Origin of the sequence: Reyranella massiliensis 521 (genome assembly GCF_000312425.1) — a bacterium.
GTDB classification, from domain to species: domain Bacteria; phylum Pseudomonadota; class Alphaproteobacteria; order Reyranellales; family Reyranellaceae; genus Reyranella; species Reyranella massiliensis.
Genome location: NZ_HE997181.1, coordinates 5,447,389 through 5,502,548, shown reverse-complemented (window position 1 = coordinate 5,502,548; position 55,160 = coordinate 5,447,389). Strand labels below are relative to the sequence as shown.

Genomic DNA, 55,160 nt, shown 5'->3' with positions numbered 1-55,160 from the left:
GAGGTGCACCTTGTTCTTGCCGGCGTGGATCGGCGTCCGCTCGTCCCAGGTGCTGTGATGCCAGCCGTCGCCGGCGCGCGCGATGAAATCGCCGAGCTTGTAGTCGCCATGGTGCGGCCAGACGACGACCTTGCCACCCGCCAGCCGCACATGCGGGAAATTGCAGGCCGCGTTGACGCCGGGCTCGTCGCCGCGATTGAGCGCGGCCAGATAATCGTCGAGGGCACCCATCGCCGCCGCCAAAGGATCGCTCATCGCCGCCCTCTCATCGTTGGCCGTCTCCCACTTTGATTTCTGCTGCCGTCAGTCCTCCCACCCTCGCATGGGGACGGCCGCCAATCGAGGCCGCGACGATGAACACGATCTCGTCGGGCTTTGGTCCATCCGGCACGCAGAATTCGATGGCGTCGAAGTGGCTGCGCACGTAAGCCGCAGCCACATGGTGCAGCGGAATGTCGATACGCGAGCCGGCGGCCGCGACCTTCACCGTCGAGGGTACGATCGATTTGGCCCCACCCATGGCGTGGCGAATGCCGAACCCCGAGGGCTGGTGCCAGAGGGCGGCATGCTCAAGTTCGCCGGCCAGCCCGACGATGGCCCCCTTGCCGTAGGCTTCGAGGTCCGTGCCCTTGACGCCCAGGATCTTCATGACCCGCTCGGTCAGTTCGACGGCAAGCGGCTCCAGGGCCTTCATCATCGGCTGGATGTCCGCGACATGGCGGCCGGCATAGGGATTCGCGATCACACCACCGACCACGGCTTTGGCTACGGGCCGCGCCAGCACCGGGCCGCCGTCGTGCAACGTCTCCTCGACCGTCGCCACGTACTTCCGCACCTTCACCAGATCGCTCATCCTACCTCCGCCAAAGCAAGGGTTGCATTGCCTGTCACGAGGCGCCACTCGCCTTGCAACGACAGCGCCGCGCTATCGATCAAGCCATAGCGGCGCAACCGGCGCGCTTCGGCTGCCCCACGATCCAGGGCCTCGGCAACGACTTCCAAAGGCAGCACCCCCACGGCAACGGTCACGGGCAAGTCGCCGAGGTCGCTGTCGGGATCGAGGTCGCAAGCGGCGCGACGGTCGACGGCCGGGTGATCGGCGTTCACGGCATTGGCGATCAGGGTCGCCGCTGCGTCGGCTGCCGCTGCCGTTGCTGCGAGGACCGTCGCCGAGTCGGCAATACCCAGCGAGAAGGAGCGGCCACCACGGCCCGAGGTGGCGATGCCCCGCACCGGCCGCGCCGCCGTGAGACGCGCCACGCCGTCGAGCCCCTGCGCGAAGATGCCGGCGCGCAGCTCGTGCCCCGCGGTGAGATGGATGGCGATGTCGCCGCCATCGTTGACATACGCCTTATCGAGGGTGCGACCGCGGATAAGCGCCTGCAGCATCTCGTCGGAGACGGCCCCGGCAACGGCCGCCATTGGCGTGATGTAGACGGCGCGGTGCGGCCACGTCGCGTCGGCCATGCGCCGCGCCACGGGCCCCTGCAGCAGCGGATAGGCGTCACCCAATCGCCGGCGCAGGACCGGAAGCTCGCCGACCAGGGTCGGCAGAATATCGCCAAACCGCTCCGTCGCCTGCCCATAGGCGCGTTCGACTTCCTCAGGCGTGCCGAAGGCCTCGACGATGAGATCGATGGGCCCATGCTGCAGATGCAGCCGGCCATCGGCGAGGCGGGCGGCGATGGCGCTCACCGGCCACCCCCCTCTTTACCACCTTCGTCGACGCGGACCTTGTGGCGAGCCAGCACCTCTTCAAGCGTCACCGCGCGCGAGGCATAGCCGCCCAATGCCGCGTAATCGTCGGCGCGCAGGGTGAACTCCAGGGGTGCCACCAGGGCCGGCGTCGGGACATAGCCGAAGGACTTCTCCGGCATGCGCGCCACATCGACCATCAAGGTGATACCGCCGCCCGGCCAGACATAGGCCGGCACGCCGCCCAGCGTGACCTTGGTGAGTGTGTCCCGCACCGACCGGGTGAGCCGCACGGGGTTCTCGGTGACGCCTGCGCGCAACGAACCGCCGGCGCCCGCCATGAACAGGACCGTGCAGAGCGCAGGTTCACAGTTCTCGGCGATGCGCTCGACCACATGACGCACCGGCGCCGGCATATCGGCGGGACGTGGCTTCAGCTCGTGGTCGAGTTCGTACCAAGCCGCATGCTCGCCGGTCGTCGATACCATGAGCAGCCGAAGCCCCGGCCAGGCCTGCTTGGGATCTATCCGGTCGATGATCTCCAGCGGATCGCTGATGTTGGTGCCGCCCCAGCCCAGCCCCGGCTCCGCCACCTGGAAATAACGGCCCGGCGTCGAGCGGCGGCCACGGACACGAATGCCCGCGGGCTTCATGTCGAGAAAGGCGCCGCCCTGATGTTCGCTCAGCACGCCGGTGATGTGGTCGTCGACCACGATCACCTCGTCGGCATGGCCGTGCCATTGCGGCGCGAACATGCCGATCGCGGCCGAGCCGCAACCGACGCGCATGCGCTCTTCCAGAGTGCCATTCACGATGGGCGGTCTGTCGGCCTGCACTACGACGGTCGAACCGCCGTCGATGCTGAGTTCCACCGCTTCGCGATTGCAGAGCGCCAGCAGCGCGTCGCAGGTGACGACGCCCTCCTTTTTGGAGCCGCCGGTCAGATGATGCACGCCGCCCAGCGACAGCATCTGCGAGCCATATTCGGCCGTGGTGACGTGGCCCACCGCCTCGCCCTTGACGCGGACCGCCGCCTGCTCGGGCCCGAGATAGCGGTCGGTGTCGATCTTCACCTTGACGCCGCAGTAGCTGAAGATGCCTTCGGTCACGACCGTGACCATGTCGACGCCCTCGTGCTTCGAGGAGACGATGAAAGGCGCGGGCTTGTAGTCGGGGTAGGTCGTGGTGGCGCCGATTCCCGTGACGAAGGCGCCCTCGCCCTTACCGAGTTCGCCGCGCCAGGCCTCGCTGCCCTCGACGAAGGCGACCCTCGCAAGATCGGGCTTGGCCAGCAGCACCAGCGGATCGACGCGCACCAGCACGCCATTCTCGTTGGCGTAGCGATCGCAGGCGCCGGCACGGCCGGGCCGGATGCGGCAAAGGACAGGGCAGGCGTCGCAGCGCACGATGCCGGCGCTGCGCTCGGCCTCGGTGAGCGAGATGTCGTCGCTCATGGCGTGTTCCCCTTCAACTGGCCCTTCAACTGGACGATGGCCTCGCGCAGGCGATGCGGCAGCAGCGGCACGCGGCGGGCACGCACGCCGGTGGCGTGATGGACGGCCCCCAGGATCGCCGGCGCCGTCGGCACGAGTCCCGGCTCGCCGACGCCCTTGGCGCCCGAGGGGCCCAGCGGCTCGCGGTCCTCGATCAGAATGCACTCGATTGCAGGCACGTCGCCCACGGTCGGGATGAGATAGTCGTGCAGGTTCTCGGTACGACCGGGCAGATACTCTTCCATGAGCGCAAGGCCAAGGCCCTGCGCGACGCCGCCCTGGATCTGGCCTTCGACCAGGGTCGGGTTGATCGCCTTGCCGACATCGTGCGCCGCCACGATGCGCCGCACCTTCACGGTGCCCAGCTCGATATCCACCTCGACCTCGGCCATCTGGGCGGCAAAGGCATAGGTCGCATAGGGCACGCCCTGGCCGTCGGCATCGAGCGGTGTGGTCGGCGGATCGAACACGCCCTCGCCCATCAACGGGCCGACCGTTGCGAGGTCGAGGGTCCGCACTTCCGCGCCGTCGCGTACCGTGAGCTTGGCGCCGTCGAGCGACAGGCGTGCCTCGGGGCCGGCATTGGCCAGCCGCAGGATCTGCTGCCGCAGGTCCTGGCCTGCCTTCTCCGCCGCCTTGCCCGACACGAAGGTCTGGCGCGACGCCGAGGTCTTGCCGGCATCGGTCGTGAGATCGGTATCGCCGGCGACCAGCGCGAACCGCGACGCCGGCAGACCCACCGCGTCGGCGGCGATCTGCACCATGATGGTGTTGCTGCCCTGGCCGATATCGACCGCGCCGCTATAGAGCGTCAACGCGCCGACCGGCGACAGGCCGACCCGCATGCGCGAGGGGTTCGACATCGACGTATTGCCGATGCCGTACCACATGCAGCCGATGCCGACGCCGCGCCGAAGCGCGCCCCCTTCGGCATTGAACGCAGCGGCTTTCTCCAGCGCCTCGCGCCACGCGGGTCGCAGCGCGTCGAGGCATTGGGCAAGACCCGCCGAATGGGCCAGAACCTGTCCCGTCGCCGTCGTGTCGCCGACACGCAGGGCATTGCGATGACGAAACTCCAGCCGGTCGATGCCGGTCGCATCGGCCAGCTCGTCCATCATCGCCTCGTGCGCAATGGCAGCCTGCGGCACGCCAAAGCCACGGAAGGCGCCGGCCGGTGGACCGTTGGTGAAAAAGGCCTCGCCCCAGGTGCGCACGTTGGGCACGGCATAGGGCCCCATGGAATGCACCGGCACCCGGTTGGCCACGGTCGGCCCCCAGGAAGCATAGGCGCCGGTATCGAACGTGGCGCGCACGTCGGAGGCCACAAGCCTGCCCTGGGCATCGCAGCCGAACTTTGCCGCGACACGCGCCGGATGGCGTTTCGTGCTGGCCGCCATGCTTTCGGGGCGCGTGTAGACGCAGGCCACGGGACGTCGGAGTTTCCAGGCCGCGATCCCGATCAGCGGCTGCACCGAAAGATCGAGCTTGCCGCCGAAGCCGCCGCCACAGGCGGTCGGCACGATGCGCACGGCCTCCGGCCGGAGCTGCATCACATTGGCGACTTCGTCGCGGTCCATATAGGGCGTCTGGGTGGTCGCATGGATTTCGATCCGGTCGCCGACCCGCTCCGCCCAGCCGGCCTCGGGCTCGATATAGGCGTGCTCGACGAAAGCCGTCTCGAACACGCCTTCCACGACTGCAGCGCAATCCGCGAAGGCAGCGTCGGCGTCGCCGCGCTTCACGCCGCCTTCCAGCAGGAGGTTCTTCGGCCGGTCAGCTTGGACCAACGGAGCATCTGGGGCGGTGGCGGCATCGATGCCGAACAAGGGCGGCTCGGGTGTCCAGGCGATCGGCACGTCTTCGTCGCGGATCGCCAGCACCTCGGCCCGCACGCCGACCAGCGCGACGACAGCCTCGCCGCGGTAACGCACGAGGCCATCGGCCAGGACGGGCTGGTCCTTGATGTCGGGATAGATGCCGAAGCCATTGAACGGCACGTCTGCGGCCGTCAGCACGGCCGCCAGCCGCTTCCGCAGTGGCTCGAGATCGCCCAGCGCAAAGCGGGCGCGAGCATGCGGCGAGCGGACGACCCGGATCCAGAGTGCGTCGTCCGGGATCGCGTCGGCGCCGAAAGCATCCCTGCCCGTAACCTTTGCGATTCCATCGACGCGCGAGAGACGGGTGCCTACAGCTTCGCCTGCAAGGGGATCGGGCTCCCCGACCGGCGAGGCAACCGCCATCACCGCATCGACGATCTTGCTGTAGCCGGTACAGCGGCAGAGCACGCCACCCAGGAACTCCTCGACCTCGGCGCGGGTCGGCATGGCCTTGCGGCGAACCAGTTCCTCGGCCGCCATCAGCATGCCCGGCGTGCAGATGCCGCACTGGGCCGCGCCATGCGCCAGGAACGACGCCTGCAGGGCGGCCAGCATCTCAGGCAGCGCAAGCCCTTCGACCGTCTCGACCGTGCGGCCCTCGACCTGCCCCATGGCTACCAGGCACGAACAGACCTGCCGCCCGTCGAGCAGCACCGTGCAGGCGCCGCAATCGCCCGCGTCGCAGCCGATCTTGGTGCCCGTGCAGCCGAGATCGTCGCGCAACGCCGCCGCAAGCCGGGTGGCCGGCGCCCCCTCCCACTCGGCAACGGTGCCGTTGAGGGTGAAGGCGACCTTCATGGGGCCAATCCCGACAGCAGCCGGCGCAGCAACGTGAGCACGGCCTCGCTGCGGTAGGCGGCACTGCCCCGCACGTCGTCGATGGGCGACAGCGGCGCGATATGCGTTGCTTCGACGTGCTCCGACAGGCTCTTGTCGAAGGGCCTGTCCATCAATGCGGCTTCGAGCGCCGGAAGGCGTCGCGCAACCGGCGAGCAGGCGCCGACGGCGATGCGGGCGGCCGCAACCTTCCCGTCGGCGACTTCGAGGACGGCCGACGCCATGGCAATCGAGATCACGAGATAGCGGCGCGCGCCCAGCTTCAGGAAGCCGGCATGCGCGGCATGACGAGGGCGCGGCACGTAAATGGCCGTGACCAGCTCGCCGGGATGCAGCGCCGTCTTGCGGACACCCGTGACGAAGGCCGCCAAGGCAAGGCGACGGCGGCCGGCGAGGCTTGCGATCTCGACTTCGGCGTCGAGCGCCAGCAAGGCTGGCACGCCGTCGGCCGCGGGCGATGCATTGCAGAGATTGCCCACCAAGGTCCCGGCGTTCTGGATCTGGCGGCCGCCGACTTCGCGGCCCGCCTGCTGGAGCCCATTAAACAAAGGCGGCAGGTCGGCCTCGACCAGTTCGCTCCAGGTCGTGGTGGCGCCCAGCCGCCAACCGTTCGGCGTATCGGAAATACCGCGAAGAGCTGAGATTCCAGCGATATCGACAATATCTTCCGTGACCAACCGGCCGACCCGCGCAGGGTAAAAGTCAGTGCCGCCGGCCAACACCATGCAGGGTCGGGTCAGTGCCTTGAGAGCCTCGTCGAGGTCTCGGGGTCGGAGGTAGTCGCCCATATCGTTCGTGTACACACGATGACACGGACGCCGCTGGAGTCAAACACGCGCGGCGGTTGAACCGAAATTTTTCCGACGGCTCGAAGTCAGACGATCTTCGACAGCAGTTCGAGAAGCTGGCGCTGCTCCTGCTGGTTGAGCGGCTTCAAGGTCTCGCGCGAAACCGCCGGCCCGTTGAGCAGCAACTTGGCAACCAGCCGATTGCCTTCGGTCGTCAGGCTGAGCAACGTTCGGCGCGCATCGCCGGGATCGGGACGCGAGTCGACGAGACCGCGTTCCTTCAGGCGCCGCACCACGCCCTGCATCGTCGCCTTGTCCATGCCGACAAGACGGCCCAGCAAATTTTGCGACAGCTCCTTGTACTCGTTGAGCTTCACCATGCTCGAGTACTGCGTCGGTGTGATGTTTGGATCGCCGATACCGACTTGAAAGATGGCACTTGCGCGTTGATGTGCACGTCGCAGGAGATAGCCAACCTGTTCTTCGATTCGATACGGCCTTGATGCCACGCTCGATATCGTCTTCGACTCGAGCTGTTTTTTTGCAACGTTGCTTCGCATCGCCCCCCCGGCCTGCTGGCTCCTTGGCTACACCGCCAGCGCGCGTTGCACAACGGTCACATAACACCCCTCGATGAAGGTGAATGTCTGCCCCTTGGCTTCGCTCGCTCCGGCCCGCCACGTCAGTTACCGGCGACCCGTCGTTCGTGGCCGACCCAGAAAGCCTCGCGCAGTTCCTTGCGCTTGATCTTGCCGACCGGCGTCTTGGGCAAGGGATCGTGGCGAATCACAATCTTGCCCGGACGTTTGTAGTTTCCGAGGTGAACGGAGCAGAGATCGACAAGTTCCTTCTCCGTCACTGCGCTCTCTTGCTTTACACAGACAACGGCACAGGGGGTCTCGCCCCAGCGCTGATCGGGTATACCGAACACAGCAACCTCGAGTACCGCCGGATGTGCGGCGATGACATTCTCGAGTTCGGCCGGATAGATGTTGAAGCCGCCCGAGATCACCATGTCGTCGGCGCGGTCCAACATGTAGAGATACCCATTCCGGTCCAGACGGCCGATGTCGCCGGTCTTCACCCATCCGTCGACGATGCGCTCGGCCGTCGCCTGCGGATTGTTCCAGAAGCCCTGCATCTGTCCTTCGGCCTTGGCGACGATCTCGCCAGCCTCGCCCGGGGCTACCGGATTGTTGTTCTCGTCCCAGATCTGAAGTTGCGCGAAGGGCAGCGGCATGCCGCAGGCACGCAAGGGCTGGGAGCCCGGCACATCTTTGGCAAACCACTGCCGCGGTCCCATCATCGCTACAGGTAGTACCTCGGTCTGCCCATAGCCCTGATACATGGCGTCTCCGAAAATTTCGTAGGCCTTCAAGGCGGTTTCGTCGGAGATCGGCGCCGCCGAGACGAGCATGCATTTCAGACGAGGGAACTTGCGGGCCTCGATTCCGGGGATGCGGTTAATGGCATTCAGGATCGTCGGCACCATGAACATGTACGCGGTGCGTTCTCGATCCATGAGATCGAGCAGGCTTGCCGGATCGAATTTCTCCGCCATCACATTGCGCCCACCGCCGAGCCAGATCGGCGTGAAGAGATAGCCCGAGCCGTGGCTGATCGGAGCCAGGTGCAGGCACGAGTCGCCGGGCTCGACCGGAGGGTAGAGATAGAACCAGTCGCGGCCGGCAGCGAGCCAGGCATGATGGGTGTAGGCCACGCCCTTCGACTTGCCGGTCGTGCCGCCGGTGTGACGGATGATGAAATAGTCCTGAGGGTCGATGGCCGGATCGGGGTCGATGTCCGATTGCCGCACCAGCCATGCTTCGTAACCCGCGTCGCGAACAAGGATATGCTCCAGGTCCGGCAGTTCGCCGCGGATCGCTTCTATTTCTTCGGCGTACTTTTCCGAGACCACGACCACGCGGCAGCCGGTGTGGCCCAACATATGGACATGGCTCTCGCGCGCATTGCGTGGATAGAGTGGCACCCGCACCAGGTTGGCAATAGCTGCGCCCAGGAAGAAATCTGACGATTCGAGTGTGTTGTCTTCGAGCACGCCGACTCTGTCTTGAGGTTTGAGGCCAAGGGCCAGCAGGCCGTTTGCCATGCGCACGCCTCGGTCCCAAGCTTGAGCGAAAGTGAGCCGGCGGTCGCCGGCCGCAATTGCCTCGCGGCCGGCATTGTAGCGCGCGGCGCTTCGCATCTGCGTGCGCACGTCCATGAGCATCCTCCATAGTTTTCTTCTCGTTTTGCGTCGCAATGCCAGAGGCGATGACGCGCGGTCAAGGCAGTGGCAGGGTGGCCGCCGTTTCTCCAACCTAACAGGACAGGCAATGCCCGGCGCGCTCGAAGGCCTCAGGATCGTCGACCTCACCAACATCATCCTCGGCCCCTACGGCACCATGCTGCTGGCCGACCAGGGGGCCGACGTGATCAAGGTCGAGGCGCCCGAAGGCGACGCCGTGCGCCACATCGGCAAGCCCGGCAAGACGCCGGGCATGGGTCCCACCTATCTCTACGTGAATCGCAACAAGCGCTCGCTCTGCCTCGATCTCAAGGACAAGGCGGCCCGGGCAGCACTGCTCAAGGTTGTGGCAACGGCCGATGCCTTCGTGCATGCCCTGCGGCCGCAAGCCATCGAGGGCCTGGGCCTGGGCTACGAGGAAATCCGCAAGGTGAAGCCCGACATCGTTTATGTCGGCGCCTACGGCTATTCGGCGGATGGTCCTTACGGAAAACTGCCGGCCTATGACGACGCCATTCAGGCGCGCTTCGGCATCGCCGACCTGATGGGCCGGGCCGCCGGCGACGATGTCCCGCGCTATCCGCCGACCATCATCGCCGACAAGACGGTGGGCCTCACTTTCGCCTTCTCGACACTTTCAGCCCTTATGCATCGGCAGCGCACTGGCGAGGGCCAGTTCGTTGAGGTGCCAATGTTCGAGACCATGTCGGCCTGGCTCATGGTCGAGCATCTGTGGGAGCGTACCTTCAGCGACGACGGCGAGGTCGGCTACTCGCGCCTGCTGGCGCGGACCCGCAAGCCCTACCGCACGCTCGACGGCTGGATGGCGATCCTGCCCTACAACGACAAGCACTGGCGCAATTTCTTCGAGATCGTCGGCCGGCCCGAGGTGCTGAAGGATCCGCGCTATTCGACGATCAATGCCCGGTCGATGCATATCGCCGACATGTACGCCATGGTCGAAGCGCTGGCGCCGAGCCGCACCACTGCAGAGTGGGTGAAGCTGCTGGACGAAGGCCAGATTCCCAACGCGCCGGTCTCGCGACCAGCCGACTTGTTCGAAGACCCGCACCTCGTGTGGCGCCAGCTCTTCAAGAAGTACCCGCATCCCAGCGAAGGCGAGATCATGATGGTCGAGCCGCCGATGCGCATGAGCAAGACGCCACCCGCCATCCGCATCCTGGCCCCTTTGCAGGGCGCCGATTCCCGGGCTGTCCTGGCGGAAGCCGGTGTCAGCGCAGCCGACATCGAGGCCTTGAAGAAGTCGGGTGCGCTGATCGAACCGGCTTAGAGCGATGTTCAGGAGGGTGACGGGCGCCCCACCCGGCGCGCCGGATTGCCGACGACTGTCGCCCCGGCCTCGACATCCTTGGTGACGACGGAACCGGCGCCGATCACGGCATCGTCGCCGATGGTGATGCCGGGCAGGATGATCGCCCCGCCGCCGATCCAGACATTGCGGCCGATCCTGACCGGCCGGCCCAGTTCCAGGCCCTTGCGCCGCTGGGCCGGGTCGCGCGGATGGTCGGCGGCGTAGATCTGGACGGCGGGCCCGATCTGGGTTTCGTCGCCGATAGCCACCTCGACGACGTCGAGGACGACGCAGTTGAAGTTGAGAAAGACGTTGGCGCCGAGCTTGATGTTGAAGCCGTAGTCGCAAAAGAACGGCGGCCGGATCTGGGCTCCTTCCCCGACGGCACCCAGCCGCTCCGCCAGAATCTTCCGCAGTTCCGGGCTCGACTGGCCGAAGGCGGAATTGTAGCGGGCAAGCCAGGCCCGCGAGGCTGCAAGCTCCGCCTGAATCTCGGGCGCACCGGGATGATAGAGCTCGCCGGCGAGCATGCGGGCCAGTTCGCCCTTCATCAGGCCTCGATCGCGAGCTCGGCGGCGGCGAGGTCTTCCAGGGCAGCTCCCACGGATTTGAAGAGCGTGATGCTGGCGGCATCGCCGGGCAAGCGGCCAGTCTGCTGGCCGCGGGCGAGCTCGAACAGGTCGCCGATCACATCGTCTTCGTCGATCGTGTCGTTGGCCAGCGGCTGGACGATATCGCCGCCCTCCTTGAGGGCGCCGGCACGGGTGTCGACATAGACCCGGGCGCGCCAAACGGCCCTGTCGTCGGTCTCGCGCATCTGCGGGGTGTAGGCGCCGACCAGATCGAGGTGCTGCCCCTCGCGCAGCCAGTCGCCTTCGACCAGCGCTTCCTTCGACAATGTCGCACAGGAAATGATGTCGGCATCGGCGACGGCGGCCTGCCGGTCGGTGACGGCGCGGACGGCAATCTGCCGGCCGAGCATCTTGGGCAACGACACGGTAAGTCTTGCGGCCAGGGCTTCCGCATGGGCCGGCGTGCGGCCCCAGATCGCCACATCGTGGATCGGCCGTACCTTGGCATGCACCCGGATCAGTTCGGGCGCCAACGCGCCCGTGCCGACCATCAGCAATCGCGAGGCATCGGCGCGGGACAAGTAGCGCGACGCGAGGCCGGAAGCACAGGCCGTGCGCCGCTTGGTCAGCATGGTGCCGTCTAGCAGCGCCAGGGTGGCGCCGGTCGTGCCGTCCAGAAGCAGATACTGGCCGTAGATCGAGGGCAGCGAACGCTTGCCGTTGTCGGGGAATACGGTGACGACCTTGACCCCGATCCGGCCCGAAGGGCCGCGGGTCCAGGCCGGCATCAGGAGCAGCATGGCGTCGGCCGAACCCGGGCCAAGCGGTTCCCTGATCGGGTGGTGATGCCGTGTCGGCATCTCGCAGCCGGCACGAAACAGCGCGTCGAGCCGGTCGATCAGCGCCAGGTCGTCGAGGGCGGCATCGACTTCGGCCGCCGACAGAATCTTCACGAAAACGGCCCGCGCGGGGCGGCGGATGCTCCCAGTTCCGGAGCGACCAGCGCGCTTTGGCGTTCGATGGCCTTCTGGTCGCGCAATGCCGGCCCCGAGGGCGGAGCGCCTGGCTGCGCCGCAGCCTGCCGGGCCGCTTCGGTCGTACGCAAGCGGCCGAGTTCACGCTCCAGACGCGCCGCTTCGCCGCCGGCTTCGCGGGCGCGACGGCGATGATGGCGCCCGGCCCACCAGCCGATGCCGAGGCCCGCCAGCACCCCCAGCAACAGCAGCCCGATCACCAGAAGGTAGACCGGCATGACGACGACGTGCGGGAGTGGCCACAGCGTGAGCTGCACAGGCTGGGAATTGCTGACCGCAATCAGCACGCCGACCAGGATGAAGAGCAGGAACAGGGCACGGGACAGGAACTTCATGACGCCGCCAGCATGGCACACCGCGCGGCCTCGACGCGAGCAAACGCTACGTCTTGTCGCTTTCCGGCTTGGCGTCCTCGCCCTCGCCCGGCAGCAGGCCCGCAGCGCGCGCCGCTTCCTTGTTCAGGCGGTCGCGCAAGTCCTTGCCGGTCTTAAAGTAGGGTACGCGCTTGGAGGCGACGGCGACCTGCTCGCCCGTCCGCGGATTGCGGCCCGTGCGCGGATCGCGTTTCTTCACCGAGAACGCACCGAAGCCGCGCAGCTCGACGCGATGGCCGGACGCGAGGGCCTTGGAGATCTCATCGAAAACCGTGGCGACGATCCGCTCGACATCCCTTTGGTAGAGATGCGGATTCCGGGCCGCCAGGCGGGCAATCAGCTCGGACTTGGTCATCGCAGTTCCATGGGCGAGGCTGTGAGACCCCGAGATCAACGATTTAAGTCGTTGATATTAAAACAATTAACCGCCTCGTCAAGCCTAAGCCCTTGAAAGCAAAAGAAAAGGCCGGTCCTTGCGGACCGACCTTCGCTCAAATCAAGGGGAAAACGGCCTACTTGCCGTCGTCCTCGGCCTTCTTCTTGAGGGCCGCGCCCAGGATGTCGCCCAGGCTGGCGCCGGAGTCGGACGAACCGAAATCGGCCATTGCCTTCTTCTCTTCGTCCAGTTCGCGCGCCTTGACCGACAGCACGACGCGGCGCGAGGCCTTGTCGATGTTGGTGATCTTGGCGTCGAGCTTGTCGCCGATTGCATAGCGGTCGGGGCGCTGCTCGGAACGGTCACGGGAGAGTTCCGACTTGCGGATGAAGCCCGGAATACCGTCCTGCACCGTGACGTCGATGCCGTTGTCCTGGATGCCGGCCACGATGACGGTGACGACGTCACCCTTCTTGGCGACCGAACCCACCTTCTCGAACGGATCGTTGGCAAGCTGCTTGATGCCGAGCGAGATGCGCTCCTTGTCCATGTCGACGTCGAGGACCTTGACCTTGACCTGGTCGCCCTTCTTGTAGTCGCGGATCGCCTCGTCGCCGGCCTTGTCCCAGCTCAGGTCGCTGAGATGGACCATGCCGTCGATGTCGCCGGGCAGGCCCACGAACAGGCCGAACTCGGTGATGTTGCGGACCTCGCCCTCGAGCTCGGTGCCCGACGGGAACTGGTCGGCGAAGCTCTCCCAGGGATTGGCCATGCACTGCTTGAGGCCGAGCGAGATGCGGCGCTTGGACATGTCGACGTCCAGCACCATCACTTCGACTTCCTGCGAGGTCGAAACGATCTTGCCCGGGTGCACGTTCTTCTTGGTCCAGCTCATCTCGGAGACGTGAACCAGACCCTCGACGCCCGGCTCCAGCTCCACGAAGGCGCCGTAGTCGGTGATGTTGGTGACGCGGCCCTTGAGCTTGAGGTTGACCGGGTACTTGGCACCCGCGCCATCCCACGGATCGCTCATCAGCTGCTTCATGCCGAGCGAGATACGCTGCGTCTCGGGGTTGAAGCGGACGACCTGCACCTTGACCTGCTGGCCGATGGTGAGGGCTTCCGACGGATGATTGATGCGCTTCCAGGCAATGTCGGTGACGTGCAGCAGGCCGTCGACGCCACCCAGATCCACGAACGCGCCGTAGTCGGTGATGTTCTTGACGACGCCGTCGAGCACCTGGCCTTCGGACAGCGCGCCCATCAGGCGCGTGCGGTCCTCGGCGCGGGTCTCTTCCATGACGGCGCGGCGCGACACGACGATGTTGCCGCGGCGACGGTCCATCTTGAGGATGGCGAACTGCTGGGCCTGGCCCATCAGCGGTCCGACGTCACGCACCGGGCGGACGTCGACCTGGCTGCCCGGCAGGAAGGCCACGGCGCCCGACAGGTCGACCGTGAAGCCGCCCTTCACGCGGCCGAAGATCGTGCCCATGACACGGTCCTGATCGGTGAAAGCCTTCTCGAGGATCGTCCAGGCTTCCTCGCGGCGCGCCTTGTCGCGCGAGAGAACGGCTTCGCCGTCCTTGTTCTCCATGCGATCGACGAAGATGTCGACGAGGTCGCCTTCCTTAACTTCGGGGGCGGCGCCACCGTTGGAGAACTCACGCAGTGCGACGCGGCCTTCCGACTTGAGGCCGACATCCACCACGACGAAATCATTGGCAATACGAATGACGCGGCCTTTGATGACCGTTCCTTCGAAGCTCGGAGAACCGCCCAGCGATTCTTCGAGAAGTGCTGCGAACTCCGCGCTGGCGGTGTCGTTCGCGGGTCTACGCAGGGCGCTGCCCTTGGCCATTCAACTCTCCTTCATCGATCCCGGGCGAAACGCTGCCGCCCGTCGGCCAGCCGGTTAAGTCCGGCGGATCCACTGCCTTTGAAACACCGACGCTGAGACGACTCGTCCCGCGCAATCGCCGCTGGAAGTCTTCGATCCGCCGGCGGCGATTTACGGCCCGGAAGATCGAAAGCCCTTGCGCGCTATGAACGCCAAAGCCGCGGCAAAGGCCGCATCGGCATCCATGTCACTGGTATCGAGAAGGAAAGCATCGGGTGCGGCCATCAAAGGTGCTGCCGCCCGTTCGCTGTCGCGACGGTCCCGCTCCGCCATCTCGGCAAGAACGCGCGGTCTTATAGTGTCGACCCCTCGACCGCGCAACTCCTGGTACCGCCGATCTGCCCGGGCTTCGGCGCTGGCCGTGACGAAAAATTTCACGGGTGCGTCGGGGCAAATGACGGTGCCGACGTCGCGCCCATCGAGCACGGCGCCGGACTTCTGAGATGCGAATTTTTTCTGGAAATTCAAGAGGTTGTCCCTGACCTGCGGCAGGACGGCCACCTTCGAGGCCAACTGCCCGGCTACGTCGGTCCGCAAGTCCGGCGCCAGGAGGTCCGCAAGCTGCAATCCGGCCGCTACCTCTTCCGGTGGTAGGCCGAGGCGGTCCGCCTTGACGCCCACCGCCCTATAGAGAAGACCGGTATCGAGGTGTGGCAGGCAGAAATGCGCGGCGAGCCGCCTGGCCAGGGTGCCTTTGCCCGCGGCCGACGGTCCGTCGATGGCGATGACGAGGCGTCCGCTCACGCCGCCTCTATCCGGCCGCCGAGTTCGTTCATCAGCCGGGAAAAACCCGGAAAACTGGTGTCGATCGGCGAACCGTCGTCGACCGCCACGGGTTCACGACTGGCTAGCCCCAGGACCAGGAACGACATGGCGATGCGGTGGTCGAGGTGCGTGACCACCAGTCCGCCGCCCTGCGGCGGCGCCCCTGTGCCGTGCACGACCAGATTGTCGCTGCCCATTTCATGGCGAACGCCGTTCGCCGCGAGGCCCGCCGCGACACTGGACAGTCGATCGCTTTCCTTGGCGCGCAGTTCGGCGAGACCCAGCATGCGGGTCGTGCCCTTGGCGCAGGCGGCCGCGACCGCCAGGATCGGATATTCGTCGATCATCGACGGCGCCCGCTCCGGCGGAACCTCGACACCCTTCAGCTCGCCACCGCGCACGCGCAAGTCCGCCACCGGCTCGCCGCCGATCTCGCGCTGGTTCTGGAACTCGATGTCGGCGCCCATGTCCTTCAAGGTCTCATAAAGGCCGGCCCGCAGCGGATTCAGCCCGACATTCTCGACCGTCACGTCGCTGCCCGGCCGGATCGCCGCCGCCACGACGGCAAAGGCCGCCGACGACGGATCGCCCGGCACGACGATGTCGCGCGCCTTGAGTTCGGGCCAGCCCACGACGGTGATGCGCTTGCCCGCCCCTTCGGCCGGCGCCACGCGGACTTCGGCCCCGAAGTGGCGCAGCATGCGCTCGGTATGGTCGCGCGTCGCTTCGGGCTCGATCACGGTGGTTTCGCCTGCAGTGTTGAGGCCGGCCAACAATATGGCGCTCTTCACCTGCGCCGAGGCGACCGGCAGGCGGTATTCGATGGGCACCATCTCGTCGGTGCCGATGATGGCCAACGGCATGCGGCCGCCTTCGCGGGCCTCGAAGCGGGCGCCCATGCGAGACAAGGGCTCGATGACCCGCTGCATCGGCCGGCGCCGCAGCGAGCCGTCGCCGGTCATGAAACTGGTGAAGCGGTGGCTCGCCAGGATGCCCGAAAGCAGGCGGGCCGACGTCCCGGAATTGCCGAGGTCGAGAACATTGTCGGGCTCACGGCCGCCGCCCACCCCAAAGCCGCGGACCCGCCAGGCGCCGGCACCTTCATGCTCGACCTGTGCGCCCATCGCCCGCAGGGCGGCGGCCGTGGCGAGGACATCCTCGCCCTCGAGCAGGCCGGTGATCCTGGTTTCGCCCAGCGCGAGCGCGCCGAACATCAAGGAACGGTGCGAAACCGACTTGTCGCCGGGCGCCCGGACACGGCCCTGCAGCCGCGAGACGGGGTGGGCAATCAGCTTGGCGGGAGAAGCATGGGCAGACAGGACGGACTCCCGGGCAACGTGACGACAGGGGCGGATGGCACAATGCGGCGCGGCGCCCTCGTAGCATGGAGGAATTTGGTTTTGACAGGGTGAAAGACGCATGACATACGCCCTCCCTCGCGGTCATTCGGCCGAATCCGAGCGCATTTTCAGGAGATTTCGCGTGGTCAAAGCGAGCTGGGGCACGAAACGCACCTGCCAGAGCTGTGCAGCGCGCTTCTACGACCTGAACAAGAGTCCGATCAAATGTCCGAAGTGCGGACGTGAGCATGATCGCGAGGACTTCGTGAAGGTCCGCCGCGGCCGTGGTTCTGCCGCCGCGACCGCAGCAGCCGCTGCCGCCAGCGCGGCCGCCGCAGCCGCCGCAGCCAAGGCCGCCGCCAAGAAGAAGAGCGACGATCTCGACGCTGACGATTTGCCCGATGTCGACGGCGACGAGGCGTTGGACGCGGACGATCTGGACGATGAGACCGACGACATCGAAGTCGAGGTCGAAGTCGAGGACGACAAGGGCGAGGGCGACCGCTAACAAACGGTCGCTGGAGGCAGTTGCCAGCCAGCGAGGCAGCAATTATACCTCGCGCCCGCCAGCACGATTTTCGGGGCCATAGCTCAGCTGGGAGAGCGCTACAATGGCATTGTAGAGGTCGACGGTTCGATCCCGTCTGGCTCCACCAAATAGACAAGGGGTTAGCCCGAAAGGGCTGACCCCTTGTTCATTTCGGGTCGCACCGGAACATCGGCCACAGGCCTTGGAGCGATCCGCCTGAACGCGCCGGGCAGCAAGCCGCCCCGCGAACCACGATGGTGGGCGGCTTCAAAGACCAGCTTGGGATTGTAACCGCCCTCGGACCGATCCATCCTCGCGGCTCCAACGTGCAGCCCGGAGTTGGCGATTCTTCCCCGTGTGATCGTTTGTGCCGTCTTGTTGCTGCCTGCGTCGGTCGAAGCGCAATCCGGCGGCAGGGCGGCTTATCTCGAGAGCAGGCTTAACGAGCTTCAGCGCACGGCCGCAGGTCTTTCGGCGCAGCTCGAGCAGCTCAGGGCTCAGGATCAGCAGCTTCAACAGCAGATGGAGAAGATGCAGACCAGCCTCGGCCAGCGCCTAGAACGCCTGGAGAAGGGAGGTGCGGCCAAACCAGTCCGTCGTTCCGGCCCGTCGAAGCGCTGATCCCCGACGGGAGAAGACGATATTGCGGCTATCGCCTTACGCGCGCTGCGGAAGACCGCCATTCGACGCCCGGATCTCTGCGACGGCACGATCCCACCCCGCAATGCGTTCAGGCCCCGCGGGATGGGTATCGAGCATTCCTGTCTCCTTGCGACCTGACGCCCTGGCCATAGTCACTAAGAAGCCCCGCGCTTTGTCGAGGTCGATGTTGGAACGGTACAGAATGACCGCCGCCAGATAGTCCGCCTCGCGCTCCTGCTCCTTCGAGAAGGATATTCGTCCAATCGCTCCGCCAACGTTGGCGCCCGCGTCCACTGCCGAGCGCGTTATCTGGGTGCTGTTGGGGCTACGATAGGAGGCGGCCGCGCCGGCCGCACCGAGAAGGATGGCCCCCACCAGGGCGCCTACAGCCTGGTTTCGCTGACCAGTTGCTATGTGGTTGGCCGCCTGATGGCCGATCTCGTGGGCAATGACCAGCGCGACTTCTTCTTCATTGGCTGCATATTCGACGATGCCTCGATTGACTATGATCAATCCGTTGGGGGCCGCGCCGGCATTCAAGGATCGATCCTTCATCGCGCGGAATTTCCATTCGCAGACACCGACGTTCATCTCCCGGCAGACTTGATAAGCTGGGGGACGAATCCGACTGAGCGCGGACTGCAAGACTTCCACAACTTCTTCATCGCTGACGACGCGCCGAGTCGGTGGCCCACCAGCTCCCGCTACTTCCGTTTGCGCCAAACTGAGATTGCCCCCGCTGAATTGCGGCATGCGGTGAACGGCGCCTGCACAGCCGCAGACAAAGCACGCGCCCGAGAGCGCCATAAGCGATCGACGTCGCATTCCTCCCACCCTTTAAAGTTGCATCCCACGACAAGACGCTACCAATGAACGAACCGGACAGTCAACGCAGTCGAAACGCATTCAAAACCCGGACTTCAAACCAGCCGTCTCATACGGTATGAAGAACGACGCCCGACGCGACGAAGTCTGCTGCCCGTCATCGAGCTTCCGACGGCATTACCGTTCTTCGTCGACGACCGTCTGGCCGGTCGTGACCTCTCCCCGCAGGCCGCGACGCCGACTTCGATCGTTCCTCTCTTCGCCTCCGAAAGGACCTCGTTGGATGCAGCGCTCCTTCCGCCTCCCAGCAGTCGCTCTCTCCACCTTCCTTGCGCTCGTCGCCCTGATCGCCCTGGCCTCGCCCAGCATGGCGCAGCGCATGGTGAGCATCGCCAGCACGAAGGAAGTGAACATGCGCTCGGGTCCGGGAACGCGCTATGGAGCGGACTGGACGCTCGGACACGGCTATCCGCTCAAGGTCATCGGACGCCAGGGCAAGTGGCTCAAAGTGAGCGACTTCGAGAACGACCGCGGTTGGGTCTATGGTCCCCTGACCAGCAGCACGCCCATGCACATCGTCAAGGTCAAGGTCGCGAACATGCGCAGCCAGCCTTCAGAAGGCAGCCGCATCGTCGGCAAGGTGGCCTACGGCAACGTGCTGAAGACGCTCGAGCGCCGCCAGAACTGGGTCAAGGTCCAGCGCGAGGGTGGCCTGCGCGGCTGGATCGCCAAGCGCCTGCTCTGGGGCTGGTGAGGAACCGCGCGCGTTCGAGACCTCTAACCCTGGCGCTTGTCGATCTCCGGTAGCGCGAAGTCGCGCCAACCCGGCACCTCCGAAACCTCCGGGAACTCGACGCCGAACGGCTTGGTCGCATCGATACCGACGGACGACGAAAAGGCGCCGTCGGTGTAGGGATCGAGCGGCGCGGTGGCCGTGCGTTCGACGACGAACACATCGTCGCTCGGTTTGACCCGGAACGACTGAGCCCACTCGACCTCCGCGGAATTGCGGATGTCTATGTCGGGATCGACCGCGATGACCCATTTGGGATGCAGATTTGACGCCATGGCGGCGAGGATGGCGTGCCGCGCCTCGCCCTCGTAGCGCGGCTTCATGGCGATGACGACGTAGACCTGCACGCCGCCCGAGCTGTTGATCGAGATGTCGCTGATCGTCGGAAACTGCGCCTGGAGTTGCCGCAGGATCGAGGTCTCGAACGGAATCTGCTTCAGAACGTGGTTCTCGGTGATCGGCTTGCCGGTCAGCAGCCCCTGGAAGATCGCACCCTTGCGGTGCGTGATCGCCGTTATCTTCGCCACGGGCTTCGGCGAAGCTGCCGTGTAGTAGCCGGTATATTCGCCGAGCGGCCCCTCGATCTTCTGATCCTTGGTATCGACCGTGAACTCGATCACGATCTCTGCGCGCGCCGGCACCTTCATGTCGTTGCTGACCGCCTTCGCCAGTTCGACCGGCACGCCGCGCAGGCCGCCCGCAACGAACCAGTCGTTGGTGGCGTCGCTCGACTGCACCTGGCAGGAGTACATGGTGAGCGGATCGACACCGATCACGATCGCGCCGTGCAGTTGTTTTCCCATCGCCGTCGCGTGGGCGATGTTCTTGCCGAAGCGATGGTTCGGCGCGGAGAACACGCCCAGCTCCTTCGGCCCGTGAACCTGGAAGCGGTAGTTGCCGATGTCGGGCGTGCCGGTCTCCGGGTTCTCCGACACCACGATGCCGGCCGTAATATAAGGTCCACCATCCTTCGGGCTGTAGGTCGGCACCGGAAGCTTGGTGACATCGATCGCATCGCCCGTCAGCACGATCTCCTGACACGGCGGCGCGCCCTTGAAGTCCACCGGAGCGATCTGGTTGTTGATACCCTTCAGCACCTTGTCGTGGATCGTCTGCTCCGTCGCCTCGAAGGCCTTCAACGCCAGCCTGCGATTGCCGTAGACGCCCGCCACCAGCGGAAACGCCGTGCCGGTATCCGCGAACATCAGCGCCGGCCCCTGGATCGCACTCGTCTTGGCAAGAGCTTTGGCGATATCGTACTTGAGGGCAATCGGACGCGTGATGTCGACGAGGTCACCCGAGTTCTTCAAGGCGGTCAGGAAGGCGCGCAGATCTTGATGGGGCATGGTCAGTCCGTCCTAGCGTTTCGCGAGTACAACAGGTGATGCGTCGCTCTTTTGCCGATATCCGTCGCGACGATATCGAGGATGCGTTGCGTGTCGCCCTGGCGGTCGGCCTGCCGCTGCTGGCGCTCGATGTCGCGGACCGTCTCGACCTCACCGTCTATGCCGCCTTCGGCGGACTGGCGATGCTCTATGGCCACGGCGAGTCTGCCAAACAGCGCGTGACGACGCAGATCGTGGCCGGCATCGGCCTGGTCGTCATCATCGCGGTGGCGATGACCTATGCGGCCGCGCAGGCGCCGTTGCCGGTGCTGGGCACGCTGCTGGCCGTCACCGTGATTGCCGCTGCCACGCTGGGCGCCGCGATGAAATGGGTGCCGCGCGGCGAAATGTTTTTCGTTTTGGTCCTGCTGATCGTCGCCAGCATCCCCACCACATGGGACCGCCTGCCGATCGGCATAGCGACCGGCGCAGGCGGCGCCGCCTTCTCGGTCCTGCTGGCTTGGCTGAGCAACTTGCGCAACGGCAAGCGGGGAGAAGAACCGAAACCCGACGGATGGCGCCATCGCCTCGCGGCGGGCTATGCCAATCTCGACCGCAGGCAACATCTGGTCCTGATGGCGGCCGCCACGCTCGGCGTGCTGACGGCCTGGGCGCTCGCCATCGTCCTCGGCATCGGCCATCCCTTCTGGGCGGCCGTTACGGTCGCGGCTCTGATGCCGGCGTTGGCCGCCACCGACATCTGGCGCCGCACGGCGCACCTCATGCTGGGCACCCTGGGCGGCGTCGGCGTGGCCACCTTTCTGTTCTCGTTCGAACCCGGCCATCTCGCACTGATCGCGATCATCATTGTCTGCCAGGCGGCGGCGGAGATCGCGGTGGCGCGCAACTACGGCGTCGCGCTCCTGTTCTTCTCGCCGCTCGCCATCGGCATGAGCAACCTGAGCCGTGGCGCGCCCTGGCCGCCGCTGTTGCTCGACCGGCTGGCGGAGGCGGCGCTCGGCACGGCGGTGGCCTTCCTGACGATCTTCGTGGGACGCCGGATCCTCAAGGTGACTTGAGCGGGGTCTGGAACGGGCGGATCGCACGCCGCGCCTACTTGGGCGGCTGGTCGGAGACCTGGAAAGGGATGTCGCCCGAGACGGTTTTCTCTCCCTGCAGGGTGATCACCGCCCAGTGCAGCGTGTAGTCGCCCGGCGGCAAGGTCGGCGCCTCCGCGAACAGGACTTCGGGCGCCGATTCCAAGCGCGGCTGCAGGCGTTCGATCACCTTGTCGCCCTGCTTGATGGTCAGAGTCGACTTGCGATGGTCGACCGGCCGGTCGAAGCGCACGAAGAAGGCACTGCTGCGCCGGCCGATACGGGCATGTGCCTTCGGCGCCGATTCCACGACGCGTACGTCGGCGGTCTGCGCACGCGGGGACGAGAATCCACCGACGGCGGCCAGCACGGCAGCGATTGCTGTGCGACGATGCATCACTTTGCAGTCCTCCGCCGGGATGGGAGGCCCGACGGACCTGTCCAGCGCGGGAAGGTCTTGGTATCGAGGCCGAAGAGATCGAGCGCGCGGGCGACCGAATGGGTGACGATGTCGTCGACGGAGCGCGGCCGCGCGTAGAAGGCCGGAACCGGCACGGCGACGATGGCCCCCATCTCGGTAACGGCCAACATGCTTTTGATGTGCCCGGCGTGCAGCGGCGTTTCGCGGAACATCAGGACGACGCGGCGACGTTCCTTCAGGCAGACGTCGGCCGCGCGGGCGACCAGGCTCGACGTCACTCCGGTCGCGATCTCGCTCAAGGTGCGCACCGAGCAGGGCGCCACGATCATGCCCATCGTATGGAACGAACCGCTCGAGATGGCCGCAGCGATGTCGCCCGGCGCATAGACGTGATCGGCGAGGGCCCGAAGCTCCGCCGCCGACACATCGGTCTCGAGCGCTCGCGTCTGGTCGCCCGCCTTGGAGATCACGAGATGGCTCTCGATCTTCATGGCGCGCAACGCTTCGAGCACGCGGATGCCGTAGACCGTTCCAGAGGCGCCGGTGATACCGACGACCATGCGCCTGACAGGCTGGCTCGTTGCCATGCGGATGCTCAACCGGCGGTCTTGATGTGGCGTGGATCCGAATGGTGCAGCGGCTGCGGCTTGGCCTCCCACGAAAACGGCGTATCGGAGAGCGTGTAGCGGTACCAAGGCGGATCGTTGGTGCGGCCCAGCTTGTGGCGCAGATTGCCGAAGGCACGGTAGAGCACGGGATAGGGCTGGCCGTGATACTGCTTCAGAATGTCGTGCCAGGCGCGCGGCTCGGCGCGGATGAACGCCTCCATATCCTTGGTCAGCGCCTCTTCCGTCATGATCTTCAGGTCGGCCGGCGGATCGCCGAGGTCGGTCACGGTGCTGCGCACGAACTCATTGGGGTTCCACTCGGGACCCAGCGGCACGGTGCAGTCCATCCCGATCTTCGAGGCGATGCCCAACGTGGTGCTCTTGGGATCGACGGTCATGGTGTTGAGCCCGTCGAGTCGCACCGTGTCTTTGTCCGGCATGTAGCGGTAGGCCATGGCAGCCAGCACCGCCTGGTCGTCCCAGATGTCGACGTCGGTGTCGAACACCATGGCGACCTTGGGCAGGCCCTGCTTGGAGCAAGTGAGCATGATGCCCAGCGCCTGCTTTGAATCGCCGGCGCCCAGCGGATGGATCTTGGCGTAGGCGATGTTGGACAGGCCGCCCAGAGGGCAGCGCACCTCGCGCACGTCGATGCCGCCCTGCTTCAGGCCGTTGAACAGGTCGGCCTCGATCGCCGGCAGCTGCAGCATGTTGTCGGTGTACCAGGGATGCAGGCCGCCGATGGTGCAATGCTGGAAGATGCCGCCCTTGCGGTAGGTCATCGCCTTCACCTTGAGGCGATAATTGTGCTTGATGCCGCCGCCGTACATGCCGGTGAATTCGCCGTACGGCCCTTCGTCGTAGACGAGACCTTCGAGCGCCATCAGCTCGCATTCGAGCACGATCTCGGCATTGGCCGGCACCATCACGTCGATGGTCTCGCATTTGATCATCTTGGCCGGCGCGCCATAGAAGGCGCCCAGCACCTCGAAGTCGTCGGTGTCGGCAGTGACGCCGACCAGGGCCGAGATCTTGTCGATCGTCGGGCCGCCCAGCACGATCGCGACCTCGAGGTTCTGGCCCTTCGCCGCCGCCGCCATCGCGTGGATGCGCTGGCGGTGCGAGGTGCAGGTCATGTCGACCGACTTCTCGTTCTTGGTCCGGAACATCGAGCGGTAGATGCCCCAGTCGTAGACGCCGGTGTCGGGATGCTTGCTGATGAAGAGATTGTCGTTGGTGTAGGCGTGCCCGTCGCGGTCGTGATGTAGGAACAGCGGCAGGAGCGTCAGGTCGACGTCGTCGCCCTTCAGGATCACTTCCTTGCAGGGCGCCGTCGTCACCGTCTCCCACTTCACGCGGCCCTTGGAGCGCGCGACCATCTCGAGCCCGGTCCGCGTCTTGTCGCAGCCCATGGCCCAGGCGAACATCTCCTGATTCGAATAGGCATTGGCCAGCACCGAGAACTCGGTGTCCTTGATCTTCTCGACCAGGATGGCCTTCGTCGGATTGGACTCCATGAGCTTGGGAACCTGGTCGACGCGGACCTCCTCCTTGATGCGCACGAGGAAGCCGGCCTTCTCCATCGAGGCCACGAAATCCGAAAGTGACTGCTGCATTGTCTTGCCCTCAGGACCGCTGGATCAGGGAGCGATCTTTCCGTGCTCGGCGAAGGCGCGGAGCTGATGGAGCATCATGCCCCAGAGCGCATTGCACTTCGCGAAGTTGCCTTCCTGATGGGGCCAACCCGAATGGGCGAACTTCAAATGGACGCGGCCGTCGGGCGTTTGGCCGATATCGAAGTTAACGGCGGTTCCGGCCGCATCGCCCGGTCCCTTCACACACTTCCAGACAACCTTGTTGGCATCATGGGTAGTCACTTCCCACACGAACGTGGGGCCATCGGGATACTTCAGCGACCACTGATCGCCCACCTTGCCGCCTCCCGATACGTCGGCGCCGGTCCAGCCTTTCAAACCCTGAAGAGTGGTAAGGGCATCTCGAACTTTTACGGGATCAGCTTGGATATTGACCGCATGCAACAGAGCGTGACCAGACAAGAGCTATCTCCCATGTTCACTCAAGCGCCGGTGGCAATGACAGCAACAGCGCCCGTAAATGTAAGCACCGTCACGATAACATGCAGAGGTGCGACCTCAAGCGCTCGTTGCATCGCAGATGTAACTCGCGCTTAGCTTGTGTCAGAGATCTCACGCGCTCATCGTGTTCAGGCAAGAGCGCGTGCGGCCCGCGCAAGCACACCATCGTGCTTTTCGAGTTCGTCCATGATCGAGAAATGATTGAGGCCGGCGAGCGGCAGCAGCTCGCTCGGCAAACCAGCCGCGCGACGGGCGTCGTGATAGGCAACGGACTGGCGCTGCAGCTCCGGCAGCTCGCCGGTGCCGTAAGCCAGCACGACCGGCGCACTCTTCTTCGGCAGATGCAGGAGCGGACTGGTCTTCGCCGCCTCCTCGGCTGTCAAGTTCAGCTTGTCGTTGAGATAGTTCAGGCGGCAGGGCTCGACATCGTAGATACCGCTGATCGCCAGCCCCGCATCGACCTCGTCCATGGCAAGCGTCGTCGCCGTAAGATGGCCGCCCGCCGACCAGCCGGAAACGACAAGTCTGCCCTCACCTGCACCGCGGTGCGGTCCTTCGCGCCGCAGCCAGCGCACGGCGGCCGCAATCTCGTCGACGATCTCCGACAGCGTGGCCTCGGGGCAGAGCGTGTAGCCGATGAAGGCGACATCCATGCCGTTGGCCAGCGGTCCCGCGGCCATGCAGGCGAACGTCTCCTTGGCGTTGCGCTGCCAGTAGCCGCCATGGATGAAGGCGAACAGCGGCGCCTTGGCGGCGCCACACCGGAAGAGGTCGATCTTGTTGCGCGGCCGCGGCCCGTAGGCGAGGTCGAGACCGTCGGCGTGGCGCTTGCGGAAGGCATCGCTGCGCGCGACCCAGGCCTCGCGGCGCTCGCCCGAATCGGCTACGGCGCTGGTGTTGTCGTAGGCGGCGTCGAGCTCGGCCCGGGTCATGTTGTTCCAGACGACGGTTCGGGACTCTGTGCTCATGCTCGCACTCCTTGGGACGTGCCTGGTCTCTACCATGAACGCGCGGCCCTTCCAGAACTCACCGTTCGGTGCGAACGTTGCCGCGATGTCCCCGACCGACCGACCGATCGCCCTCCGCGGCCCTGTCCTGACCTATACCGGCGATCCGTTCCGCGACGGGCTTGCGCGCACGATGGTGCACGAGCCGGATGCCGTTGTCGTCGTGCAGGATGGCCACATTGCACAGTTCGGCCCGGCCACCGAGATCGCACCGTCGCTGCCGGCAGACGTCGAGGTCCGCGACTATGGCCGCAATGCGCTGATCTCCGCGGGCTTCGTCGACACGCACGTCCATTTCCCGCAGACGCCGATGATCGGCAGCCACGGCAATCAGCTTCTGGACTGGCTCGACCGCTATACCTTCCCGACCGAACTGAAATTCGCCGACCGCGCCTTCACACGCGAGGTCGCACGCACCTTCCTGCGCGAGAACCTGCGCAACGGCATCACCACGAGCTGCGTCTACTGCACCGTACACAGCCATTCCGCCGACATCCTGTTCGAGGAGGCCGAAGCGCTCGGCCTTCGGCTGGCGGCCGGCAAAGTGCTGATGGACTGCCGCGCGCCCGAAGGCCTCATGGATACAGTGCAGACCGGCTACGACGACTCCCAGGCCCTGATCGCCAAGTGGCACGGCCGCGGCCGGTTGCTCTATGCCATCACGCCGCGCTTCGCCGGGACGAGTTCGCCGGCGCAACTGTCGGCAGCCGGCGCCTTATGGCGGGAACACCCCGATTGCCTGATGCAGACCCATATCGCGGAGAACAAGGCCGAGGTCGCCTGGATCAGGGAGCTGTTTCCAGACCACCGCCACTATCTCGACGTCTACGACCATCATGGGCTTTGCGGGAAGCGTGCCGTATTCGGACACGGCATCTGGCTGGAGGACGGCGAGCTGCAGCGGCTGCACGAGACGGGCGCCGCAATCGCGCATTGCCCGACCTCCAACTTCTTCCTGGGCAGCGGCGCCTTCGATCTCTCGCGCGCACTGGATCCGAAGCGCCCGGTGAGGGTCGGGCTCGGCACCGACATCGGCGCGGGAACCTCGTTCTCGATCCTCGCCACGCTGAACGAGGCCTACAAGGCGTCGCAGCTCAACGGGCAAGCCCTGTCGGCCGAGCACGCCTACTATCTCGCGACGCGCGGCTCGGCGGCGGCGATACACCTCGACGACAGGATCGGCAGCATCGCCGTCGGCATGGAAGCCGACCTCGTCGTCCTCGACATGCGCTCCACGCCCCTGATCGACTTCCGGATGAACCAGGCGGAGAGCTTCGCCGAACAGCTCTTCGTGCAAATGATCCTGGGCGACGATCGGGCGGTCCAGGCGACCTACGTGGCCGGCCGCCTCGCCCACATCCGTACGTGAAAGCACGCTTTCCATAGCGTGAATGTTCAATGGCACACCATAAATCTGGTGGCTGAAGGCGTGGATTGGGGGTACGCTTTCCCAGGTAGCTGAAGGAGGTGTTTATCCGTCCGAGGAGCTTAGCCCCCGACGGAGTCGGGACCACCGGCGGAATTCCCGCCGTGTGCTCTGTCAGCCTCACCTTCAGCCTGACCACCGATCGTCAACGCCTCCGCTCGCGGGGGCGTTTTTGTTTTCTGGCGACCGGTCCCACTCCTCTGACCATGACACCGGAGTATGGATATGGCCAAACGCGCCGCACGCCGCACCAAGCTGCACGCCATCGATAGCGCCCGTATTCACAGCCTCGTCTTCGACCACACTCCGGCCAACGACCGAGACCAGAGCTACATCCGGAAAGTCCGCCCGCGCAGCGACAATCAACGCGTGCTGATGGAGGCTATCGAAACCAAGCCTCTGACCGTCGCCCTGGGGCCGGCCGGCACCGGCAAGACCTATCTCGCCATCTCGGCCGCCGTCGAGGCGCTGGAATCCGGCACCGTCGCGCGCATCGTGCTGTCGCGGCCGGCCGTCGAGGCCGGAGAGAATCTGGGCTTCCTGCCGGGCGACATGCGCGAGAAGCTCGACCCCTACCTGCGCCCGCTGTGGGATGCCCTGAACGACCGGCTGGGCGCCAAGCAACTGCGCCAGCACCTCGACGACGGCACCATCGAGATCGCCCCCGTCGCCTTCATGCGCGGCCGCACCCTGAACAATGCCTTCGTGCTGATCGACGAGGCGCAGAACTGCACCTACGGACAGCTCAAGATGCTGCTGACCCGGTTGGGCTGGCACTCGACCATGGTCATGACCGGCGATCCCGACCAGACCGACCTGCTGCCCGAACTGTCGGGCCTGGCCGCCATCGGGACCCGGCTGGAGGGTATGGAAGACGTGGCGGTGGTGCGTCTCACCCAGGGCGACGTCGTGCGTCATCCGCTGGTTGGCCGCATGTTGTCGGTGCTCTAAAGCCACCCAAGTTATCCACAATTGGAAGCGCGATAGACAATTGGACCAAAAAGGGAACATCAAGCAACGCCAGTTCTTTATGGTGCTCCAAGAAAAGACGGAAAAGTCCTATAGAACAAAATGTTAGAAGGGCGGTGGCGGGCGACTGCCACCGCCCCTACATTGAGTCAACACGGTGACGCTGGTGTAACGCCGGGCGGACAACGCGCTTTTTCACAGACTTCCCCACATGGCTGTTTCCACAGCCGTTCTGGGGCCTGTTCCGGGAACGTCGCGCTTTGCTGTCGAGCGCCGCCGGCCTACTCACTGCTCGCCTCCATTCTGTCTCTGCGACCCGCCTCGTGACCGACGAAACCGATCTCGACCAGAAACCCAGCGAAGGCTCGCTTGCCGACGGCATGCGTATCATTGCCGATTTTGTGCACACGCTGCCGCGGAAGCCCGGCGTCTATCGCATGATCGCTGCAGACGGCGAGGTGCTCTATGTCGGCAAGGCGCGCTCGCTCCGCAGCCGGGTCGCCGCCTATACCCAGCCGACCCGCCTGGCGACGCGCCTGATGCGCATGGTCTCGGCGACGGCGACGATGGAATTCGCCGTCACCGACAGCGAAGCCGAGGCGCTGCTCCTCGAGAACAACCTGATCAAGCGCTTCCGGCCGCGCTTCAACGTGCTGCTGCGCGACGACAAGTCGTTCCCTTACATCGTGATCCGCCGCGACACGGACTGGCCGCAGCTCGCCAAGCACCGCGGCACGCGCGAACCGGGCAACGAATATTTCGGCCCCTTCGCCTCGGCCACCGCCGTGAACCGCACGCTCTACGCGCTGCAGCGGGCCTTTCCCCTGCGCTCCTGCTCGGACGGCGTCTTCTCGACCCGCACCCGCCCCTGCCTGCAATACCAGATCAAGCGCTGCACGGCGCCCTGCGTCGGCCGCATCGACAAGCCCGAATACGACGCCATCGTCGACGAGGTTCGCGGCTTCCTGGGCGGCCGTAACCGCGAGATCCAGCAGGCGCTGTCCCAGCGCATGGAGCAGGCCTCGGCCAGGCTCGAATTCGAGGCTGCGGCGGTGCTGCGCGATCGCATCCGTGCGCTGGCGCACATCCAGTCGCACCAGTCGATCAGTCTGCCGTCGATCGACGAGGCCGATATCTTCGCCGCCCACTCGGAGGGCGGGCAGATCTGCGTGCAGGTCTTCTTCCTGCGGGCCGGCCAGAATCTCGGCAACCGCGCCTATTTCCCGAGCCACGGCCGGGAGCTCGACGAGGCCCAGGTGCTCGAGTCCTTCATCGGCCAGTTCTACGAGGCGCGACAGGCGCCCAGCCTGATCCTGACCAGCCACGACGTCGCCGAACGCGAGCTTCTGGAAAGCGCCCTGGCCCTCTCTGCCGGGCACAGGGTCGAGATTCGCCAGCCCAAGCGTGGTGACCAGAAGGATGCGCTGGACCAAGCCGTGAACAATGCGCGCGAGGCGCTGGCGCGGCGCATGGCCGAACGCGGCACGCAGCGCCAGCTTCTCGACGGCGTGGCGCGCGTGTTCGGCCTCGACGCACCGCCCGAGCGCATCGAGGTCTACGACAACAGCCATATCCAGGGCACGGCGCCCATCGGCGCCATGATCGTCGCGGGTCCCGACGGCTTCAACAAGAACGCCTACCGCAAATTCAACATCAAGAGCGAAGGTGCGGCCGGCGACGACTTCGCCATGATGCGCGAGGTGATGAGCCGGCGCTTCGGCCGTGCGCTCAAGGAAAACCCCGATCGCGACGACGAGCATTGGCCCGACCTGGTGCTGATCGACGGCGGCCAGGGCCAACTCGAAGCGGCGCGCCAGGTGATGACCGAACTCGGCCTCGAAGACATCGCCATGGTCGGCATCGCCAAGGGCCCCGATCGCGACGCCGGCCGGGAGCGCTTCTTCCTGCACGGCAAGGCGCCCTTCTCGCTCGAACCGCGCGATCCGGTCCTCTACTTCCTGCAACGGCTTCGCGACGAAGCGCATCGCTTCGCGATCGGCACACATCGCACGCGGCGCGCCGCCGACATGACCCGCTCGGCACTCGACGAGGTGCCGGGCATCGGTGCGGGCCGCAAGCGCGCGCTGCTCAATCATTTCGGCAGTGCCCGTGCGGTTGCCGTCGCTACGCTCGACGATATCAAGACAGTGCCCGGCATCTCCAATGCGCTTGCCCAGAAAATCCATGACCACTTCCGGGGTGGCCGCTAAGGTCGGCATCGAGATGTTGTTCAATCTTCCCAACATGCTGACCCTGTCGCGGATCGTGGCGATTCCGCTGGTCGTCGCCTGCTTCTGGCTCGACCGCGGCTGGGCGCAGTGGCTGTCGATGATCCTTTTCGTGACCGCAGCCGTCACCGATTGGTTCGATGGCTATTTCGCGCGGCGCTATCACCAGATTTCGCGCTTCGGCCGCTTCCTCGATCCCATCGCCGACAAGCTGCTCGTGGCCGCAGCGCTGGTGATGCTGGTCAATACCGGCGTCTTGAGCGGCCTGAACGTGCTGGCGGCGCTGATCATCCTGGCCCGCGAGATCCTGGTTTCAGGGCTGCGCGAATTCCTGGCCGAACTGCGTGTCGGCCTGCCGGTGAGCGCGCTCGCGAAATGGAAAACCGCGGTCCAGATGGTGGCAATCGCCGCCCTGCTGGTGGGCGACGCCGCAGCGACCTGGGTAACGCAGATCGGCATCGTCCTGATCTGGATCGCTGCCGCCCTCACCCTGATCACTGGCTACGACTATCTCCGGACAGGCCTGCGCCACATGGCGGAAGATGCGCCGGGTGGTCAGAAATGAAAATCCGCTACTTCGCCTGGATGAAACGCACCGTCGGCCTTCCCGAGGAGGAAGTGACGCCGCCTGCGGACGTCGCGACGGTCGGCGATCTCATCGTATGGCTCAGGGCACGCAGCCCGGGCCATGCCGAAGCGCTGGCGGAAGGCGCTGCCTTCGGCGCGGCAGTCGATCAACGCACGGCGACCTTCGACGTCAAACTTGCCGGCGCGCGCGAGGTTGCGTTCTTCCCACCCTTCACCGGCGGCTGACGCCATGAGCGTGCGTGTCCAGGAAGCCGACTTCGATGTCGGCGCCGAGCTGGCCCGCCTCACCGACGGTAACAAGCGGATCGGCGGCCTCGCGGTGTTCGTCGGGCTGGTGCGCGAGATGCATGTCCGCGAAGGCTATCACCGCGACAAGGTCGACGCGCTGACCCTGGAACACTATCCCGGCATGACCGAGAAGGCGCTGGAGGAGATCGAGGCCGAGGCCAACCGGCGCTGGCCGCTCGAAGCCTCTCTCATCGTCCACCGCTACGGCCGCATGGAAGCGGGCGAACGCATCGTGCTGGTGGTCGTGGGCTCGCCGCATCGCGAAGCCGCTTTCGAGGCCTGTGAGTTCCTCGTCGACTGGCTCAAAACCAAGGCGCCCTTCTGGAAGCTCGAAGAAACGCCGGCCGGCGAGAAATGGGTCGGCGCACACGAAGGCGACGATGCGGCCGCAGCACGTTGGGAGAAGAAGCCCTGAGCTGACGGCTTCGCTCCGTCACCCCAGCGCCACCAGCGCCAGGTTGGTGATGCCGCGCGCGCGCAATTTGTCGGCCGCCATCAGCGAACGTTGTCCGCTGCGGCAGGCAAGCACAACGCGACCACTCGGTTCTTCCAACTGTTCGATCGTATCGACGACAAGGCGCCGCGCGCCGGCAAAGGGCGAAACCGGTGCTTCGTCGAGGCCACGCAGGTCGACGACGATATCGTCGGCCCGCACGGCTTCGGGCGCAATGAAGGGAACGGACGCCTCCGGCTCCGAGCTGCCATCGAAGCCGAAGCCGCCGAAGGCCAGTTTCTTGGCATCGAAGGTGACGACGCGGCCGAGCACCGACGACTCGAAACCCAAGAGCAGATGCAGTGCGAGATGGGCCTGCAGGCTGCCCATCAGGGCGACGGCGCTGCCCAGCACGCCGACCGTGTCGCAAGTCCCGCCGTCGATCGACACGTCGGGGAAGACCGCACGATAGCTCGGCCCACCGCCGCAGAAGGCGCCGGCATAGCCGGTGAGGCCGATCACCGACGCACTGACCAGAGGCTTGGCCACGGCGAAGCAGGCGTCGCTCAACATGTAGGTGACGGCAAAGCTGTCGGCAGCGTCGACGACGAGATCGGCCGTCGCGACCAAGGCCGCTGTATTCTGTGGCGTCAGACGCTCGGCCCGCGCCTCGATCTGCACCTCCGGGTTGAAACCCTGAAGCGTATCGCGCGCCGCCTCGACCTTGAGCCGGCCGATGTCGGACATGCGATAGAGCGGCTGGCGATGGAGGTTGGTGACCTCGACCGTGTCGTGATCGACGAGGGTGACGCGACCGACACCGGCGCCCACGAGATACTGCAGCACCGGGCAGCCGAGACCACCTGCGCCCACGACCAGCACCGACGCGGCCGCAAGCCGCGCCTGACCTTCGGGCCCGATCTCGCCCAACACCGTCTGGCGGGCGTAGCGGTTGCTCACGACGGCCTCGTCGCGGCGATCCATGCCCTGGCCTGCCCGATCGGATCGGCGTGGTTCACGATGTCGCCCACGACCGAAGCGATATCGGCCCCGGACTTCAGGCAGAGCAAGGCGCGTTCAAGGGTGAGACCGCCGATGGCGACCAGCGGCCGGTCGCCGATCAGCTTCTTCCATTCGGCGAGCCGCGTCGTGCCCTGCGGCGCCCACGGCATCTGCTTCAACTTGGTCGGCCAGATGGGCCCCAGCGCCACATAGTCAGGGTCGACCGCAAGACCTTTCTCCAGCTCGGCATGATCGTGCGTGCTGACGCCGATGCGGATGCCGGCGCGGCGCAACGCCTTCACGTCGGCATCGACGAGATCCTCCTGGCCGAGATGGACATAGTCGCAACCTTCGTCGATGGCGATCTGCCAGTAGTCGTTGACGATGAGCTGCGCGCCATGCGCCGCGCAGGCCGCTTTGGCTTCGCGCACCTGTCGACGCACTTCTGCATCCGGCTGGTCCTTGATGCGCAGCTGAACGAGCTTGGTGCCGGCGGGCAGCAGCTTCGCCACCCAACCGGAATCGGGCACCACGGGATAGAACGGATCGAGCTTCATCGGTCTGCTTTCTCAATCGCCCAGGGCGGCCTTACCGATAACGGGTGTCGACGGCACTGCCATGTCACGCGGTTCCATCGGCCGCGCCAGATAGGCGGCGCGCCCGGCTTCGGTGGCCAGTGCAAAGGCGCGCGCCATCTCGACCGGATCGCCCGCCTCGGCGACGGCGGTATTGAGCAGTACGGCGTCGTAGCCCAGCTCCATGGCCGCCGCGGCATGCGACGGCACGCCGAGGCCCGCATCGACGACCAACGGAATGTCGGGGAAATGTGCCCGCAGCGAACGCAGTCCGTAGACGTTGTTCAGCCCGCGTGCCGAGCCGATCGGCGCGCCCCAGGGCATCAACACCTTGCAGCCGGCTTCGACCAGGCGATCCGCCACCACGAGGTCTTCGGTCGTGTAGGGAAACACCTCGAAGCCCTCCTCGCTGAGGATGCGCGCCGCCTCCACCAGACCGAAGACATCGGGCTGCAGGGTGTCCGCCTCGCCGATCACTTCGAGCTTGATCCAGTTCGTGTCGAACAGCTCGCGCGCCATGTGGGCCGTGGTCACGGCTTCCTTGACCGAATGGCAGCCCGCCGTGTTGGGCAGCACCTTCAGGCCAAGCGCCTGGATGAACGACCAGAAGCTCTGACCGGCGCGGCCGGCGCCACTCTCGCGGCGCAGCGAGACCGTGACGACTTCCGCGCCCGACGCCTTGATGGCCCGCTCCAGCACGGCAGGCGACGGATAGCGTGCCGTTCCGAGCAGCAGGCGCGACTTCAGGTCGATGCCATAGAAGGACGCCATGCCTAGCCTCCCTGCATCGGCGCCACGACCTCGATGCGGTCGCCGTCGGCCAGGGCCGTGCGCGGCCGCGCCGCCGCGGCAACGAAGCGACCGTTCACTGCTGTGGCGATCTTGCGGCCGCCATAGCCCAGCGTGTCGAGTGCTGCGGCCAGCGTGCCGGGGCTGACTTCATGCACGTCGTCGTTCAGGAAGATCTTCATCTTTCGTCTCCAGAAAGTCGGCAACCTGACTGGCGAGCCAGGGCGCCAGCAGGAAACCGTGTCGAAAGAGGCCGTTGGCGTGCAGGACGCCATCGACTTGCCGCACCTGCGGCAGGTTATCGGGAAAAGCCGGCCGCAGGTCGGCGCCAAGTTCGACGATCTCGGCTTCACCAAAGGCAGGATGCAGCGTGTAGGCCGCATTCATCAGCTCCACGGCAGAGCGCAGGCTGACGGCCCGTCGCTCTTCGCTTTCGATCATCGTGGCGCCGATCATGAAGAGACCATCGCCGCGCGGCACGACGTAGAGCGGGATGCGCGGATGCAGCAGCCGCACCGGCCGCGACAGCGAGACCTCGCGCGTACGCACGACGATCATCTCGCCGCGCACGCCCCGTAGATCCGGCAAATGATCGCGCGAGGCGAGGCCACGGCAGTCGACGACGAAATCTAGATCGCGGCGAGGCAGGTCGCTTACGCCGAAACGGATCGGCACACTCCGCGCCGCCAGAGTCTCCGCCAAACCCGCCAGAGCCTTGCGTGGATCGAGATGGGCTTCGTCGGCAAAGAAGAGCCCGCGCCGGAAGCGGCCTGCGAGATCGGGCTCGAGAGTGCCGACGCCATCGCCGTCGATCCATTCGAAGCGCTCCGTGCGCTGGGCGAAGCGCGTCAGGTCGGCCGCGTCGCGCGGCGGCGCCACGACGAGGCTGCCTTTCTGGACGGTGCCGGGAAAGTTCCGAAGCCACCACGTAATCGACGGCGCGCCGAGGAGCGCCACAGCTTCGTCAGTGGTCGCACGTTCGCACCACGGTGCCAGCATGCCACCCGCCATCCACGAGCAGGCCCCCTCGCCCAGGGCCGAAGCACGCTCGATGACCTCGACAGCGTGGCCGCGCGCGCTCAGCTCCACGGCGCACGAGAGGCCCGCGACGCCGGCTCCAATGACTGAAATTGCTGATCGATCCACGACTGACTCCCGTTCCTTCGCCGGCATGATCCGGATCAGGTTCAAAGGGTTCAGCCGCTGCGGCTGTCTCAGCCCGGTTCCACGCTGGAAACCGGACACCCCTCGGACGTCATCGAGAAAAGGGGATTGCAGCCCCCGATGTCAAGGTTGCGTCAGGCCGCCAGTCTCAGGCGGCCAATGGTGCCGCCGGCGTCATGAGATGCGTGGCTTCGCCGAAGCCTTCGCTGTCGGGCTCGCGCACCAGCTTCTGGAAATCGGCCATCAGGGTCCGGGCGATTGGCCCTGCCTGGTAGTGATGCTGGTCGATGGAGCCCACCGGCACGATCTCTGCCGCCGAGCCGCAGAGAAAAACTTCGCTGGCCGTAGCGAGTTCTTCCGGCATCACATGACGCTCTTCGACCACCCAACCGCGCTTCCTGGCCATGCCCATGACGGCGCGGCGTGTGATGCCGTCCAGGAAGTTCTCCGGCTTGGGCGTCACCAGCGTGCCGTCGATCACCAGGAAGATGTTGGCGCCGGTCGATTCGGCGATGCGGCCCTGCCAGTCGAGCATCAGCGCATCATCGAAGCCGGCCTTCAGCGCGCGATCCTTTTCGATGCCGCAGATGATGTAGAGGCCCGCCACCTTGGCGTGACCCGGCGCGGTCTCCGGCGACGGCCGACGATACTTGGCCATGGTCACGTTGATACCGGAATCGCGCGCCTGCACGGAAAGCCTGCCTTCTTGGGCCCAGGGCGCGATGGCGAGATGGACGGTCGTGCCGATCGCCGACACGCCCAGCACTTCCGAACCGCGCCAGGCAATGGGGCGCACATAGCCGGTCGTGAGGCTGTTGGCCTTCACCACGGCCCGGGTCGCCTCGTCGATCTCCTCGCGCGACCAGGGCAGATCGTAGTCGAGCAGGCGGGCCGAGCGAATCAGGCGGGCGCTGTGGGCGGCAAGACGGAAAATCCGGCCGTCATAGATGCGTTCGCCTTCGAAGACGGCCGAACCGTAATGCAGGGCGTGGGTGAGAACATGCATGCGGCTGTCGCGCCACGGCACCAGCTTGCCGTCCAGCCAGATCACGCCGTCGCGATCATCCATTGTTAAGGACATTGCACCATTCCCTTCCCAATGATTCCAAATGGGTCTCTTGGAGACTATCAATCACAACTTAATATCCAGATAGGTCAATATTACTGACCTTGTCAATAAAACTGACGACGCGTCTCATCGCGGCCAGAAAAGGCCGGGAGCCAAGCCGGGCCGGTCGGAATCAGGTCAGGAGAGGCGCCATGTCGGGATCGCCCTTGTGCATGGCCCGTCGATAAGCGGGCCGCCCGCCGATGCGCTGCAGGTAGGCAAGGATCGCCGGATAAGGCGCGAGATCGAAAGGCAGGAAGAGGCGCATGGTCGTCAGGGTGAAGACGATCATGATGTCAGCCGTCGTGAACTCGCTGCCGGCGAGAAACGCCGACCTGGCAAGGCGCGCCTCGACGAGCCCCAGCGCGAGATCGAGCCGGCCCTTCATGGCACGCAGGATTGGATTGTCGTCCGGCAACTTCAGACGGGACAGGATCATGTTGCGCCCTGTCGCGGGCTGCAGCGTGCCGTTGGCGAAATGGAACCAGAAGAGGAACTGCGCGAAGTCGGGATGATCGGGTGCCAATGTCAGGCGCCCCTTTCCGTGCTTGGCGACGATGTATTCGATGATGGCCCCCGACTCGGCCAGCACGAGGTCGCCATCGGTGATCACCGGCGCCGCGCCCATGGGATGGAGTGCCTTGTATTGGGGGGGCGCGAGGCGGGTGACGGGATCGCGGTCGTAGACCCTGAGGTCGTAGGGAATGCCCAGCTCTTCACAAAGCCAGACGATCCGCTCGGACTGCGACTTCCCGAGATGATGAACGATCATCGTGTCCCCCGCGCAGGCGAGAAAGAAAATGTCCGAAACAGGAGCCGCGGCGTAACACCGCCGTCGACGGGGTGTCAACGTAACGCGCCCGCTCTATAAAGGCGGCGTGGAATCCAGACCTCCCGCCAATCCTCTCTTCCTGCGCGACGAAGAGCTGCGGCAGGGCATCGAGCTGATGTTCTATGCCTATCGCGACTTCACGTTCGAATCCGACCAGCAGCTCAAGCGCTACCAGCTCGGCCGCGCCCATCACCGCGCGCTCTATTTCATCGGCCGCCATCCCGGCCAGACGGTCGGCCATCTGCTGTCGATCCTGAAAGTGACCAAGCAGTCGATCAGCCGCGTCCTGAAGGACCTGATCGGACAAGGCTATGTCGAGCAGAAGAGCGGCGCGCGCGATCGCCGCGAGCGGCTGCTGTGGCTCACGGAGCGCGGCCAGAAGCTCGAACGCGACCTGACCGACCGGCAAAGCCAGCGCTTCGCCCGCGCCTATCGCGAGACGGGCGCCGAGGCGGTTGAAGGCTTCCGCAAGGTCTTGCTGGGGCTGCTCGATCCGGCGGAGCGCGTCGTGGTCGACAAGCGAGTGCGCGGCGGCGGACGCTGACTACGATGGATCCCTCGGCCGACAAGCCGCATATCCTGGTCGTCGACGACGATACGCGTCTGCGCGAGCTGTTGAAGTCGTTCCTGTCGCGCAACGACTTTCGCGTCTCGACCGCGGCCAGCGCCGCCGAGGCCCGCCAGCGGCTGGGCTCGCTCGACTTCGACCTGATCGTGCTCGACGTGATGATGCCGGGCGAGACCGGGCTCGCCTTCGCTGCCGAGCTGCGCCGCACCGACGAAGTGCCGATCCTGATGCTGACGGCCATGGTCGACACCAAGGACCGCATCGCCGGCCTCGAAGTCGGCGTCGACGACTATCTCGGCAAGCCGTTCGAGCCACGCGAGCTGCTTTTGCGCATCCAGAGCGTGCTGCGTCGCGGCCGGCCGGCGGCCGCCACCGCACCGACGCAAGAGCAACGGCAAGTCACCTTCGGCCCCTTCGAGTTCGATCTCGAGCTGGGCGAACTCTCGCAGAAGGGCAAGCGCGTGCCGCTGACCGATGCCGAAATCGCTTTGATGCGCGCCTTCACCGGCCGCATCGGCGAAGTGCTGAGCCGCGAGACGCTGTGCAAGATCGTCGGCAGCGACATCAACGAGCGCGCGATCGACGTGCAGGTGACGCGGCTCAGGCGCAAGATCGAGCCCGACTCCTCTTTCCCACGCTATCTGCGCACCGTGCGCGGTCAAGGCTATCGGCTGGTCGATGCATGATCCTTCGCGCCGCCCGCGATCTCTTCGAGCGCATCGCGCAATGGGCTGATCGGCGTTCGCCGCAGACCCTGTTCGCGCGCGCGCTGATCATCATCGTGGTGCCGATGCTACTCCTGCAGGCGTTGTCGGCCTGGTGGTTCTACAGCCAGCGCGGCGACAACGTGACCAACCGGCTTGCGATCCTGCTGGTGCGCGACATCCGTCTGCTGATCTCACTGCGCTCGGATTTTCCCGACGACACGCACCGCGACTGGATCCTGCGCCGCTCGGCCCAGGACCTCCTGCTGTTCGTCAGCTTCCGCAAGGGCATCGTGCGGCCCTTCAAGCAGCCGGAATATTTCGACATCGTCGCGCGCGAAGTACAGGGCGCGCTCGAAGCCGACATCAAGCGGCCGTTCTTCCTCGACAACAATATCGGCGGCGGCCAGCTCCTGATCGAGATCCAGCTCACCGATGGCGACGTGATGGACATCCTGGTGCCGCACGTCCGTCTCACCTTCGGTTCGAGCTTCGCTTATGTAATCGCCCAGCTCGGTCTCGCCCTCGTCCTGTTCGGCCTCGCCATCTGGTTCATGCGCCGGGAACTGGTGCCCATCGAACATCTCGGCGTGGCGGCCGATGCGCTAGGCAAGGGCCGCGACGTGCCCGACTTCGCCTTCTCCGGCGGCACGCGCGAGGTGCGCAACGCCGCGACCGCCTTCCACACCATGCGCATCCGCCTGCGCCGCTCGATCCAGCAGCGCACCGAAATGCTGGCCGGCGTCAGCCACGACCTGCGCACGCCGCTCACCCGCATGAAACTCTCGCTCGCCCTGCTGCCCGAGTCGCCCGAGACCAAGGAGCTGAACGACGACGTCCGCGACATGGAACGCATGATCGAGGGCTATCTCGCCTTTGCGCGTGGCGAGGGCGACGAAGATCCGGTCATGACCGACCTCTCGGAGATCCTGGAGGATGTGACGGCCGGGGCTCGCCGTGACAATGCGAACATCGAGCTTTCCTGGCAGGGCGACATGAACGTCGAGCTGCGGCCGCTCGCCATGAAGCGCTGCCTGACCAACCTGATCTCCAACGCGATGCGTTATTCACGCAACGTGAAACTGGAGGCCGTGCGCGGCCGTACCTCGGTCGAGATCATGATCGACGACGACGGGCCCGGCATCCCGCCCGACAAATACGAGGACGTCTTCCGCCCTTTCTTCCGCCTGGACGCGTCGCGCAATGTCGATACCGGCGGGGTGGGACTGGGCCTCACCATCGCGCGCGACGTGGCGCGCAGCCATGGCGGCGACGTGGCGCTGGCCACCTCGCCGCTGGGCGGCCTTCGCGTCATCGTGCGAATTCCGCTATGAGCGGGCCGCGGAGCTTGCTGTAGACGTGCCGCCCGGCCGCCTATGATACAAAGAACTGAATATCCGAGAGAACAATGTCCAAGACACAGTCGCTTCAATTCGTCCGCCATCCGCACCCCGCTCCCCTTGCCGCCGACAAGCGCGCCGAGCTGCTGAAGAATCCGGGTTTCGGCCGGGTCTTCTCCGACCATATGGCGACCGTTCGCTACAGCGATTCGCAAGGCTGGCACGATGCGCGGATCGAGCCACGCGCGCCGATCCCGATGGACCCGGCGGCAGCCGTCCTGCACTACGCCCAGGAGATCTTCGAGGGGCTGAAGGCCTATCGAACCGAAGACGGTGGCGCGACGCTGTTCCGGCCTGAGGAGAATGCCCGCCGCTTCCAGCAGTCGGCCGAGCGGCTGGCCATGCCGATCCTGCCGGAGAAGGTGTTCCTCGATGCGGTCGACCAGCTCGTCGACATCGATCGCGCATGGATTCCGGAGGGCGACGGCAGCCTCTACATCCGCCCCTTCATGTTCGCCAACGAGATCTTCCTCGGGGTGAAGCCTTCGTCGGACTATCTGTTCATCGTGATCGCCTCGTCGGTCGGCGCCTACTTCAAGACCAGCGCCCCCGCGGTCTCCGTCTGGGTGTCGCAGGACTATACGCGCGCCGCACCCGGCGGCACGGGCGCCGCCAAGTGTGGCGGCAACTATGCCGCCAGCCTGCTCGCCCAGGCCGAAGCGACCCGCCACGGCTGCGACCAGGTGGTGTTCCTCGACGCGGTCGAGAAGCGCTGGGTGGAAGAGCTGGGCGGCATGAACGTCTTCTTCGTGTTCGACGACGGCTCGATGGTGACGCCACCGCTCGGTGGCACGATCCTACCCGGCATCACGCGCTCCTCGCTCATTACGCTCGCCAAGGACAAGGGCATCCCGGTGCGCGAGGAGCCCTACTCCATCCAGCAATGGAAGGCAGATGCCGCCAGCGGCCGTCTGCGCGAAGCCTTCGCCTGCGGCACCGCCGCGGTTGTCACCCCGATCGGCACGGTGCGTTCGCCCGACGGCGAATTCACCATCGGCAACGGCGGCTCGGGCGCCCGCACCGAAGAACTGAAAGCAACCCTGGTCGGCATTCAGCGCGGCCGCGTTGCCGACAAGTACGGCTGGATCCACAAGGTCTTCTGAAGATTGCGGCCCCCCTGCGCCGCCCGGTGCACTGGCCTTCGTGCCAGTGCTGCAGCATGATCAACGGCCAGGGGAATTCGGCACCATGCGTCGTTCGGACAAGGGCCTCGGGCCAACCCCGGCATCCAGATTGCTGCAAAGCTGGGCAAGCAGGGATCGGCGCAAGCTGTCGATGCTGCCGAAGCGCAAGCCGCTTCAGGCTGCCCAACTTCAGGGCGATGAAGCTGTTGAAGCCATCTGCGCCGTAATCCGCCGCATCCCTGTGGGCTGGGTTGCGACCTATGGCCAGGTTGCCACGATGGCGGGCATGCCGAGGCGCGCCCGCCTTGTCGGCCGCGTGCTTCAGCGTCTTGACCCGGGCACCAAGATCCCGTGGCACCGTGTCGTCAACGCCAAGGGCGAGGTGTCCTACAGCCTGTCCCGCAATGGAGGCGACATCCTCCAGCGGCGCCTGCTGGAGAAAGAAGGCATCGAATTCGACGCCAAAAACCGTCTGGACTTGGAACGATGCCGCTGGCGCGACTAGAGCATCGGGCCTTCGACTGTAATCAGCGGAAGGCTAGAACAGCTTCCCACCGTTAGGCACGACCTGGTCCGGCGCGAACAGCACGACGCTGCCGTCCCCTGCAGGAAAGCCCAGGGTCAGCACTTCCGACATGAACTTGCCGATCTGTCGTGGCGGGAAATTGACCACGGCCGCGACCTGGCGGCCGATCAGGCATTCCGGCGTGTAGTGCACCGTGATCTGAGCCGAGGATTTCTTGGTGCCAATCTCGGGGCCGAAGTCGATCAGCAGGCGAAAGGCCGGTTTGCGGGCGCCCTCGAGAGGGGCGGCTTCGAGGATCGTGCCGACGCGGATGTCGACCTTCTCGAAGTCCTGATAGGCGATCTGTTCCATGGTGCCGGCACCCTAATCGGGTACCGACAAAAGAAAAGGGCCGCTCGCGCGGCCCTTTTCCTCGATCGGCCCGAGGCCGACAAAGCTTACTTCTTGGCGATCGCAGCCTTGACCTCTTCGGTCACCTCGGCGACGCGCGCGCTGAGCGCGGTCAGCGCATCGGTGTGGCCCTTGCTGTAGAGGTCAGCCAGCTCCTTGGAGTTGGTGATGGCCGTCTCGTAGCTCTTCTTCACGAAGTCGATCTGCTTGGCAGCCTTCTCCTCCATGGTGGCGGCGGCGAGCACTTCGCTGCCGTGCTTGGAGAGGTCTTCCATCGCGGCGCGGACCATGTCGCCCTGACGCTGCGCGATTGTCTTGAACGACTCGACGGCCGAGGTGTTGACCGAAGTCATCGTGGCGAAGTTCTTGCGGGCGGTCTCGACGATGGTCTCGACGTTCACGACCGGCAGCTTGAACTCGCTGGAGAACTTGCTGAAGTCGAAGTCGGCGAACGGGTTCTTGAAAGCACCATTGGCGTACATGGAATGTCTCCTGACAGGGCAAAACGACGGAAAGCTCGGGTGCTCCGCCTGGATTGCTGCGGTGCACAATGCAAATCAATTTAGGGAGGCAGTGCAGCGAGTCAAGAGACGATTTTGTGCATCGCACAAAACCTTCATGCGGCAGGCGAATCAGACGCCTCTGCCGACGCCGTGCGTTTCTTATTTATTGTATATTTATCAAAGAGTTGCGACCATTTTTCTGCAGTCTTTAGCCGACTGTCCAGCGACGCCATTGTCTTGGATAGGTCGTCCGTCTCGTCCTTGTCGAAGACACGCGACACGGCCTGATGGATGACCAGCAAGCCGTTCTGCCGCACCGCACCGCCGAGACCGTCGCTGGGAATCGAGGCCGCCTCCAGCATCGCCGCCATCGACCGACGCAGCGCCGGCCCCATCGCCAGAGCAAGCAGCGGATCGCGCAAGGCGGCGAGGCGCAGCGCGCGCATGGCCTCTCGATGTGGCTTGAGCGCGTCGTAGCGGCGCATCATCACGTCGAACAGACGGTCGCGCGCGGTTTCCTCGGCATCAACGACGGATGGCGTGCCGGCCAGGACCTCGGCATCCACGCGCGCCATGAAGGCCGCGATCAGCGACACCTTGTCGGAATGCAGGCCATAGAGTTCGGCGAAGCCCAGACCGGCTTCCTGCGCCACGTCGCGCAGCGCCACTGCCGCGAAGCCCTTCTCGGCGATCAGCCGAAGAAAGGCGTCGAGCGCACGGTTACCCGGCGTTCCATCGGGGCGCGCTCGATCTGCGGACGCGGCGTCGCCCTCGCTCATCCCGCAAGTTCCTTCGAACGACGCGAGGCCGCGGCGAGCGCCTTGTCAAAGACAGGCTGGATACCGTCGTCTGCCATCAGGACCTTCAAGGCTTCGGCGGTGGTACCGCCCGGACTGGTGACGTTAACGCGCAACTGCGCCGCCGGTTCACTCGACTGCTTCAGCAATTCGCCGCTGCCGGCCACCGTGGCGCGGGCAAGCTGCATGGCCATGTCCGGCGTCAGGCCGAGCTTGGCGCCCGCCGCCGCCATCGCCTCGACCAGTAGGAAGACATAGGCCGGGCCGCTGCCCGAGAGCGCCGTGACCGGATCCATCAGCGCCTCGTCGTCGACCCAGAGCACGCCGCCCACCGCTTCGAGCAGTTCGTGGCAGCGCTTCTTCTCGGCGGCCGAGACGCCGGCTGCCGCCGTCGCGACGGTGATGCCCTGGCGAACAGCCGCCGGGGTGTTGGGCATGGAACGGACGACCTTGGCTGCCGCCCCGAGATGGTTCGCGAAATAGCCCAGCGTCTTGCCGGCCGCGATCGAGAGGAACACCGACCCTTGTTCGGCAAACCGCTTCAGGTCGGTAAGCGTCGCTTCCATCGCCTGCGGCTTCACCGCCAGCACGACGATTTCCGGGGCCTCGGAAACCTCGCTCGACGAAGAGACGAGGCGCAGGCCGGCATGCTTCGGCCGGATGGCCTCGACCGGCTCGGCCACGACGACATCCGATGCCTTGAGGCCGCGCGCCAGCCAGCCGTCCAGCATGGCGCCGCCCATCTTGCCGCATCCGACCAGCAGCAGCTTGCCCATCTCTACCGTCCTTTGAACTTGGGTTCCCGCTTCTCACGGAACGCAGCCGCCCCTTCCTTGCGATCCTCGGAATTGGCGATCTGCTCCAGTTTGTAACGCTCCGGCACGAAGATCTCTGCCGGTCCACGCGGCAGGGTCTGGTTGGCGAAGTCGCGCAACGTGCGAATGACCAGCGGTGCGGAGTCGGCGATCACCTTGGCCATGCGCCGCGCTTCCTTGCGCTCCTCCCCGAGCGGCACCACGCGATTGACGAAGCCGACGTCGTAGGCACGCTGCACCGATATCTCTTCGCCGAGCAGCAGCAGTTCCATGGCGAGCTTGTGCGGCATGCGCGACACGATGCCGGGCATCAGGCCACCGAACACGCCGACCTTGGCTTCAGGGTACATGAACTTGGTGGTATCGGCCGACACCATGAGATCGCAGGTCATCACCATGCAGATCGCGCCACCGATCACCCAGCCCTGGGTCGCCGCGATCACCGGCTTGGTGAGGTGATGGCTGACATGCGGCACGGCCTTCCACATGGCCGCCGGCGGTTCCTTTAGGTCGGCGCCGACGCAGAAGGCCGGCCCTTCGGCCTGGAGGATCGCCACATGATCGCTGCCGGCCTCGAAAGCGCGATAGGCGTCGTAGAGTTGGTCACACAGCGCCTGCGACAAGGCATTGCGCTTCTCCGCCCGCGTCATCGTGATCGTGGTGATACCTTCGCTCGATTCGACTTTTACCAAACTCACGGCGTCCTCCGGTCCTTCTTGCGCGCAATGCTACCAGCCGCCCATACTTGACGCATCAGGAGTCAGGCTCCAGAGGAACCGCTAAGGAGCGAGACCATGCAAACCCGCAATCCCTTCATCGACGACCTCACCAAGGTAGCCAACGGCGCCATGGGCGCGCTGACCGGCATGAAGGACGAGGTCGAGGCGCGCGTGCGCGATCAGATCGCCAAGATCCTGGACGGCATGGATATTCCGCGGCGCGACGAATTCGATGCCGTGAAGGCAATGGCTGCGAAGGCCCGCGAAGAGAACGAAGAGCTCAAGAAGCAGATCGCCGAGCTGCAGACGAAGCTGGAGGGGCGCTGACGTCCGACACCGGACGTATCGAGGGATCACGCATCTGGCCCAGACTCCAAAACCGCCCTAGCATCGCGCAGGGAGGCCGCAAGAATGAGAGTCGGGGTTGAGGTCGGAGGCACGTTCACGGATCTGGTTGCCGTCGAAGGCGGCAGGGTTGTCGTCACCAAGGTGCCAAGCACACCGAAGTCGCCCGACATCGGCGCCTTCGCGGCCCTCACCGCTTCGGGCATCGATCTCGCCGGCATCGAGGATCTCGGCCACGGCTCGACCGTCGCCACCAATGCCGTGCTGGAGCGCAAGGGCGCATCGGTCGCCTTCGTCGCGACGGCGGGTTTCCGCGATCTCCTGTTCATGCAGCGCCACGACCGGCGCAACATCTACGATCTCTTCTATGCCAAGCCCGCGCCGCCTGTGCGCCGCAAGGATTGCTTCGAGGCACCGGAGCGCCTGCGCGCCGACGGCACCGTTGAGACGCCGCTCGATGAAGCGAAGGTTTCGGCCGAGCTGATCCCGGCACTCAAGGACGGGGGCTATCGCGCCGTAGCGATCTGCCTTCTCAATGCCTACGCCAATCCCGACCATGAGAAGCAGCTCGCCGCGATGATCGGCGCCGCGCTGCCCGGCGTGCTCGTCACGTGCAGCCACCAGGTGGCGCGCGAGTTCCGCGAATTCGAGCGCGCCTCGACGACGCTGCTCTCGGCTTACGTCCAGCCGGTGATCGACGGCTATCTGCACCGTTTCGAGAGCAAGCTGTCGGAATCGGGCTTCCAGGGCCGCTTCACGGTGATGCAATCCAACGGCGGCCGCCTGCCTGCCGACGCCATGCGCCAGAGCGCCATCACCGCGCTGTACTCCGGCCCGGCTGCCGGCGTCGTCGGCGCCACACGGCAGGCTGCGCGCTCCGGCTTCAAGGACCTGATCACCTTCGACATGGGCGGCACCTCGACCGATGTCTGCCTGGTGCAGGACGGCCGTCCGTCGCTCGCCTCGGAGACCGAGATCGACGGGCTGCCGATCCGCACGCCGGTGCTGGATATCGTGTCGGTGGGCGCGGGCGGCGGTTCGATCGCCTGGGTCGATGACGGCGGCATGTTGCGCGTGGGCCCGCAAAGCGCTGGCGCAGATCCCGGCCCTGCCTGCTACGGCCGCGGCGGCACGGAGCCCGCCACGACCGACGCCCATGTCGTGATCGGCACGATCCGGCCCGCCGCCTTCCTGGGCGGCCGCATGACGCTCGACAGCGATGCCGCTCGTCGCGCCTTCGAGCCGATGGCGCAGCGCTTTGGGCTCACCGTGGAACAGGCAGCATCCTCGGCGCTGCAACTCGCCGACGCCAACATCGTGCGTGCCATCCAGCTCGTTTCGACCGAGCGCGGCCGCGATCCGCGCGACTATGCACTGGTCCCGTTCGGCGGCGCAGGACCGCTGCATGCCGCCCGAATTGCCGAAGAACTCGGCATCTCGACCATCGTCGTGCCGCCCAACGCTGGCGTGATCTCGGCCTATGGGCTGGTCGCTTCCGACTACACCAAGTTCGACGCCGTCACGCGCAAGATGAAACTCGACGATGCCGCGGCGAAGGAAGCCGGCCGCATCTTCGACGAGATGCGCCAGAGGCTTGCAGCGCAGTTCGTCGACATGAAGCTGCCAGGCGACCTCGACTACACGCACACGCTCGACATGCGCTTCGTCGGCCAGGCCTTCGAGGTCGGCGTCGAGATTCCCGCCGACCGCCTCGGCTCGCTCGACGCGGCCTATCTCGCCGAACTGTTTGCCGATGCCCATCACCGCACTTTCATGCATGGCGCCACGCTCGACCGGCCGGTGGAGATCGTGACCCTGCGTGTCGGCGCGACCCTGCCGATCGGTGGCGCCCCCAAGCTCGACCGCGAGAAGCTGGCGGCGCGGCCCCCCGAGCAGGCGAAGATCTTCCACGGCGAGGCGTGGCTCGACTGTGCGCGCCACACCGCCGAAGCGATGACGACAGGCCAGAAGATCGTCGGGCCGGCGGTCATCGAAGGCCATACGGCCACGAGTTGGCTGCCACCGGGCTGGCATGCAGAGCTCGACGATCACGATAATCTGATCCTGCGCAAATCCTGAGGGACGGAGAGCGTCATGAGCCAGCTGGGTCCAATCGACTATGCCGTCATCAGCCAGGCACTGATCGCCGGCGCCCGCGAGATGGGCGTCAAGCTGATCCGCTCCGCCTACTCGACCATCCTGCGCGAAGCCCGCGACGGGTCCGCAGGTCTCATGGATCGCTATGGCAACACCGTCGCCCAGGCCGAGCTGATTCCCATGCAGTTGGGACCCATCGGCGAGACCCTGCGTGCCTGCCTGAAACGCCACCCGGTCGAGACGCTCCAGGAAGGCGACTTCCTGATCAACAACGACCCCTTCGAGGGCGGCCAGCACATTCCCGACGTCTTCATCTTCACGCCGATCTTCGTCGGCGGCCGGGTCGTGGGCTTCGGCGCTTCGGTGGCGCACCATCTCGATCTCGGCGGCGGCGCGCCCGGCCTCAACATCCACGCCTCCGACGTCTACCAGGAGGGGCTGCGCTTCCCGCCCTCGAAGTACAGTTTCGAACGCGACTGGAACGGCGGTTCGTTCGAGCGCCTTGTCACCGCCAACGTGCGCGTGCCCGACCTCACGATCGGCGACTTCAATGCCCAGTTCGCCGCCAACGCCATCGGCGTGCTGCGGGTCAAGCAGCTCTGCGAGCGCTACGGCACCGCCAAGGTCGAAGCGGCGATGAAGGAGATGCAGGATTATTCCGAGCGCCGCGTGCGCGCCGCCATCGCCCAGGCGCCCAAAGGCACCTTCTATGGCGAGGATGCCGTCGACGACGATGGTCTGACCGACGATCCGCTGGTGGTGAAAGCCAAGGTCACCATCACCGAGGACTCGGTCGAGATCGACTTCGAGGGCACCTGTCCGCAGGTGAAGCGCAACCTCAACTGCCCCTATTCGAGCACGCTCTCGGCAGCGCTCTCCTGCGTCAAGTCGGTGCTGACCAGCCCGGACATTCCGTACAACGAGGGTATGGCTCGGCCAATCAGCATCAAGGTGCCTTACGGCTCGCTGCTGAACCCGCGGCCGCCGGCGCCGGTGCGCGCGCGCATGATCCCGGCCTATCGCGTGTTCAACGCGGTGATGAAAGCGATGGCACAGGCTCTGCCCGACAAGGTGATCGCCACAGGCTTCGACTGCACGACGGCATTCTGCCTCAGCCATCTCGGCGAGAGAGGCTACAGCGTCTACTTGGAAATCTTCGGCGGCGGCTACGGCGCTTCCAAGGAAACCGATGGCTGCGATGCCGTCGATTCACCGCTCAGCAACTGCTCCAACGCGCCGGTCGAATCGCTCGACATCGACTACGATTTCTTCCGCATCGTCGGCTACGAGCTGGCGCCCGACTCGTTTGGCCTGGGCGCACGGCGCGGGGGCGCAGGCTTCACGCGCCGCTGCGAGATCCTGCGCGACGACGTGCAGCTCGCCATCTACTCCGACCGCTTCCGCCTCGCCCCGGAGGGCCTGCAGGGTGGCGAGCCCGGCCAGCGCGGCTACTGCCGCATCTTCCGCGCCAACGGCACCACCGAAGAATTGCGCAGCAAGGCCGCCGTCGATCTCGGCAAAGGCGACATCGTCGAGATGTTCGTGGGCGGCGGCGGCGGCTTCGGTCGCATCGCCGAACGCCCCGACGCCCTGATCGAGCGCGACCTCGCCGACGGCCTGCTCACGCGCGACCCGAGGGCGGCGCGGAAGCTGGCGGCAGAATAGAATTTGTCATCCTGAGCATCGCCCAGGATGACAAATAACACCGTCAGTACGTCTTGTAGCCCAGGAACTTGCCGGACATGGCGATCTTCACCCGGTCGCCCTTCTGGTCGGGCTGGCGCTCCATGGTCATGTCGAAGTCGATGGCGCTCATGATGCCGTCGCCGAACTCTTCCTGGATCAGCTCCTTCCACGTGGTGCCGTAGACCTGCACCAGTTCGTAGAAGCGGTAGATCAGCGGATCGGTGGGCGGGATCTGCGGCAGCGATCCGCGATACGGCACTTCCTGCAGCAGCAGCACTTCTTCCTTGCCCAAGCCTAACAGCTTGCCGGCCTTGGTTGCCTGTTCCTTGGTCATCTTCATCTGGCCCATACAGGCCGCGGTGACGACGATCTTCGAAGCGCCGCCAATCTTCTTGGCGATCTCGTCCCAGGTGAGTTCCTTCAGCCGCTTGGCCGAAAGGATCTTCTCGGTGACTTCTGCCCGCTTCATTGTCTTCTCCCGTGTCAATTAACCATCAGAGGGTGTGCCGAAGAGGCACGACTTCGGCCGGCGGATTGACCGCCGACAGGCCAGGCTTCACCAGCTTCAGTCGCCGCGGATCGTAGCCAACGTCGGCGATCTCCTTGTCGAACGCGCGGCTGCGGTTCACCAGGAACTCAACGAGATGATTGCGGATCGCGTAGTACTGTGGATGCCGGTGAAGGTCGTTCCGATGCCGCTCGTTGCGCGGCATGGTGTTGACCACGATCTCGGCGATCTTGGCGCCGGGGCCGTTGGTCATTAGCACGATCTTGTCGGCGAGCAGGATCGCCTCGTCGACATCGTGCGTGATCATGAACACGGTCTGCTGCGTATCTGCGCAGATTCGCAGCACTTCGTCCTGCAGCATGCCCCGCGTCAGCGCGTCGAGCGCGCTGAACGGTTCGTCCATCAGCAGCATCTTGGGCTCGATCGAGAGCGCACGGGCAATACCCACGCGCTGCTTCATGCCGCCGGAGAGCTGCGAGGGCCGCTTGTTCTCCGCACCCTTCAGCCCAACCAGCTCGATGAAGCGGCGCGCATGCTCCTGCACCTTGGCGCGGCCCCACGCGGGCCAGCGCGAGGAGACCGCGAAGGAGATATTGCCCATCACTGTCAGCCACGGCAGCAGCGCATGGCCCTGGAAGATCACGGCGCGATCGAGGCTCGGCCCGTCGATCTCGCGATTGTCGACGATGACCGCGCCGCCGCTCGGGCTGTCGAGGCCGGCCAGCACGTTCAGGATCGTGGTCTTGCCGCAGCCGGAATGCCCGATAAGACAGCAGAACTCGCCCTTGTCGATGCCGAACCAGATATTCTCGAATACGGCAGGCTGGCCGGAGTCGCCGAAGCGGCGCGCCAGGCCTTCGACGCTGATGAGAGGTCGATTGTCCATGACGGCCTACTCCGGATAGGTGACGAGCTTGGTGATGCGCGCCAGGCCCTGGTCGAGGGCGAGACCGACCAGGCCGATCAGCAGGATCGCGGTTACGATGTTGGCAATCGAGAGGTTGTTCCACTCGTTCCAGACGAAGTAGCCGATGCCGGTACCCCCCACGAGCATTTCGGCCGCCACGATGACCAGCCAGGCGATGCCGACGGAGATGCGCATGCCGGTCATGATGGTCGGCGCCGCCGCCGGCAGGATCACCTTGAAGGCCGTGCGGAACGGCCCGACCTCGAGCGTTCGCGCCACGTTCAGCCATTCCTTGCGCACGCTCGCCACGCCGAAGGCAGTGTTGATCAGCATCGGCCAGACCGAGCAGATGAAGATCACGAAGATCGAGGAGATCGCCGAGTCCTTGATGGTGTAGAGGGCCAGCGGCATCCAGGCGAGCGGCGATACCGGCTTCAGGATCTGGATGAAGGGATCGAGCGCGCGATAGACCAGCGGCGACATGCCGATCAGGAAGCCGAGCGGCACCGCGATGATCGCAGCCAGCCCGAAGCCCAGGAGCACGCGGCCCAGCGAATAGGCGAGCTGGATGCCGATGCCCTTGTCGTTGCTGCCGCGCACGTAGAAAGGATCGGTGAGATGCCCCCAGATCGTGACGGCGATGTCGGCCGGCGTCGGCATGGCGGACTTGCTGCCGGTCGCGGCGGCATTGCCGACCAGCTTGGCATATTCGGGATCGACCGCCGGGCCGCTGGCCACGGTCGGCATGGTGGCAATCTGCCAGAGTCCTAGGATCGCCGCGAAGATCAGCAGCGACAGCAGGCTCGCCCGCAGGCCGAGCGAGTTCTTCAGGGTTGCCATCTCTTAGCTCCGGCGGATGGCAAAGCTCGCGATATAGTCGTCGGGCTTGGCGGCATCGAACGGCTTGCCCATGACCACGATCGTCTTGTTCGACGGATCGGGCGGGGTGAGACCCATCTCCTTCATCATCGTCGCCGTATCGGTCGCCAGATAGACCTCTGACGCGACCTTGGCATAGTCGACATCGGCCTTGAGCTGACCCCAGCGCTTCATCTGGGTCATGATCCAGACCGCGAACTGGTTCCAGGGGAAGGGATCGAAGTCGATACGGTTCGCATCCTTCTTCACGCCCCCCAGCCCGTCGGCGTAGGTCCCGGTCAGGATCTGCTCCAGCACCGTCTCCGGCTGGTTCAGGTAGTTCGCCGGCGCGATCGCCTTGGCGATCTCTTTCCGATTCTCCGCTTTGTGCGCATAGGCCGTCGCGTCGATGATCGACTTCAGCAGCGCGCGGTAGGTGTTGGGATTCTGGGTCGCGAATTCCCTGCTCACCGTGAAGGCGCAGCAGGGATGGCCGTCCCACAGTTCCTTGGTCAGGAGATGGATGAAGCCGATGATCGAGGCGGCCGAGCGTCGCTTCAAGGGCCTCAACGAACAGGGCCTGTCGCCGACCGAGCAGAACCTCAACAAGCTCGCCAACGCCTGGGTGAAGTTCAAGGATGCCGTGGCCAACAACCCGGTCACGGCCGCCATGATCTGGGCGGGCGGTCATATCGTCAACGGCGCGGCCATGGCGATCGGCGGACCGCCAGGCGTACCAGGCGGCGCGGCGGGTGCTCCAAACCCGGCAGCGAGCGGACCGACTGCACAGGATCGCGCTGACGCAAAGCGCTCCTATGACAATGCGCTCGCCGAACTGCAGATCCTCCAGAAGGATCGCTCAACGGCCGCGCCGGCCGATCTCCATCATTTCGACCGCGACATCCGCGCCACCGAACAGCGGGTCGCCAATCTCAAGGCGAACCTCGCGTACATCGACAGCCAGCTCAACGCGCGCGGCTCTGCGTCCGGAGAGCAGCAGCAGGCCGCACAGCAGCAGCAGGCGCAGGCGGCGATCGAGCGGCAGAAGAAAGCCGCTCACGAACTGGTCGCTCAATACAACACGATCAACGAAGAGGCGAGGAAGCTTCAGGGCAAGCGCGACCAGCTCGATCGTGCGATCAAGGAAGGATTGCTGTCGCCCGAGGCCCTGAAGTCGGCGCAGCAGGCTCTCGCGGAAACGGACGGCAAGCTCTACGGCCTCAAGACCACATCCGAAGAGCTTCAGCGCTCGATCGACCTGGAGAAGAAGTACGCCAGCCTGCCGCAGCATGCGCAGGCGGCCGAGCGCGCGTTCGACCAGGTGTACGATGCGGCGCGGAAGGCCGGCGACAGTCACGACCAGGCGATCGCTAAGGCGAACCAGGCGCGTAGCAACACGCTGGCGCAACAGTCGACCGCGACGCGGGAGCAGATCGCGGCGCTGGGCGACGAAGCCCGTGCGGCTCTTGCCGTTGCCGAGGCCTACGGCACGTCACGCGCCGCCGGACTTCGTGCCGCCGCGATCGGCGCGGCGCAGGCGGCCGAAGCGCAGGGATCGATCGCGCCAGGTACCGCGGGCGCCATCGCGCAGGAGACGCTTGAGAAGAACGCCGCTGCGACCGTGCAGGCCGCGGCCGAGAAGAACCGCGCTTATGCCGAAGAGGTCGCCGGCCTTGAACGTGTCGCCTCGGCCGAGAAGGTGTCGGCAGAGGCGTCCCGTGAGGCCGAGCGCGTCAATCGCGTCGCCGCCATGGCGACCGAACTGCGCGCGCAGGCAGAGGCGTCAGGTTCGGACGCCATCGTTGCGGCGGCCGAGAAGCAGATCGGCGCCTACGATCGCCTTTCGCGCCAGCAGCTCGAGCTCGACCGCAAGCGCGCGGCCAACCAGCTTAATCAGCAGTACGATCCCGAGCTCGCCTACCGGCAACAGATGGCCAACCTGCAGGAACTGCAGGCGACGGGCGAACTGTCGGCCAAGACTGTCAGCGAGGCGTCGAAAGCCTACGACCAGCAGCGGCTGGAAAGCAGCCGATCTGCGACAGATGGCATGGCTGCCGGCTTCCGTCGTTACGCCGAAGAAGCACAGAACGCCGGAGCACAGGCCGCGCAGGCGACGCAGAACGCCATGCGGCAGGGCGAGGACGCGATCGTCCAGTTCGTCATGACCGGCAAGCTGAACTTCAGCGACCTCACCAATTCGATCCTGGCCGACGTGGCGCGCATTGCCGTTCGTCAGACGATTACCGGTCCGATCTCCAACGCCCTCGGTGGCGTCTTCGGCGGTGGTGGCGGCGGCGGGTCTTTGCTCGGCGGCATCGGTTCCTGGATCGGTGGTTTGTTCGGTAGCGGCGGCGGCGTCGGCGGCGTTGGCCAGGCGCACACCGGCGGCATCGTTGGCGCGCTGGTCGGCCCGCCGCGTACCGTGCCAGCCATGGCCTTTGCCGGTGCGCCCAAGTTCCATGGCGGCGGCATCGTGGGCTTGGCCGCCGATGAAATCCCGATCATCGCCCGCCGTGGTGAGGAAGTGCTGACGGAGGACGACCCGCGGCATCGCAACTCGCGCGGCCGTGGCCGCGGCGGCGACGCCCGGCCTGTCACGTTGAAGCTCGTGAACATGGGGCCGCCGCTTGAGGCGCAGGAGGGCCAGACGCGAGACGACGGCCAAGGCGGCATGGAGTTTGAGGTCATCCTGGAGAAGATCTCCGACTACATGGCCGACCAGGTGTCCGCCGGTCGCGGAAGGTTCACCGGTGCTGTCGAGCAGCGGTGGGGCTTGTCGCGGCGGGGCAGAGGCTGAGCCATGGCCGTCGACACCTTCTATCCTGACACGATCCCCCTGCCGCTGAAGCAGGGCTATGTGCTGAAGCCGCGTCCGAACGTTCGTCGAACCGAACTCGAACAGGGCGCTGGGCGTGTTCGACGGAACGGCCGACAGAAACCAACAGAGCTCGCCGTTGTTTGGGAGCTGACACAATACGAGTTGATGCTCCTGCAGGGCTTCCATGAGCATCAGGCCGACGAAGGTACGGCTTGGTTCGGCATGAGGCTGCTCACTTATGTCGGCCTCGTCATTTGCGAGGTGCGCTTCAAGGGCGAGATCAACCAGCCAAAGCAAGCCGGCCATCTGTGGCAGGTCAGCGCCACGCTGGAAGTCCGCGAGATCCCGCGGCTCAGCGAAGAAGACTATGCCATTCTGGTTGCCGAGTCGGGCGACGCGCTCTTCGCCGCGATCCCCCGCGTCCATCACGTCGTCGCGACCGCGCTGTGGCCGTCGCTCGACGACGATCCGACCGCGATCGGCGAGGACGTGCCGACATTTATCGGCGCCGTCCACACGTTTCACCCACTTCTAAACGGACTTTGGAGCAATCCATGAGCCTAGCCTCAGACCTTATTGCCGCCCGCGACATGCTGGTTGCCGATGCTTCGATCATGCGCGCGATCGTGCAAGGGCCGGCGACTGGCCCCGCGAGCTCTATCGTCCTGCCCACTGGCCAGAGCGTGAAGACGCTATCGCGAGTGGCTGCTGAATTGGTCGGCGGGTTCCTGCCCCTCGCAGGCGGCACCTTGTCCGGCACCGTGAAGGCTCCGAATTTCGCCATCGGCAACGAACTTGTAAGCGATGCCGGAACTGTGGGCTTCACCAACGTCAATGGCCCAGCCATCCAGTTTTACGGCACCAGCGTCAGTGGCTCCATGCAGCTTCTGACGGGCGGGTTGGCTCGATGGACCCTCCAATCGGCCGGCCATCTCGTGCCCAATGGTTCATTCATTTCTCTCGGCGCGCCCGCGTCGCCTGTCGCCAGCATCCATGCCTCGAACTACAAGATGGCTGGCGAAGCGGCGGCTGATGCAGG

General features: G+C 65.5%; 59 protein-coding genes, 1 tRNA gene, 1 pseudogene and 1 riboswitch (2 of these 62 only partly in view). Of the genes and pseudogenes, 23 read left to right on the top strand and 38 right to left on the bottom strand.

Translation table 11 applies throughout. The features are described 5' to 3' along the window. The 8 genes from BN60_RS26880 to BN60_RS26845 all read right to left on the bottom strand — a co-directional run. Positions 1-255 carry the 5' portion of a hypothetical protein gene (locus tag BN60_RS26880; protein ID WP_020699289.1) on the bottom strand. The gene continues 123 nt to the left of window position 1, outside the view, so the window shows 255 of its 378 coding nt (coding positions 1-255); its start codon is at positions 253-255; its stop codon lies off the left edge, out of view. A 10-nt stretch (positions 256-265) separates the two neighbouring features. After that, on the bottom strand, positions 266-853 hold the full coding sequence (locus BN60_RS26875; RefSeq protein ID WP_020699288.1) for an amino acid synthesis family protein: 588 nt from the start codon (positions 851-853) through the stop codon (positions 266-268). Further along, the gene (locus BN60_RS26870) at positions 850-1,695 is read right to left on the bottom strand and encodes a UPF0280 family protein (RefSeq protein ID WP_020699287.1); all 846 of its coding nucleotides are present in this window, start codon (positions 1,693-1,695) and stop codon (positions 850-852) included. Before BN60_RS26870 ends, BN60_RS26875 begins: the two co-directional genes overlap by 4 nt. Then, positions 1,692-3,149: a hypothetical protein gene (locus BN60_RS26865; protein WP_020699286.1), complete on the bottom strand. Its 1,458-nt coding sequence runs from the start codon at positions 3,147-3,149 to the stop codon at positions 1,692-1,694. Before BN60_RS26865 ends, BN60_RS26870 begins: the two co-directional genes overlap by 4 nt. Next, positions 3,146-5,863, bottom strand: a complete 2,718-nt coding sequence (locus BN60_RS26860; RefSeq protein ID WP_020699285.1) for a molybdopterin-dependent oxidoreductase — start codon at positions 5,861-5,863, stop codon at positions 3,146-3,148. Before BN60_RS26860 ends, BN60_RS26865 begins: the two co-directional genes overlap by 4 nt. After that, entirely contained in the window at positions 5,860-6,690 is an 831-nt protein-coding gene (locus BN60_RS26855) for an FAD binding domain-containing protein (RefSeq protein WP_020699284.1), read from the bottom strand. Before BN60_RS26855 ends, BN60_RS26860 begins: the two co-directional genes overlap by 4 nt. A gap of 86 nt (positions 6,691-6,776) precedes the next feature. After that, the gene (locus BN60_RS31715; RefSeq protein WP_020699283.1) at positions 6,777-7,250 is read right to left on the bottom strand and encodes a MarR family winged helix-turn-helix transcriptional regulator; all 474 of its coding nucleotides are present in this window, start codon (positions 7,248-7,250) and stop codon (positions 6,777-6,779) included. Between the two features lie 122 nt (positions 7,251-7,372). Continuing rightward, complete coding sequence (locus tag BN60_RS26845) at positions 7,373-8,914, bottom strand: class I adenylate-forming enzyme family protein (protein WP_020699282.1); 1,542 nt, start codon at positions 8,912-8,914, stop codon at positions 7,373-7,375. A gap of 112 nt (positions 8,915-9,026) precedes the next feature. Here BN60_RS26845 and BN60_RS26840 point away from each other — a divergent pair, with 112 nt between their 5' ends. Further along, positions 9,027-10,229: a CaiB/BaiF CoA transferase family protein gene (locus BN60_RS26840; protein ID WP_020699281.1), complete on the top strand. Its 1,203-nt coding sequence runs from the start codon at positions 9,027-9,029 to the stop codon at positions 10,227-10,229. An 8-nt stretch (positions 10,230-10,237) separates the two neighbouring features. Here BN60_RS26840 and BN60_RS26835 read toward each other — a convergent pair whose 3' ends face one another. The 7 genes from BN60_RS26835 to aroA form a co-directional block, all read right to left on the bottom strand. Then, complete coding sequence (locus tag BN60_RS26835) at positions 10,238-10,801, bottom strand: sugar O-acetyltransferase (RefSeq protein ID WP_020699280.1); 564 nt, start codon at positions 10,799-10,801, stop codon at positions 10,238-10,240. Continuing rightward, positions 10,801-11,775: a bifunctional Delta(1)-pyrroline-2-carboxylate/Delta(1)-piperideine-2-carboxylate reductase gene (gene lhpI, locus BN60_RS26830; protein ID WP_020699279.1), complete on the bottom strand. Its 975-nt coding sequence runs from the start codon at positions 11,773-11,775 to the stop codon at positions 10,801-10,803. Before lhpI ends, BN60_RS26835 begins: the two co-directional genes overlap by 1 nt. Next, positions 11,772-12,191 carry a lipopolysaccharide assembly protein LapA domain-containing protein gene (locus BN60_RS26825; protein ID WP_020699278.1) on the bottom strand — a complete coding sequence of 140 codons (420 nt, stop codon included), beginning with the start codon at positions 12,189-12,191 and terminating at the stop codon, positions 11,772-11,774. The genes lhpI and BN60_RS26825 overlap by 4 nt, the downstream gene beginning before the upstream one ends. A gap of 46 nt (positions 12,192-12,237) precedes the next feature. Further along, entirely contained in the window at positions 12,238-12,585 is a 348-nt protein-coding gene (gene ihfB / locus BN60_RS26820; protein WP_020699277.1) for an integration host factor subunit beta, read from the bottom strand. Between the two features lie 157 nt (positions 12,586-12,742). Further along, complete coding sequence (gene rpsA / locus BN60_RS26815) at positions 12,743-14,467, bottom strand: 30S ribosomal protein S1 (RefSeq protein ID WP_020699276.1); 1,725 nt, start codon at positions 14,465-14,467, stop codon at positions 12,743-12,745. 150 nt (positions 14,468-14,617) lie between these two features. Then, positions 14,618-15,250 (bottom strand): (d)CMP kinase, encoded by a 633-nt coding sequence (locus tag BN60_RS26810; RefSeq protein WP_020699275.1) that lies wholly within the window; start codon positions 15,248-15,250, stop codon positions 14,618-14,620. Further along, positions 15,247-16,590, bottom strand: coding sequence for a 3-phosphoshikimate 1-carboxyvinyltransferase (aroA, locus tag BN60_RS26805; protein WP_083856441.1), 1,344 nt, complete (start codon positions 16,588-16,590; stop codon positions 15,247-15,249). The genes BN60_RS26810 and aroA overlap by 4 nt, the downstream gene beginning before the upstream one ends. A gap of 163 nt (positions 16,591-16,753) precedes the next feature. Between aroA and BN60_RS26800 the strand changes: the two genes are divergently transcribed. The 3 genes from BN60_RS26800 to BN60_RS26790 all read left to right on the top strand — a co-directional run bounded on the left by BN60_RS26800 (position 16,754) and on the right by BN60_RS26790 (position 17,761). Further along, positions 16,754-17,119 (top strand): TIGR02300 family protein, encoded by a 366-nt coding sequence (locus BN60_RS26800; RefSeq protein WP_020699273.1) that lies wholly within the window; start codon positions 16,754-16,756, stop codon positions 17,117-17,119. A 72-nt stretch (positions 17,120-17,191) separates the two neighbouring features. Continuing rightward, a tRNA-Ala gene (locus BN60_RS26795) sits at positions 17,192-17,267 on the top strand. A 212-nt stretch (positions 17,268-17,479) separates the two neighbouring features. Beyond that, complete coding sequence (locus tag BN60_RS26790) at positions 17,480-17,761, top strand: hypothetical protein (RefSeq protein ID WP_148283534.1); 282 nt, start codon at positions 17,480-17,482, stop codon at positions 17,759-17,761. Positions 17,762-17,797: 36 nt separating this feature from the next. Here BN60_RS26790 and BN60_RS26785 read toward each other — a convergent pair whose 3' ends face one another. Next, positions 17,798-18,535, bottom strand: coding sequence for a M48 family metallopeptidase (locus BN60_RS26785; RefSeq protein ID WP_177324871.1), 738 nt, complete (start codon positions 18,533-18,535; stop codon positions 17,798-17,800). Between the two features lie 355 nt (positions 18,536-18,890). Between BN60_RS26785 and BN60_RS26780 the strand changes: the two genes are divergently transcribed. Then, positions 18,891-19,361 (top strand): SH3 domain-containing protein, encoded by a 471-nt coding sequence (locus BN60_RS26780; protein WP_020699270.1) that lies wholly within the window; start codon positions 18,891-18,893, stop codon positions 19,359-19,361. Positions 19,362-19,384: 23 nt separating this feature from the next. Here BN60_RS26780 and BN60_RS26775 read toward each other — a convergent pair whose 3' ends face one another. Further along, a complete protein-coding gene (locus BN60_RS26775) occupies positions 19,385-20,746 on the bottom strand; it encodes a UbiD family decarboxylase (RefSeq protein WP_020699269.1) in 1,362 nt (453 codons plus the stop codon). Positions 20,747-20,784: 38 nt separating this feature from the next. Here BN60_RS26775 and BN60_RS26770 point away from each other — a divergent pair, with 38 nt between their 5' ends. Beyond that, entirely contained in the window at positions 20,785-21,804 is a 1,020-nt protein-coding gene (locus BN60_RS26770; protein WP_020699268.1) for an FUSC family protein, read from the top strand. A 34-nt stretch (positions 21,805-21,838) separates the two neighbouring features. Here the strand turns inward: BN60_RS26770 and BN60_RS26765 are convergent, their stop codons facing one another. From BN60_RS26765 to BN60_RS26745, 5 genes are all read right to left on the bottom strand, one after another. Next, a complete protein-coding gene (locus BN60_RS26765; RefSeq protein ID WP_020699267.1) occupies positions 21,839-22,219 on the bottom strand; it encodes a copper resistance CopC family protein in 381 nt (126 codons plus the stop codon). Then, positions 22,219-22,830, bottom strand: coding sequence for a UbiX family flavin prenyltransferase (locus BN60_RS26760; RefSeq protein ID WP_043284364.1), 612 nt, complete (start codon positions 22,828-22,830; stop codon positions 22,219-22,221). Before BN60_RS26760 ends, BN60_RS26765 begins: the two co-directional genes overlap by 1 nt. Positions 22,831-22,838: 8 nt before the next feature. Continuing rightward, entirely contained in the window at positions 22,839-24,467 is a 1,629-nt protein-coding gene (locus BN60_RS26755) for a UbiD family decarboxylase (protein ID WP_020699265.1), read from the bottom strand. Between the two features lie 24 nt (positions 24,468-24,491). Continuing rightward, positions 24,492-24,890 (bottom strand): SRPBCC family protein, encoded by a 399-nt coding sequence (locus BN60_RS26750; protein ID WP_177324870.1) that lies wholly within the window; start codon positions 24,888-24,890, stop codon positions 24,492-24,494. A gap of 185 nt (positions 24,891-25,075) precedes the next feature. Continuing rightward, the gene (locus tag BN60_RS26745; RefSeq protein WP_020699263.1) at positions 25,076-25,915 is read right to left on the bottom strand and encodes an alpha/beta hydrolase; all 840 of its coding nucleotides are present in this window, start codon (positions 25,913-25,915) and stop codon (positions 25,076-25,078) included. 85 nt (positions 25,916-26,000) lie between these two features. Here BN60_RS26745 and guaD point away from each other — a divergent pair, with 85 nt between their 5' ends. The 6 genes from guaD to BN60_RS26715 all read left to right on the top strand — a co-directional run bounded on the left by guaD (position 26,001) and on the right by BN60_RS26715 (position 31,868). Beyond that, complete coding sequence (gene guaD / locus BN60_RS26740; protein ID WP_043286945.1) at positions 26,001-27,323, top strand: guanine deaminase; 1,323 nt, start codon at positions 26,001-26,003, stop codon at positions 27,321-27,323. A 282-nt stretch (positions 27,324-27,605) separates the two neighbouring features. Further along, positions 27,606-28,331: a PhoH family protein gene (locus BN60_RS26735; RefSeq protein ID WP_020699261.1), complete on the top strand. Its 726-nt coding sequence runs from the start codon at positions 27,606-27,608 to the stop codon at positions 28,329-28,331. Positions 28,332-28,672: 341 nt separating this feature from the next. After that, positions 28,673-30,559 (top strand): excinuclease ABC subunit UvrC, encoded by a 1,887-nt coding sequence (gene uvrC / locus BN60_RS26730; RefSeq protein WP_020699260.1) that lies wholly within the window; start codon positions 28,673-28,675, stop codon positions 30,557-30,559. Then, entirely contained in the window at positions 30,534-31,142 is a 609-nt protein-coding gene (gene pgsA / locus BN60_RS26725; RefSeq protein ID WP_020699259.1) for a CDP-diacylglycerol--glycerol-3-phosphate 3-phosphatidyltransferase, read from the top strand. Before uvrC ends, pgsA begins: the two co-directional genes overlap by 26 nt. Beyond that, positions 31,139-31,390, top strand: coding sequence for a MoaD/ThiS family protein (locus BN60_RS26720; protein ID WP_020699258.1), 252 nt, complete (start codon positions 31,139-31,141; stop codon positions 31,388-31,390). Before pgsA ends, BN60_RS26720 begins: the two co-directional genes overlap by 4 nt. Before the next feature lie 4 nt (positions 31,391-31,394). Further along, entirely contained in the window at positions 31,395-31,868 is a 474-nt protein-coding gene (locus BN60_RS26715) for a molybdenum cofactor biosynthesis protein MoaE (RefSeq protein ID WP_020699257.1), read from the top strand. Between the two features lie 18 nt (positions 31,869-31,886). On the opposite strand, the gene BN60_RS26710 is transcribed toward BN60_RS26715, so the two are convergent. The 7 genes from BN60_RS26710 to BN60_RS26680 all read right to left on the bottom strand — a co-directional run bounded on the left by BN60_RS26710 (position 31,887) and on the right by BN60_RS26680 (position 37,296). After that, entirely contained in the window at positions 31,887-32,870 is a 984-nt protein-coding gene (locus tag BN60_RS26710; RefSeq protein ID WP_020699256.1) for a HesA/MoeB/ThiF family protein, read from the bottom strand. Beyond that, positions 32,843-33,445, bottom strand: a complete 603-nt coding sequence (locus BN60_RS26705) for a thiamine phosphate synthase (RefSeq protein ID WP_020699255.1) — start codon at positions 33,443-33,445, stop codon at positions 32,843-32,845. Before BN60_RS26705 ends, BN60_RS26710 begins: the two co-directional genes overlap by 28 nt. Before the next feature lie 12 nt (positions 33,446-33,457). Continuing rightward, entirely contained in the window at positions 33,458-34,234 is a 777-nt protein-coding gene (locus BN60_RS26700; protein ID WP_020699254.1) for a thiazole synthase, read from the bottom strand. 2 nt (positions 34,235-34,236) lie between these two features. Then, positions 34,237-34,434: a sulfur carrier protein ThiS gene (gene thiS, locus BN60_RS26695; protein ID WP_020699253.1), complete on the bottom strand. Its 198-nt coding sequence runs from the start codon at positions 34,432-34,434 to the stop codon at positions 34,237-34,239. Next, positions 34,403-35,398 carry a glycine oxidase ThiO gene (thiO, locus tag BN60_RS26690; RefSeq protein ID WP_245539845.1) on the bottom strand — a complete coding sequence of 332 codons (996 nt, stop codon included), beginning with the start codon at positions 35,396-35,398 and terminating at the stop codon, positions 34,403-34,405. The genes thiS and thiO overlap by 32 nt, the downstream gene beginning before the upstream one ends. Then, positions 35,394-35,511, bottom strand: a riboswitch (TPP riboswitch). (Overlaps the previous gene by 5 nt.) A gap of 53 nt (positions 35,512-35,564) precedes the next feature. Continuing rightward, positions 35,565-36,497 carry a branched-chain amino acid aminotransferase gene (locus BN60_RS26685; protein ID WP_051150194.1) on the bottom strand — a complete coding sequence of 311 codons (933 nt, stop codon included), beginning with the start codon at positions 36,495-36,497 and terminating at the stop codon, positions 35,565-35,567. Positions 36,498-36,657: 160 nt separating this feature from the next. Further along, positions 36,658-37,296 (bottom strand): glutathione S-transferase family protein, encoded by a 639-nt coding sequence (locus tag BN60_RS26680; RefSeq protein WP_020699250.1) that lies wholly within the window; start codon positions 37,294-37,296, stop codon positions 36,658-36,660. A 106-nt stretch (positions 37,297-37,402) separates the two neighbouring features. Between BN60_RS26680 and BN60_RS26675 the strand changes: the two genes are divergently transcribed. From BN60_RS26675 to BN60_RS26655, 5 genes are all read left to right on the top strand, one after another. Next, positions 37,403-37,900: a MarR family winged helix-turn-helix transcriptional regulator gene (locus BN60_RS26675; RefSeq protein WP_020699249.1), complete on the top strand. Its 498-nt coding sequence runs from the start codon at positions 37,403-37,405 to the stop codon at positions 37,898-37,900. 5 nt (positions 37,901-37,905) lie between these two features. Then, entirely contained in the window at positions 37,906-38,610 is a 705-nt protein-coding gene (locus tag BN60_RS26670; RefSeq protein WP_020699248.1) for a response regulator, read from the top strand. Next, on the top strand, positions 38,607-39,962 hold the full coding sequence (locus BN60_RS26665; RefSeq protein ID WP_020699247.1) for an ATP-binding protein: 1,356 nt from the start codon (positions 38,607-38,609) through the stop codon (positions 39,960-39,962). The genes BN60_RS26670 and BN60_RS26665 overlap by 4 nt, the downstream gene beginning before the upstream one ends. Positions 39,963-40,036: 74 nt before the next feature. After that, positions 40,037-41,131, top strand: a complete 1,095-nt coding sequence (locus BN60_RS26660) for a branched-chain amino acid aminotransferase (protein ID WP_020699246.1) — start codon at positions 40,037-40,039, stop codon at positions 41,129-41,131. 85 nt (positions 41,132-41,216) lie between these two features. After that, positions 41,217-41,657 (top strand): MGMT family protein, encoded by a 441-nt coding sequence (locus BN60_RS26655; protein WP_215905944.1) that lies wholly within the window; start codon positions 41,217-41,219, stop codon positions 41,655-41,657. A gap of 33 nt (positions 41,658-41,690) precedes the next feature. Here BN60_RS26655 and BN60_RS26650 read toward each other — a convergent pair whose 3' ends face one another. The 5 genes from BN60_RS26650 to BN60_RS26630 form a co-directional block, all read right to left on the bottom strand. After that, a complete protein-coding gene (locus BN60_RS26650; protein WP_020699244.1) occupies positions 41,691-42,029 on the bottom strand; it encodes a tRNA-binding protein in 339 nt (112 codons plus the stop codon). Between the two features lie 86 nt (positions 42,030-42,115). After that, positions 42,116-42,550: a phasin family protein gene (locus BN60_RS26645; RefSeq protein ID WP_020699243.1), complete on the bottom strand. Its 435-nt coding sequence runs from the start codon at positions 42,548-42,550 to the stop codon at positions 42,116-42,118. A gap of 134 nt (positions 42,551-42,684) precedes the next feature. After that, positions 42,685-43,350 (bottom strand): TetR/AcrR family transcriptional regulator, encoded by a 666-nt coding sequence (locus tag BN60_RS26640; RefSeq protein WP_020699242.1) that lies wholly within the window; start codon positions 43,348-43,350, stop codon positions 42,685-42,687. After that, positions 43,347-44,144: a pyrroline-5-carboxylate reductase gene (gene proC, locus BN60_RS26635; RefSeq protein WP_020699241.1), complete on the bottom strand. Its 798-nt coding sequence runs from the start codon at positions 44,142-44,144 to the stop codon at positions 43,347-43,349. Before proC ends, BN60_RS26640 begins: the two co-directional genes overlap by 4 nt. A 2-nt stretch (positions 44,145-44,146) precedes the next feature. Continuing rightward, positions 44,147-44,881, bottom strand: a complete 735-nt coding sequence (locus tag BN60_RS26630) for an enoyl-CoA hydratase/isomerase family protein (protein ID WP_020699240.1) — start codon at positions 44,879-44,881, stop codon at positions 44,147-44,149. A 96-nt stretch (positions 44,882-44,977) separates the two neighbouring features. Between BN60_RS26630 and BN60_RS26625 the strand changes: the two genes are divergently transcribed. The 3 genes from BN60_RS26625 to BN60_RS26615 all read left to right on the top strand — a co-directional run bounded on the left by BN60_RS26625 (position 44,978) and on the right by BN60_RS26615 (position 49,009). Continuing rightward, positions 44,978-45,229: an accessory factor UbiK family protein gene (locus tag BN60_RS26625; RefSeq protein WP_020699239.1), complete on the top strand. Its 252-nt coding sequence runs from the start codon at positions 44,978-44,980 to the stop codon at positions 45,227-45,229. Between the two features lie 84 nt (positions 45,230-45,313). Further along, positions 45,314-47,326: a hydantoinase/oxoprolinase family protein gene (locus BN60_RS26620; RefSeq protein WP_020699238.1), complete on the top strand. Its 2,013-nt coding sequence runs from the start codon at positions 45,314-45,316 to the stop codon at positions 47,324-47,326. Positions 47,327-47,341: 15 nt separating this feature from the next. Beyond that, positions 47,342-49,009, top strand: a complete 1,668-nt coding sequence (locus BN60_RS26615; protein ID WP_020699237.1) for a hydantoinase B/oxoprolinase family protein — start codon at positions 47,342-47,344, stop codon at positions 49,007-49,009. A gap of 43 nt (positions 49,010-49,052) precedes the next feature. Here the strand turns inward: BN60_RS26615 and cynS are convergent, their stop codons facing one another. From cynS to BN60_RS26595, 4 genes and pseudogenes are all read right to left on the bottom strand, one after another. Then, the gene (gene cynS, locus BN60_RS26610) at positions 49,053-49,499 is read right to left on the bottom strand and encodes a cyanase (protein ID WP_020699236.1); all 447 of its coding nucleotides are present in this window, start codon (positions 49,497-49,499) and stop codon (positions 49,053-49,055) included. A gap of 25 nt (positions 49,500-49,524) precedes the next feature. After that, a complete protein-coding gene (locus tag BN60_RS26605; RefSeq protein WP_020699235.1) occupies positions 49,525-50,424 on the bottom strand; it encodes an ABC transporter ATP-binding protein in 900 nt (299 codons plus the stop codon). A gap of 6 nt (positions 50,425-50,430) precedes the next feature. Next, complete coding sequence (gene ntrB, locus BN60_RS26600; protein ID WP_020699234.1) at positions 50,431-51,285, bottom strand: nitrate ABC transporter permease; 855 nt, start codon at positions 51,283-51,285, stop codon at positions 50,431-50,433. A gap of 3 nt (positions 51,286-51,288) precedes the next feature. Further along, a pseudogene (locus tag BN60_RS26595) lies at positions 51,289-51,837 on the bottom strand (ABC transporter substrate-binding protein); the annotation flags it as partial. Between BN60_RS26595 and BN60_RS31760 the strand changes: the two are divergent. The 3 genes in view from BN60_RS31760 to BN60_RS26580 are tightly spaced (at most 32 nt apart) and all read left to right on the top strand, a layout consistent with a single transcriptional unit that may run on beyond the window. Continuing rightward, positions 51,827-54,100, top strand: a complete 2,274-nt coding sequence (locus tag BN60_RS31760; protein WP_083856300.1) for a phage tail tape measure C-terminal domain-containing protein — start codon at positions 51,827-51,829, stop codon at positions 54,098-54,100. The pseudogene BN60_RS26595 and the gene BN60_RS31760 sit on opposite strands and share 11 nt — an antisense overlap. A gap of 3 nt (positions 54,101-54,103) precedes the next feature. Beyond that, positions 54,104-54,679 (top strand): hypothetical protein, encoded by a 576-nt coding sequence (locus tag BN60_RS29290; protein ID WP_020699231.1) that lies wholly within the window; start codon positions 54,104-54,106, stop codon positions 54,677-54,679. Between the two features lie 32 nt (positions 54,680-54,711). Beyond that, on the top strand, positions 54,712-55,160 hold the 5' end (the start) of the coding sequence (locus BN60_RS26580) for a hypothetical protein (RefSeq protein ID WP_148283533.1). The gene runs 583 nt beyond the window's last position; the window shows 449 of its 1,032 coding nt (coding positions 1-449); its start codon is at positions 54,712-54,714; its stop codon lies beyond the right edge, outside the window.

Bases quoted from the DNA above. Each gene is read 5' to 3' on its own strand.
- BN60_RS26770 (WP_020699268.1), top strand. From the start codon at position 20,785: ATGCGTCGCTCTTTTGCCGATATCCGTCGCGACGATATCGAGGATGCG.
- BN60_RS26755 (WP_020699265.1), bottom strand. From the start codon at position 24,467: ATGCAGCAGTCACTTTCGGATTTCGTGGCCTCGATGGAGAAGGCCGGC.
- BN60_RS26660 (WP_020699246.1), top strand. From the start codon at position 40,037: ATGTCCAAGACACAGTCGCTTCAATTCGTCCGCCATCCGCACCCCGCT.
- guaD (WP_043286945.1), top strand. From the start codon at position 26,001: ATGTCCCCGACCGACCGACCGATCGCCCTCCGCGGCCCTGTCCTGACC.
- BN60_RS26620 (WP_020699238.1), top strand. From the start codon at position 45,314: ATGAGAGTCGGGGTTGAGGTCGGAGGCACGTTCACGGATCTGGTTGCC.
- BN60_RS26865 (WP_020699286.1), bottom strand. From the start codon at position 3,149: ATGAGCGACGACATCTCGCTCACCGAGGCCGAGCGCAGCGCCGGCATC.
- BN60_RS26710 (WP_020699256.1), bottom strand. From the start codon at position 32,870: ATGGATCGCCGCGACGAGGCCGTCGTGAGCAACCGCTACGCCCGCCAG.
- BN60_RS26765 (WP_020699267.1), bottom strand. From the start codon at position 22,219: ATGCATCGTCGCACAGCAATCGCTGCCGTGCTGGCCGCCGTCGGTGGA.
- BN60_RS26645 (WP_020699243.1), bottom strand. From the start codon at position 42,550: ATGTACGCCAATGGTGCTTTCAAGAACCCGTTCGCCGACTTCGACTTC.
- BN60_RS26640 (WP_020699242.1), bottom strand. From the start codon at position 43,350: ATGAGCGAGGGCGACGCCGCGTCCGCAGATCGAGCGCGCCCCGATGGA.
- BN60_RS26860 (WP_020699285.1), bottom strand. From the start codon at position 5,863: ATGAAGGTCGCCTTCACCCTCAACGGCACCGTTGCCGAGTGGGAGGGG.
- BN60_RS26625 (WP_020699239.1), top strand. From the start codon at position 44,978: ATGCAAACCCGCAATCCCTTCATCGACGACCTCACCAAGGTAGCCAAC.
- BN60_RS26760 (WP_043284364.1), bottom strand. From the start codon at position 22,830: ATGGCAACGAGCCAGCCTGTCAGGCGCATGGTCGTCGGTATCACCGGC.
- BN60_RS26840 (WP_020699281.1), top strand. From the start codon at position 9,027: ATGCCCGGCGCGCTCGAAGGCCTCAGGATCGTCGACCTCACCAACATC.
- BN60_RS26700 (WP_020699254.1), bottom strand. From the start codon at position 34,234: ATGGCGTCCTTCTATGGCATCGACCTGAAGTCGCGCCTGCTGCTCGGA.
- BN60_RS26685 (WP_051150194.1), bottom strand. From the start codon at position 36,497: ATGTCCTTAACAATGGATGATCGCGACGGCGTGATCTGGCTGGACGGC.
- BN60_RS26670 (WP_020699248.1), top strand. From the start codon at position 37,906: ATGGATCCCTCGGCCGACAAGCCGCATATCCTGGTCGTCGACGACGAT.
- BN60_RS26605 (WP_020699235.1), bottom strand. From the start codon at position 50,424: ATGGACAATCGACCTCTCATCAGCGTCGAAGGCCTGGCGCGCCGCTTC.
- BN60_RS26715 (WP_020699257.1), top strand. From the start codon at position 31,395: ATGAGCGTGCGTGTCCAGGAAGCCGACTTCGATGTCGGCGCCGAGCTG.
- BN60_RS26780 (WP_020699270.1), top strand. From the start codon at position 18,891: ATGCAGCGCTCCTTCCGCCTCCCAGCAGTCGCTCTCTCCACCTTCCTT.
- BN60_RS31760 (WP_083856300.1), top strand. From the start codon at position 51,827: ATGAAGCCGATGATCGAGGCGGCCGAGCGTCGCTTCAAGGGCCTCAAC.
- BN60_RS26855 (WP_020699284.1), bottom strand. From the start codon at position 6,690: ATGGGCGACTACCTCCGACCCCGAGACCTCGACGAGGCTCTCAAGGCA.
- cynS (WP_020699236.1), bottom strand. From the start codon at position 49,499: ATGAAGCGGGCAGAAGTCACCGAGAAGATCCTTTCGGCCAAGCGGCTG.
- BN60_RS31715 (WP_020699283.1), bottom strand. From the start codon at position 7,250: ATGCGAAGCAACGTTGCAAAAAAACAGCTCGAGTCGAAGACGATATCG.
- BN60_RS26735 (WP_020699261.1), top strand. From the start codon at position 27,606: ATGGCCAAACGCGCCGCACGCCGCACCAAGCTGCACGCCATCGATAGC.
- BN60_RS26775 (WP_020699269.1), bottom strand. From the start codon at position 20,746: ATGCCCCATCAAGATCTGCGCGCCTTCCTGACCGCCTTGAAGAACTCG.
- BN60_RS26615 (WP_020699237.1), top strand. From the start codon at position 47,342: ATGAGCCAGCTGGGTCCAATCGACTATGCCGTCATCAGCCAGGCACTG.
- thiS (WP_020699253.1), bottom strand. From the start codon at position 34,434: ATGAAGATCTTCCTGAACGACGACGTGCATGAAGTCAGCCCCGGCACG.
- BN60_RS26655 (WP_215905944.1), top strand. From the start codon at position 41,217: ATGCGTCGTTCGGACAAGGGCCTCGGGCCAACCCCGGCATCCAGATTG.
- proC (WP_020699241.1), bottom strand. From the start codon at position 44,144: ATGGGCAAGCTGCTGCTGGTCGGATGCGGCAAGATGGGCGGCGCCATG.
- BN60_RS26665 (WP_020699247.1), top strand. From the start codon at position 38,607: ATGATCCTTCGCGCCGCCCGCGATCTCTTCGAGCGCATCGCGCAATGG.
- BN60_RS26845 (WP_020699282.1), bottom strand. From the start codon at position 8,914: ATGGACGTGCGCACGCAGATGCGAAGCGCCGCGCGCTACAATGCCGGC.
- BN60_RS26720 (WP_020699258.1), top strand. From the start codon at position 31,139: ATGAAAATCCGCTACTTCGCCTGGATGAAACGCACCGTCGGCCTTCCC.
- BN60_RS26650 (WP_020699244.1), bottom strand. From the start codon at position 42,029: ATGGAACAGATCGCCTATCAGGACTTCGAGAAGGTCGACATCCGCGTC.
- BN60_RS26680 (WP_020699250.1), bottom strand. From the start codon at position 37,296: ATGATCGTTCATCATCTCGGGAAGTCGCAGTCCGAGCGGATCGTCTGG.
- BN60_RS26745 (WP_020699263.1), bottom strand. From the start codon at position 25,915: ATGAGCACAGAGTCCCGAACCGTCGTCTGGAACAACATGACCCGGGCC.
- ntrB (WP_020699234.1), bottom strand. From the start codon at position 51,285: ATGGCAACCCTGAAGAACTCGCTCGGCCTGCGGGCGAGCCTGCTGTCG.
- ihfB (WP_020699277.1), bottom strand. From the start codon at position 12,585: ATGACCAAGTCCGAGCTGATTGCCCGCCTGGCGGCCCGGAATCCGCAT.
- BN60_RS26785 (WP_177324871.1), bottom strand. From the start codon at position 18,535: ATGCCGCAATTCAGCGGGGGCAATCTCAGTTTGGCGCAAACGGAAGTA.
- rpsA (WP_020699276.1), bottom strand. From the start codon at position 14,467: ATGGCCAAGGGCAGCGCCCTGCGTAGACCCGCGAACGACACCGCCAGC.
- BN60_RS26875 (WP_020699288.1), bottom strand. From the start codon at position 853: ATGAGCGATCTGGTGAAGGTGCGGAAGTACGTGGCGACGGTCGAGGAG.
- BN60_RS26825 (WP_020699278.1), bottom strand. From the start codon at position 12,191: ATGAAGTTCCTGTCCCGTGCCCTGTTCCTGCTCTTCATCCTGGTCGGC.
- pgsA (WP_020699259.1), top strand. From the start codon at position 30,534: ATGACCACTTCCGGGGTGGCCGCTAAGGTCGGCATCGAGATGTTGTTC.
- BN60_RS26835 (WP_020699280.1), bottom strand. From the start codon at position 10,801: ATGAAGGGCGAACTGGCCCGCATGCTCGCCGGCGAGCTCTATCATCCC.
- BN60_RS29290 (WP_020699231.1), top strand. From the start codon at position 54,104: ATGGCCGTCGACACCTTCTATCCTGACACGATCCCCCTGCCGCTGAAG.
- BN60_RS26705 (WP_020699255.1), bottom strand. From the start codon at position 33,445: ATGAAGCTCGATCCGTTCTATCCCGTGGTGCCCGATTCCGGTTGGGTG.